The 51,921-nt window shown below is 53.0% G+C and carries 71 protein-coding genes and 1 tRNA gene (2 of these 72 only partly in view); 19 read left to right on the forward strand and 53 right to left on the reverse strand.

Going from position 1 to position 51,921, the window contains the following annotated elements:
• Together yeaG and ACSPHG_RS13780 are read left to right on the forward strand one after the other, a co-directional pair.
• Nucleotides 1–766: the 3' end of a protein kinase YeaG gene (yeaG, locus tag ACSPHG_RS13775; protein WP_435954091.1), read on the forward strand. Its footprint begins 1,169 nt before the window's first position; 766 of the gene's 1,935 nt are visible here — the last part of the coding sequence; the start codon falls outside the window, past its left edge; the stop codon is at nucleotides 764–766.
• 70 nt (nucleotides 767–836) lie between these two features.
• On the forward strand, nucleotides 837–2,120 hold the full coding sequence (locus tag ACSPHG_RS13780) for a YeaH/YhbH family protein (RefSeq protein ID WP_435954092.1): 1,284 nt from the start codon (nucleotides 837–839) through the stop codon (nucleotides 2,118–2,120).
• Nucleotides 2,121–2,446: 326 nt separating this feature from the next.
• On the opposite strand, the gene ACSPHG_RS13785 is transcribed toward ACSPHG_RS13780, so the two are convergent.
• The 26 genes from ACSPHG_RS13785 to ACSPHG_RS13910 all read right to left on the reverse strand — a co-directional run bounded on the left by ACSPHG_RS13785 (nucleotide 2,447) and on the right by ACSPHG_RS13910 (nucleotide 24,004).
• Entirely contained in the window at nucleotides 2,447–2,824 is a 378-nt protein-coding gene (locus tag ACSPHG_RS13785) for a S24/S26 family peptidase (RefSeq protein WP_435954093.1), read from the reverse strand.
• A gap of 1 nt (nucleotide 2,825) precedes the next feature.
• Nucleotides 2,826–3,065: a DNA polymerase V gene (locus tag ACSPHG_RS13790; RefSeq protein WP_435954094.1), complete on the reverse strand. Its 240-nt coding sequence runs from the start codon at nucleotides 3,063–3,065 to the stop codon at nucleotides 2,826–2,828.
• 80 nt (nucleotides 3,066–3,145) lie between these two features.
• The gene (locus tag ACSPHG_RS13795) at nucleotides 3,146–4,462 is read right to left on the reverse strand and encodes a phage tail fiber protein (protein ID WP_435954095.1); all 1,317 of its coding nucleotides are present in this window, start codon (nucleotides 4,460–4,462) and stop codon (nucleotides 3,146–3,148) included.
• Nucleotides 4,463–4,517: 55 nt separating this feature from the next.
• Nucleotides 4,518–4,751, reverse strand: coding sequence for a phage exclusion lipoprotein Cor (gene cor, locus ACSPHG_RS13800; protein ID WP_435956018.1), 234 nt, complete (start codon nucleotides 4,749–4,751; stop codon nucleotides 4,518–4,520).
• Between the two features lie 115 nt (nucleotides 4,752–4,866).
• Nucleotides 4,867–5,538, reverse strand: coding sequence for a hypothetical protein (locus tag ACSPHG_RS13805; RefSeq protein WP_435954096.1), 672 nt, complete (start codon nucleotides 5,536–5,538; stop codon nucleotides 4,867–4,869).
• On the reverse strand, nucleotides 5,538–5,849 hold the full coding sequence (locus ACSPHG_RS13810; protein ID WP_435954097.1) for a hypothetical protein: 312 nt from the start codon (nucleotides 5,847–5,849) through the stop codon (nucleotides 5,538–5,540). The genes ACSPHG_RS13805 and ACSPHG_RS13810 overlap by 1 nt, the downstream gene beginning before the upstream one ends.
• Complete coding sequence (locus tag ACSPHG_RS13815; protein ID WP_435954098.1) at nucleotides 5,849–9,295, reverse strand: TipJ family phage tail tip protein; 3,447 nt, start codon at nucleotides 9,293–9,295, stop codon at nucleotides 5,849–5,851. The genes ACSPHG_RS13810 and ACSPHG_RS13815 overlap by 1 nt, the downstream gene beginning before the upstream one ends.
• 51 nt (nucleotides 9,296–9,346) lie before the next feature.
• Nucleotides 9,347–9,934: a tail assembly protein gene (locus ACSPHG_RS13820; RefSeq protein ID WP_435954099.1), complete on the reverse strand. Its 588-nt coding sequence runs from the start codon at nucleotides 9,932–9,934 to the stop codon at nucleotides 9,347–9,349.
• A gap of 58 nt (nucleotides 9,935–9,992) precedes the next feature.
• Nucleotides 9,993–10,418: a hypothetical protein gene (locus ACSPHG_RS13825; protein ID WP_435954100.1), complete on the reverse strand. Its 426-nt coding sequence runs from the start codon at nucleotides 10,416–10,418 to the stop codon at nucleotides 9,993–9,995.
• 32 nt (nucleotides 10,419–10,450) lie between these two features.
• Nucleotides 10,451–11,161 carry a C40 family peptidase gene (locus tag ACSPHG_RS13830; protein WP_435954101.1) on the reverse strand — a complete coding sequence of 237 codons (711 nt, stop codon included), beginning with the start codon at nucleotides 11,159–11,161 and terminating at the stop codon, nucleotides 10,451–10,453.
• A gap of 2 nt (nucleotides 11,162–11,163) precedes the next feature.
• Nucleotides 11,164–11,919 carry a phage minor tail protein L gene (locus tag ACSPHG_RS13835; protein WP_435954102.1) on the reverse strand — a complete coding sequence of 252 codons (756 nt, stop codon included), beginning with the start codon at nucleotides 11,917–11,919 and terminating at the stop codon, nucleotides 11,164–11,166.
• On the reverse strand, nucleotides 11,916–12,254 hold the full coding sequence (locus tag ACSPHG_RS13840; protein ID WP_435954103.1) for a phage tail protein: 339 nt from the start codon (nucleotides 12,252–12,254) through the stop codon (nucleotides 11,916–11,918). Before ACSPHG_RS13840 ends, ACSPHG_RS13835 begins: the two co-directional genes overlap by 4 nt.
• Entirely contained in the window at nucleotides 12,254–15,211 is a 2,958-nt protein-coding gene (locus tag ACSPHG_RS13845) for a phage tail tape measure protein (protein WP_435954104.1), read from the reverse strand. Before ACSPHG_RS13845 ends, ACSPHG_RS13840 begins: the two co-directional genes overlap by 1 nt.
• A 232-nt stretch (nucleotides 15,212–15,443) precedes the next feature.
• On the reverse strand, nucleotides 15,444–15,791 hold the full coding sequence (locus tag ACSPHG_RS13850; protein ID WP_435954105.1) for a phage tail protein: 348 nt from the start codon (nucleotides 15,789–15,791) through the stop codon (nucleotides 15,444–15,446).
• 56 nt (nucleotides 15,792–15,847) lie between these two features.
• On the reverse strand, nucleotides 15,848–16,306 hold the full coding sequence (locus tag ACSPHG_RS13855) for a phage tail protein (protein WP_435954106.1): 459 nt from the start codon (nucleotides 16,304–16,306) through the stop codon (nucleotides 15,848–15,850).
• Nucleotides 16,307–16,319: 13 nt separating this feature from the next.
• Nucleotides 16,320–16,730, reverse strand: coding sequence for an HK97-gp10 family putative phage morphogenesis protein (locus ACSPHG_RS13860; RefSeq protein WP_435954107.1), 411 nt, complete (start codon nucleotides 16,728–16,730; stop codon nucleotides 16,320–16,322).
• Nucleotides 16,727–17,104, reverse strand: coding sequence for a hypothetical protein (locus ACSPHG_RS13865; protein ID WP_435954108.1), 378 nt, complete (start codon nucleotides 17,102–17,104; stop codon nucleotides 16,727–16,729). Before ACSPHG_RS13865 ends, ACSPHG_RS13860 begins: the two co-directional genes overlap by 4 nt.
• The gene (locus ACSPHG_RS13870; RefSeq protein WP_435954109.1) at nucleotides 17,094–17,435 is read right to left on the reverse strand and encodes a phage head closure protein; all 342 of its coding nucleotides are present in this window, start codon (nucleotides 17,433–17,435) and stop codon (nucleotides 17,094–17,096) included. The genes ACSPHG_RS13865 and ACSPHG_RS13870 overlap by 11 nt, the downstream gene beginning before the upstream one ends.
• Nucleotides 17,435–17,758: a head-tail connector protein gene (locus ACSPHG_RS13875; RefSeq protein ID WP_435954110.1), complete on the reverse strand. Its 324-nt coding sequence runs from the start codon at nucleotides 17,756–17,758 to the stop codon at nucleotides 17,435–17,437. The genes ACSPHG_RS13870 and ACSPHG_RS13875 overlap by 1 nt, the downstream gene beginning before the upstream one ends.
• Nucleotides 17,759–17,790: 32 nt before the next feature.
• Nucleotides 17,791–18,951, reverse strand: a complete 1,161-nt coding sequence (locus tag ACSPHG_RS13880; protein ID WP_435954111.1) for a phage major capsid protein — start codon at nucleotides 18,949–18,951, stop codon at nucleotides 17,791–17,793.
• Between the two features lies 1 nt (nucleotide 18,952).
• Nucleotides 18,953–19,633 carry an HK97 family phage prohead protease gene (locus ACSPHG_RS13885; protein ID WP_435954112.1) on the reverse strand — a complete coding sequence of 227 codons (681 nt, stop codon included), beginning with the start codon at nucleotides 19,631–19,633 and terminating at the stop codon, nucleotides 18,953–18,955.
• A gap of 16 nt (nucleotides 19,634–19,649) precedes the next feature.
• Complete coding sequence (locus tag ACSPHG_RS13890) at nucleotides 19,650–20,924, reverse strand: phage portal protein (protein WP_435954113.1); 1,275 nt, start codon at nucleotides 20,922–20,924, stop codon at nucleotides 19,650–19,652.
• Nucleotides 20,924–22,441, reverse strand: a complete 1,518-nt coding sequence (locus tag ACSPHG_RS13895; protein WP_435954114.1) for a terminase large subunit — start codon at nucleotides 22,439–22,441, stop codon at nucleotides 20,924–20,926. The genes ACSPHG_RS13890 and ACSPHG_RS13895 overlap by 1 nt, the downstream gene beginning before the upstream one ends.
• A gap of 7 nt (nucleotides 22,442–22,448) precedes the next feature.
• Nucleotides 22,449–22,934 (reverse strand): terminase, encoded by a 486-nt coding sequence (locus tag ACSPHG_RS13900; protein ID WP_435954115.1) that lies wholly within the window; start codon nucleotides 22,932–22,934, stop codon nucleotides 22,449–22,451.
• Between the two features lie 141 nt (nucleotides 22,935–23,075).
• Nucleotides 23,076–23,414 carry an HNH endonuclease signature motif containing protein gene (locus tag ACSPHG_RS13905; protein WP_435956019.1) on the reverse strand — a complete coding sequence of 113 codons (339 nt, stop codon included), beginning with the start codon at nucleotides 23,412–23,414 and terminating at the stop codon, nucleotides 23,076–23,078.
• Nucleotides 23,414–24,004 (reverse strand): hypothetical protein, encoded by a 591-nt coding sequence (locus tag ACSPHG_RS13910; RefSeq protein WP_435956020.1) that lies wholly within the window; start codon nucleotides 24,002–24,004, stop codon nucleotides 23,414–23,416. The genes ACSPHG_RS13905 and ACSPHG_RS13910 overlap by 1 nt, the downstream gene beginning before the upstream one ends.
• Nucleotides 24,005–24,168: 164 nt before the next feature.
• Here ACSPHG_RS13910 and ACSPHG_RS13915 point away from each other — a divergent pair, with 164 nt between their 5' ends.
• Entirely contained in the window at nucleotides 24,169–24,369 is a 201-nt protein-coding gene (locus ACSPHG_RS13915; protein WP_280047386.1) for a hypothetical protein, read from the forward strand.
• Between the two features lie 109 nt (nucleotides 24,370–24,478).
• On the opposite strand, the gene ACSPHG_RS13920 is transcribed toward ACSPHG_RS13915, so the two are convergent.
• A complete protein-coding gene (locus ACSPHG_RS13920; RefSeq protein WP_435954116.1) occupies nucleotides 24,479–25,936 on the reverse strand; it encodes a glycosyltransferase family 2 protein in 1,458 nt (485 codons plus the stop codon).
• A 237-nt stretch (nucleotides 25,937–26,173) separates the two neighbouring features.
• Between ACSPHG_RS13920 and ACSPHG_RS13925 the strand changes: the two genes are divergently transcribed.
• Nucleotides 26,174–26,659, forward strand: coding sequence for a GNAT family N-acetyltransferase (locus ACSPHG_RS13925; RefSeq protein ID WP_435954117.1), 486 nt, complete (start codon nucleotides 26,174–26,176; stop codon nucleotides 26,657–26,659).
• Nucleotides 26,660–26,662: 3 nt separating this feature from the next.
• Here the strand turns inward: ACSPHG_RS13925 and ACSPHG_RS13930 are convergent, their stop codons facing one another.
• From ACSPHG_RS13930 to ACSPHG_RS14010, 17 genes are all read right to left on the reverse strand, one after another.
• A complete protein-coding gene (locus ACSPHG_RS13930) occupies nucleotides 26,663–26,863 on the reverse strand; it encodes a hypothetical protein (protein ID WP_435954118.1) in 201 nt (66 codons plus the stop codon).
• On the reverse strand, nucleotides 26,814–27,089 hold the full coding sequence (locus ACSPHG_RS13935; RefSeq protein ID WP_435954119.1) for a hypothetical protein: 276 nt from the start codon (nucleotides 27,087–27,089) through the stop codon (nucleotides 26,814–26,816). The genes ACSPHG_RS13930 and ACSPHG_RS13935 overlap by 50 nt, the downstream gene beginning before the upstream one ends.
• The gene (locus tag ACSPHG_RS13940) at nucleotides 27,086–27,628 is read right to left on the reverse strand and encodes a glycoside hydrolase family 108 protein (protein ID WP_435954120.1); all 543 of its coding nucleotides are present in this window, start codon (nucleotides 27,626–27,628) and stop codon (nucleotides 27,086–27,088) included. Before ACSPHG_RS13940 ends, ACSPHG_RS13935 begins: the two co-directional genes overlap by 4 nt.
• Complete coding sequence (locus ACSPHG_RS13945; protein ID WP_435954121.1) at nucleotides 27,625–27,906, reverse strand: phage holin family protein; 282 nt, start codon at nucleotides 27,904–27,906, stop codon at nucleotides 27,625–27,627. The genes ACSPHG_RS13940 and ACSPHG_RS13945 overlap by 4 nt, the downstream gene beginning before the upstream one ends.
• Nucleotides 27,903–28,304: a putative holin gene (locus ACSPHG_RS13950; protein WP_435954122.1), complete on the reverse strand. Its 402-nt coding sequence runs from the start codon at nucleotides 28,302–28,304 to the stop codon at nucleotides 27,903–27,905. The genes ACSPHG_RS13945 and ACSPHG_RS13950 overlap by 4 nt, the downstream gene beginning before the upstream one ends.
• An 82-nt stretch (nucleotides 28,305–28,386) precedes the next feature.
• Nucleotides 28,387–28,463: transfer RNA gene (locus ACSPHG_RS13955), tRNA-Arg, on the reverse strand.
• Nucleotides 28,464–28,825: 362 nt separating this feature from the next.
• Nucleotides 28,826–29,227: an antiterminator Q family protein gene (locus ACSPHG_RS13960; RefSeq protein ID WP_435954123.1), complete on the reverse strand. Its 402-nt coding sequence runs from the start codon at nucleotides 29,225–29,227 to the stop codon at nucleotides 28,826–28,828.
• 13 nt (nucleotides 29,228–29,240) lie between these two features.
• On the reverse strand, nucleotides 29,241–30,242 hold the full coding sequence (locus ACSPHG_RS13965; RefSeq protein WP_435954124.1) for a DUF968 domain-containing protein: 1,002 nt from the start codon (nucleotides 30,240–30,242) through the stop codon (nucleotides 29,241–29,243).
• The gene (locus ACSPHG_RS13970) at nucleotides 30,239–30,913 is read right to left on the reverse strand and encodes a phage antirepressor KilAC domain-containing protein (protein WP_435956021.1); all 675 of its coding nucleotides are present in this window, start codon (nucleotides 30,911–30,913) and stop codon (nucleotides 30,239–30,241) included. Before ACSPHG_RS13970 ends, ACSPHG_RS13965 begins: the two co-directional genes overlap by 4 nt.
• Before the next feature lie 59 nt (nucleotides 30,914–30,972).
• Nucleotides 30,973–31,374 (reverse strand): RusA family crossover junction endodeoxyribonuclease, encoded by a 402-nt coding sequence (locus ACSPHG_RS13975; RefSeq protein ID WP_435954125.1) that lies wholly within the window; start codon nucleotides 31,372–31,374, stop codon nucleotides 30,973–30,975.
• A complete protein-coding gene (locus ACSPHG_RS13980) occupies nucleotides 31,371–31,712 on the reverse strand; it encodes a LexA family protein (RefSeq protein ID WP_435954126.1) in 342 nt (113 codons plus the stop codon). The genes ACSPHG_RS13975 and ACSPHG_RS13980 overlap by 4 nt, the downstream gene beginning before the upstream one ends.
• A complete protein-coding gene (locus ACSPHG_RS13985) occupies nucleotides 31,709–32,278 on the reverse strand; it encodes an MT-A70 family methyltransferase (RefSeq protein WP_435954127.1) in 570 nt (189 codons plus the stop codon). The genes ACSPHG_RS13980 and ACSPHG_RS13985 overlap by 4 nt, the downstream gene beginning before the upstream one ends.
• On the reverse strand, nucleotides 32,269–32,712 hold the full coding sequence (locus tag ACSPHG_RS13990; protein ID WP_435954128.1) for a hypothetical protein: 444 nt from the start codon (nucleotides 32,710–32,712) through the stop codon (nucleotides 32,269–32,271). The genes ACSPHG_RS13985 and ACSPHG_RS13990 overlap by 10 nt, the downstream gene beginning before the upstream one ends.
• The gene (locus ACSPHG_RS13995; protein WP_435954129.1) at nucleotides 32,709–33,728 is read right to left on the reverse strand and encodes a conserved phage C-terminal domain-containing protein; all 1,020 of its coding nucleotides are present in this window, start codon (nucleotides 33,726–33,728) and stop codon (nucleotides 32,709–32,711) included. The genes ACSPHG_RS13990 and ACSPHG_RS13995 overlap by 4 nt, the downstream gene beginning before the upstream one ends.
• Entirely contained in the window at nucleotides 33,725–33,892 is a 168-nt protein-coding gene (locus ACSPHG_RS14000; protein WP_435954130.1) for a DUF4222 domain-containing protein, read from the reverse strand. The genes ACSPHG_RS13995 and ACSPHG_RS14000 overlap by 4 nt, the downstream gene beginning before the upstream one ends.
• Before the next feature lie 239 nt (nucleotides 33,893–34,131).
• Nucleotides 34,132–34,593: a YmfL family putative regulatory protein gene (locus ACSPHG_RS14005; RefSeq protein WP_435954131.1), complete on the reverse strand. Its 462-nt coding sequence runs from the start codon at nucleotides 34,591–34,593 to the stop codon at nucleotides 34,132–34,134.
• A 19-nt stretch (nucleotides 34,594–34,612) separates the two neighbouring features.
• A complete protein-coding gene (locus ACSPHG_RS14010; RefSeq protein WP_435954132.1) occupies nucleotides 34,613–34,843 on the reverse strand; it encodes a Cro/CI family transcriptional regulator in 231 nt (76 codons plus the stop codon).
• A gap of 97 nt (nucleotides 34,844–34,940) precedes the next feature.
• On the opposite strand from ACSPHG_RS14010, the gene ACSPHG_RS14015 reads away from it, so the two are divergent.
• The 12 genes from ACSPHG_RS14015 (at nucleotide 34,941) to ACSPHG_RS14070 (ending at nucleotide 42,620) form a co-directional block, all read left to right on the forward strand.
• Nucleotides 34,941–35,660, forward strand: coding sequence for a LexA family protein (locus ACSPHG_RS14015; protein ID WP_435956022.1), 720 nt, complete (start codon nucleotides 34,941–34,943; stop codon nucleotides 35,658–35,660).
• A gap of 559 nt (nucleotides 35,661–36,219) precedes the next feature.
• On the forward strand, nucleotides 36,220–37,143 hold the full coding sequence (rdgC, locus tag ACSPHG_RS14020) for a recombination-associated protein RdgC (RefSeq protein WP_435954133.1): 924 nt from the start codon (nucleotides 36,220–36,222) through the stop codon (nucleotides 37,141–37,143).
• A gap of 96 nt (nucleotides 37,144–37,239) precedes the next feature.
• A complete protein-coding gene (locus ACSPHG_RS14025; protein ID WP_435954134.1) occupies nucleotides 37,240–37,743 on the forward strand; it encodes a hypothetical protein in 504 nt (167 codons plus the stop codon).
• Complete coding sequence (locus ACSPHG_RS14030; RefSeq protein ID WP_435954135.1) at nucleotides 37,736–38,758, forward strand: ParB/RepB/Spo0J family partition protein; 1,023 nt, start codon at nucleotides 37,736–37,738, stop codon at nucleotides 38,756–38,758. The genes ACSPHG_RS14025 and ACSPHG_RS14030 overlap by 8 nt, the downstream gene beginning before the upstream one ends.
• Nucleotides 38,745–38,942, forward strand: a complete 198-nt coding sequence (locus tag ACSPHG_RS14035) for a hypothetical protein (protein ID WP_435954136.1) — start codon at nucleotides 38,745–38,747, stop codon at nucleotides 38,940–38,942. The genes ACSPHG_RS14030 and ACSPHG_RS14035 overlap by 14 nt, the downstream gene beginning before the upstream one ends.
• Nucleotides 38,939–39,163, forward strand: a complete 225-nt coding sequence (locus ACSPHG_RS14040) for a hypothetical protein (protein WP_435954137.1) — start codon at nucleotides 38,939–38,941, stop codon at nucleotides 39,161–39,163. The genes ACSPHG_RS14035 and ACSPHG_RS14040 overlap by 4 nt, the downstream gene beginning before the upstream one ends.
• On the forward strand, nucleotides 39,153–39,614 hold the full coding sequence (locus ACSPHG_RS14045) for a hypothetical protein (protein ID WP_435954138.1): 462 nt from the start codon (nucleotides 39,153–39,155) through the stop codon (nucleotides 39,612–39,614). The genes ACSPHG_RS14040 and ACSPHG_RS14045 overlap by 11 nt, the downstream gene beginning before the upstream one ends.
• Nucleotides 39,607–40,140: a hypothetical protein gene (locus ACSPHG_RS14050; RefSeq protein ID WP_435954139.1), complete on the forward strand. Its 534-nt coding sequence runs from the start codon at nucleotides 39,607–39,609 to the stop codon at nucleotides 40,138–40,140. Before ACSPHG_RS14045 ends, ACSPHG_RS14050 begins: the two co-directional genes overlap by 8 nt.
• Complete coding sequence (locus ACSPHG_RS14055; protein WP_435954140.1) at nucleotides 40,128–40,466, forward strand: DUF551 domain-containing protein; 339 nt, start codon at nucleotides 40,128–40,130, stop codon at nucleotides 40,464–40,466. The genes ACSPHG_RS14050 and ACSPHG_RS14055 overlap by 13 nt, the downstream gene beginning before the upstream one ends.
• A complete protein-coding gene (locus ACSPHG_RS14060; RefSeq protein ID WP_435954141.1) occupies nucleotides 40,463–41,149 on the forward strand; it encodes a hypothetical protein in 687 nt (228 codons plus the stop codon). Before ACSPHG_RS14055 ends, ACSPHG_RS14060 begins: the two co-directional genes overlap by 4 nt.
• A gap of 93 nt (nucleotides 41,150–41,242) precedes the next feature.
• Nucleotides 41,243–41,500 carry an excisionase gene (locus ACSPHG_RS14065; RefSeq protein WP_435954142.1) on the forward strand — a complete coding sequence of 86 codons (258 nt, stop codon included), beginning with the start codon at nucleotides 41,243–41,245 and terminating at the stop codon, nucleotides 41,498–41,500.
• Nucleotides 41,481–42,620: a phage integrase Arm DNA-binding domain-containing protein gene (locus tag ACSPHG_RS14070; RefSeq protein ID WP_435954143.1), complete on the forward strand. Its 1,140-nt coding sequence runs from the start codon at nucleotides 41,481–41,483 to the stop codon at nucleotides 42,618–42,620. Before ACSPHG_RS14065 ends, ACSPHG_RS14070 begins: the two co-directional genes overlap by 20 nt.
• Nucleotides 42,621–42,851: 231 nt before the next feature.
• On the opposite strand, the gene ACSPHG_RS14075 is transcribed toward ACSPHG_RS14070, so the two are convergent.
• From ACSPHG_RS14075 to yoaI, 4 genes are all read right to left on the reverse strand, one after another.
• Nucleotides 42,852–43,067 (reverse strand): hypothetical protein, encoded by a 216-nt coding sequence (locus ACSPHG_RS14075; protein WP_435954144.1) that lies wholly within the window; start codon nucleotides 43,065–43,067, stop codon nucleotides 42,852–42,854.
• Nucleotides 43,068–43,331: 264 nt separating this feature from the next.
• A complete protein-coding gene (gene uraH, locus ACSPHG_RS14080; RefSeq protein ID WP_435954145.1) occupies nucleotides 43,332–43,733 on the reverse strand; it encodes a hydroxyisourate hydrolase in 402 nt (133 codons plus the stop codon).
• A 249-nt stretch (nucleotides 43,734–43,982) separates the two neighbouring features.
• The gene (gene lysM, locus ACSPHG_RS14085) at nucleotides 43,983–44,429 is read right to left on the reverse strand and encodes a peptidoglycan-binding protein LysM (protein WP_435954146.1); all 447 of its coding nucleotides are present in this window, start codon (nucleotides 44,427–44,429) and stop codon (nucleotides 43,983–43,985) included.
• Nucleotides 44,430–44,535: 106 nt separating this feature from the next.
• Nucleotides 44,536–44,643, reverse strand: coding sequence for a small membrane protein YoaI (gene yoaI, locus ACSPHG_RS14090; RefSeq protein WP_435954147.1), 108 nt, complete (start codon nucleotides 44,641–44,643; stop codon nucleotides 44,536–44,538).
• A 239-nt stretch (nucleotides 44,644–44,882) separates the two neighbouring features.
• Here yoaI and ACSPHG_RS14095 point away from each other — a divergent pair, with 239 nt between their 5' ends.
• Complete coding sequence (locus ACSPHG_RS14095; RefSeq protein ID WP_435956023.1) at nucleotides 44,883–45,329, forward strand: DUF441 domain-containing protein; 447 nt, start codon at nucleotides 44,883–44,885, stop codon at nucleotides 45,327–45,329.
• Here ACSPHG_RS14095 and ACSPHG_RS14100 read toward each other — a convergent pair.
• Genes ACSPHG_RS14100 through ACSPHG_RS14115 form a run of 4 tightly spaced genes read right to left on the reverse strand, consistent with a single transcriptional unit; the run spans nucleotide 45,313 to nucleotide 48,409 of the window.
• Nucleotides 45,313–45,999 carry an amino acid ABC transporter permease gene (locus ACSPHG_RS14100; RefSeq protein WP_435954148.1) on the reverse strand — a complete coding sequence of 229 codons (687 nt, stop codon included), beginning with the start codon at nucleotides 45,997–45,999 and terminating at the stop codon, nucleotides 45,313–45,315. The two genes, ACSPHG_RS14095 and ACSPHG_RS14100, sit on opposite strands and share 17 nt — an antisense overlap.
• Nucleotides 45,989–46,768 carry an amino acid ABC transporter permease gene (locus ACSPHG_RS14105; RefSeq protein ID WP_435954149.1) on the reverse strand — a complete coding sequence of 260 codons (780 nt, stop codon included), beginning with the start codon at nucleotides 46,766–46,768 and terminating at the stop codon, nucleotides 45,989–45,991. Before ACSPHG_RS14105 ends, ACSPHG_RS14100 begins: the two co-directional genes overlap by 11 nt.
• Nucleotides 46,765–47,589 carry an amino acid ABC transporter ATP-binding protein gene (locus tag ACSPHG_RS14110; RefSeq protein ID WP_435954150.1) on the reverse strand — a complete coding sequence of 275 codons (825 nt, stop codon included), beginning with the start codon at nucleotides 47,587–47,589 and terminating at the stop codon, nucleotides 46,765–46,767. The genes ACSPHG_RS14105 and ACSPHG_RS14110 overlap by 4 nt, the downstream gene beginning before the upstream one ends.
• A 1-nt stretch (nucleotide 47,590) precedes the next feature.
• On the reverse strand, nucleotides 47,591–48,409 hold the full coding sequence (locus ACSPHG_RS14115; protein ID WP_435956024.1) for an ABC transporter substrate-binding protein: 819 nt from the start codon (nucleotides 48,407–48,409) through the stop codon (nucleotides 47,591–47,593).
• Between the two features lie 306 nt (nucleotides 48,410–48,715).
• Between ACSPHG_RS14115 and ACSPHG_RS14120 the strand changes: the two genes are divergently transcribed.
• The gene (locus tag ACSPHG_RS14120; RefSeq protein ID WP_435954151.1) at nucleotides 48,716–50,254 is read left to right on the forward strand and encodes a methyl-accepting chemotaxis protein; all 1,539 of its coding nucleotides are present in this window, start codon (nucleotides 48,716–48,718) and stop codon (nucleotides 50,252–50,254) included.
• Here ACSPHG_RS14120 and ACSPHG_RS14125 read toward each other — a convergent pair.
• Nucleotides 50,251–51,036: an AraC family transcriptional regulator gene (locus ACSPHG_RS14125; protein WP_435954152.1), complete on the reverse strand. Its 786-nt coding sequence runs from the start codon at nucleotides 51,034–51,036 to the stop codon at nucleotides 50,251–50,253. The genes ACSPHG_RS14120 and ACSPHG_RS14125 overlap by 4 nt on opposite strands.
• 98 nt (nucleotides 51,037–51,134) lie before the next feature.
• On the opposite strand from ACSPHG_RS14125, the gene ACSPHG_RS14130 reads away from it, so the two are divergent.
• Nucleotides 51,135–51,921, forward strand: the 5' portion of a protein-coding gene (locus tag ACSPHG_RS14130) for a CynX/NimT family MFS transporter (protein WP_435954153.1). The gene runs 416 nt beyond the window's last position; only the first 787 of its 1,203 coding nucleotides appear in the window; the start codon lies at nucleotides 51,135–51,137; its stop codon lies off the right edge, out of view.

Below are 51,921 nucleotides of genomic sequence, written 5' to 3' on the forward strand. Positions count from 1 at the left end.
CGAAAGCCTGAAGGATACCGATCCGAAAGCGAAGTCCTATCAGGAATATCGCGACTACGCCGGTGTCGATGAAGGCATGAACGGGCTGTCCACGCGCTTCGCGTTCAAAATCCTCTCCCGCGTGTTCAACTTTGATCACGTAGAAGTGGCGGCGAACCCGGTACACCTGTTCTACGTTCTGGAACAGCAAATCGAGCGCGAGCAGTTCCCGCAGGATCTGGCGGAAAAATACCTCGAGCACCTGAAAGGCTACCTGATCCCGAAATACGCCGAATTTATCGGCAAAGAGATCCAGACGGCCTATCTTGAGTCCTACTCAGAGTACGGGCAGAACATCTTCGACCGTTATGTCACCTACGCTGACTTCTGGATTCAGGACCAGGAATACCGCGACCCGGATACCGGCCAGCTCTTCGACCGTGAATCCCTGAACGCGGAACTGGAAAAAATTGAAAAACCAGCCGGCATCAGCAACCCGAAAGATTTCCGAAATGAAATCGTCAACTTCGTGCTGCGTGCTCGCGCCCACAATAATGGTCGTAACCCTAACTGGACCAGCTACGAGAAGCTGCGCACGGTTATAGAGAAGAAAATGTTCTCCAATACCGAAGAGCTGCTGCCCGTTATCTCGTTCAACGCCAAAACCTCGACGGACGAGCAGAAGAAACACGATGACTTTGTCGATCGCATGATGGAGAAAGGCTATACCCGCAAACAGGTGCGTTTGCTGTGCGAATGGTATCTGCGGGTGCGCAAATCTTCATAACGGCTAAGTTAAAGATGGGGCCACGCCACGTGGCCCCCCTGCGCAGTTGGCAAAGAAGTTTGGGGGAACTATGGCCTATTTTATTGACAGGCGGCTGAACGGCAAAAACAAGAGCGCGGTCAACCGTCAGCGCTTCCTGCGCCGTTACAAGGCGCAGATCAAACAGTCGATTTCCGAGGCCATCAACAAGCGTTCGGTTACCGACGTCGACAGCGGCGAGTCCGTCTCCATCCCAAATGAAGACATCAGCGAACCGATGTTTCACCAGGGGCGCGGCGGCCTGCGCCATCGCGTGCATCCCGGCAACGACCACTTCGTACAGAACGATCGCATCGAGCGTCCGCAGGGTGGCGGCGGTGGTTCAGGCGGCGGCCAGGGCCAGGCAAGCCAGGACGGTGAAGGCCAGGATGAATTCGTCTTCCAGATTTCGAAAGATGAATATCTCGACCTGCTGTTTGAAGACCTTGCCCTGCCCAACCTGAAGAAAAATCAGCAGCGGCAGCTCAACGAGTTCAAAACGCACCGCGCGGGCTACACCTCTAACGGCGTGCCTGCGAATATCGCGGTGGTTCGTTCACTGCAAAACTCGCTGGCAAGACGCACGGCGATGACGGCAGGTAAACGCCGCCAGCTGCACGAACTGGAAGACAGCCTGGATACGGTCAGCAAAAGCGAACCCGCCCAGCTTTTGGAAGAGGAGCGTCTGCGCAAAGAGATCGCTGAACTGCGCGAAAAAATCGCCCGCGTACCCTTTATCGACACCTTCGACCTACGCTACAAAAACTACGAAAAACGCGCCGAGCCTTCCAGCCAGGCCGTGATGTTCTGCCTGATGGACGTCTCCGGGTCTATGGACCAGGCCACGAAAGACATGGCGAAACGCTTTTACATCCTGCTTTATCTGTTCCTGAGCCGGACCTATAAAAACGTTGAGGTGGTTTACATCCGTCACCACACGCAGGCGAAAGAAGTGGACGAACACGAGTTCTTCTACTCTCAGGAAACCGGCGGCACGATCGTGTCCAGCGCGCTGAAGCTGATGGATGAAGTGGTGAAAGAGCGCTACGACCCAACGCAGTGGAATATCTACGCGGCGCAGGCGTCGGACGGCGATAACTGGGCAGACGACTCGCCCCTGTGCCACGAGCTGCTGGCAAAGAAACTGCTGCCGGTGGTGCGTTATTACAGCTATATCGAGATCACCCGCCGCGCCCACCAGACGCTGTGGCGTGAATACGAAAACCTGCAGGCAACCTTCGATAACTTCGCCATGCAGCACATCCGCGATCAGGATGATATTTATCCCGTCTTCCGCGAGCTATTTCACAAGCAGACGAGTGATTCTTATAATTAACCATTATAAATCAGCCAGTTAACTAATATTTTCTGGCTGATTTTCTTTAATCTTAATATCTTTTTCTTCCCTTTATTTACAATAGGTTAGCTTTGGTTTTGGGGAAGAATATAAGAGTTATTTCGCAAACTATCCAAGGGCCCAACTCCCGCAAACCCCACCACTTTTGTCAGGACAAGATCCTGATAATCGATGCCAAAACAGCAACTTACCCAATATAATCAGACAAAACTTAGACCTAGAAAAGACAAAAATATACTCGTGAAATGCACGTGCACCTTTAAACGTCAGACTCCGGTCCAGGCTTTTTATTTTGTGCCCATTCCTCAAATAAACGGATTACCATCGTCATGCTGAAACCGGCGCAGCCGGTGGATCACCGTTTTAACCAGGCCCAACACAACGATCTCGTTATCATCATCGAAGGGAACAAAGCCCGAACCGTTGAAATGTGTCAGCCCCGGCCGCCGACCTAATACCACTTTTCGGATGAACTTCTCTCCCCCGATTTCGATCAGGACTGTATCCCCGTGCATGGCATGACAATCACGTTCGCATACAAGCAGCGCCCCGGCTTGCATTTCGCACCCTTCTGTTTCATCCACCTCATAGACAAAGCAGCTCGGCCCGGTGAACTGAAAAACCTCAGTGCGATAGTTAATTCCGCAGTCCAGGTAATCTGCGGCGGGCGATGGAAATCCCATGTCAGCGCCCTCCGTTCGGGTTGTAGACCATAAACGTCCGTGATTCGCCCTCTTGCGTGCTGATGTCTTTGAACGTTGTAACGCTCATCTCGATCCAGTCATTTGCCCTTTTTAAATCCCAAAACCAGTTCACTTTTTCGAGTTCTGCGACAAAATCGGCAGTCGTTATTGTTCGCCTGCCGTTGGGCTCGAGCTTCACAGCTCGGTCAAAAGCTGTTTCAATTTCATAGTAGCGCGGCATAATCAGCCCTCTAAATATCACTGTATGTATACACAGTAATTTACTGAGAGTGACAGATCAAGACAGGTAAAGGCTATCAATTATGACGACTGCACATCCTGATGATTTTCAAACTCCGCCGCCTTCGCTGCCTCTGCGATTTTTTTATTCCAGATACTGTCGATGGGCATATCCAAGCGTATATCGATCCAGCTGTTGGCTGGTACGTCTATTGGCGCGCCCTTCGTTTTTACGATATCGCCGTCTGCATCCATTGCATATTTTCGTTTATAAAGCCGAATAGTTATCCCTCCGTTTTCTGTTTCTTCCGCCTCTACGACACCAAGCTCCCCCATACCTCCAGGGTCCATCGGGGATAAAATTTGCCAGCCTTCAGAGGCAAGTCCAGCAGCCCCTTTAAGAATGTACACACCGACATCGAGGCGAGAAATATTGATGCCTTCAGCTTCATCGTTCGCCGTTCCGCAGCCACACCATTTAAAACCGCTCTCATCAATATCGATACGTTGACAATCTTCCAGGCTACTGACAATTCGCGCCACGGGTGATGCAGCTTTCAATGTGCCATCACTTGATTTTGTGGTGTTCGCTTCGCCGTACAACTTTTTCCAAGGGGTAAAAGAAGTTGATTGGCCATACCGGATGTAAACGATACCCAGGCCATTTTCACCGATCGCCATTTGCCCGCGCCAACCAGGAAGCGCTCCAGGCAACTGAATGATGGCCAATGACTCATTAGCATTGCCGCTGGGATTTCCCCAATATTGCCCGGTTCCATTGTAAAACCCTACCGGTATTCCTGGCGTACTCCCTTCTGTGGTGCTGTTAGATTGCTGGGTTAAGCCGAGCCCAAAAGCCCCCACCTGCATGACGTTCCCAGCTGCGGTTCCGGCATCCTTCGTGGCACTACTTCCTAAACCGAGGTTTGAGCGAGCGTCCTGCGCGTTCGTCGCACCGGTACCGCCCTGGGCTACTGGCACCGTTCCATTAGTCCCTTTTTGAACCAACTTACCCAGCGCAGGGATGGAAATACTCTGCCCGTTGATGGTTACCGTGACGTTCTGGTTAGCTGTCGTTGAGGCGAAGCTTTCCCATGCACCAATGTTCTCGTCGTACTCATTGATGAGCTGTGAAATACTTTGCGCTAGGCCATCAACAGACAGGCTGTCCGTGACAAGAATGCCGTACCTTTGACCGGTCAGTGATGGCGAAGCAGCAGGCGTAACGGTGAGAGAGGTTGCACTGTTAATCGCGGTAATCTGGAAAAGCTGTACGGGATTAGATAAGACGATAATCGTCTGGCCGGTTCGTATTTGACTGGCTGGCGCGGTCCAGCTGGTACCTGCGCCTGTGGCCGTATTGCCGCTTAATGAAATTGTGCCTGCGTTATAAATCATATTTTCTCCGGGCATAAAAAAACCCGCTCTCGGCGGGTTCAGATAACAGGTTAATTTATTCGCATGTTGTATGCGTGAAATTATTCTTGCTGACGTACTGCCAGTTAAACGGATAACCGGCCTGATATTTTGTCTGTCCGTTTATTTTCTTTACGTCATAAATTTGAACCGTTGCGCTCTGGCCACCAACCATTGCCGATGCTGTGCATACTGGCTGCTGGCGCTCCATCAAGCCTGAACAGCCAGATAACACAAAAGCGGCAAAAGTAATTGCAATATATTTCTTCATCATTCATCCACATTGAATATCTAATTAAACTGGAACATATCAGCAACGGGCAGATAATGATAATTGGTTACATAGATCAATTACATGTAATTGATCGTTTTCACCGATCGATTAATTAATCATAATTATCCAGATTGAGAGCATATACGCGATTTCTCATATTGTGGTACGCAATATTGATGGTGCCTGAAGGAGGCTGGCCATTCGACGTTGCAACATGAATCGTCGTGTTGCCTCCACTGTAAACCGCTGAGAAAAAGTACTGTGACATATACGGCCGGGTGCCTCCCGAGGTGATTACGCCGGTTACCAGCCCACACATTGATGGCACGATGCCCATTTTCCCGGCTCGGGAAACGTTAATATTAAATCCGCCGCCAGCTGCACTTCCGTTAGTTCCGATGGCCTCAATGTCCGTCAGCACGCGCGTCTCATTCGTCAGAACGCAGGTGCCCTGCTCGTCCCAGATGGCAATTCCCCACGCGGGCAGTGACTGCGGGAATATCGTGAAGAAATAAACATGCACCGTTCCGGCTGCGTCCGGCTTGCTGGCGGACACCGTGCAGTTATTGCCGCTCACCGTATAACTCAGCACGCAATTCACGGTAGAGCAGACAAAAGGAATGACCGGCCGTCCCGCGGGTATTGCCTGAGATACGTTTGTTATCTCACCCGCGCCCATTTTAAGAGCTACAGACTGTTTGCCGATCAGCGCCAGCGGAATGGACTGCGGCGTAATAAACGGCGCGCCATTATCCGTGGTAAGAAGTGCTCCCCAGTCTGCCATTACGCCGCCCTCAGAAACGCAATAATAAAACCGGCAATGGCCGGGTAGGTATTCGCGCCGAAATCAGTATCCGCCGCTGCCCCTATGGTAATACTCCCGCCAGAAACGGTGACCGTCCGGCGGGTCTGGGTGTAAGTTTCACCCGAGCAAACTTGCAATATGTCCATGACGAATCCGGCCGGTACCGTAAATGATGCCGATCCTGATTGTTGATTCTGACCCACTGCAAAGAAGCCCAGCACGCTCACCGGCACAAGGCCATAGTTATTAGGCTTTCCGGCGGCATCCCAGGTTTGTATGCCGTATGCCATCAGAACACCCCCGTAATTTTACCAATCTGCACACGCAGCCTGTTGGCATCCCGGATACTCAGCGTAACGTTTGTTTGTTTCATGCCGCCCTGACTGTCGCTGCCATAGTTTTGCATGGTGCCATCCTTACCCCAGCGCCAGCCTGCGCTACCCGCAACGTAGTTGGAAGACTGGAGGGAATCCGTGATTTTACCGAACTGAATACTGGCATCCCTGAAGAACGCATCGTTGATAAACGTCTGTCCCTTCTGGATTACAAACGGCAGTGAGACGGTGCTGCCAGCCTGCGAAGTCACTGCGAAGCGGTCTGCCAGGAAGATAACCTGCGACTGCATGCCGCCGGGCGTGTTCTCAACGCCAATTCCCATGCCCGCAGCGTAATACTGCCCGTTAGCGGCTACGCCAACCTTGATGTTATACATCGCGTTGATGTTGCCGTTGATGTCAGCAATAGCAGTGGCGGTCTGAGTGATAGCCGCAGTCTGGCCGTTAACGGTCACCGTCAGGGAGTTGATTTTCGTGGCGGATGCCTGGGTAAAGTCAGCCAGTGTTTCAGTCAGATCCGTGGCATTCGAAACGTTACCGCCCGCTGAGGCATCGAGGGTAACCAGCGCCCTGGCGACCGCCTGGCTGGTATCCGCGATGGTGGTATCAATGCGGTCAATGCTGGCGCTGTTCCCCGAGTTTGTCGCCGTTTGTGAGCGTCGGCTGGTCACCTGGGCCAGGCTGTTCTGAATGACGGCAATGGAGGAGTTTTTAACGCCGCTGGACATGCCGTCCATCGATACGCTAATTTCATCGATTTTTACGGCCGCCTGCGCCAGCCCGTCAGCGTTCTGCTGAATTTCCAGCGCCTGCTTCTCAAGGTCATCGGCGTTCTGTTTGATATCGTTCGCCATATCAGCAATTTTTTCATTGCTGTCCACGGCATTCTCGATCAGCTCCTGAAATACCTCCGAGCCCTTCATGTCCTCAAGAATGGCGTCAGTGATATCAGACACGTCGGTGCTTGCCTGCCCGCGCACCCAGTCGGTATAACCGGATTCGTTGCCGGTTTTGTCCACCAGCTGTGCGCGGTACGAGAATATCTGCCCAGCCTTGAGGCCCATCTGCTGATATTTGCGCTGCGGGTATGGCACATCGGCCAGCAGCATCGCATCGTCTTCGCTACCGGTGAGGCTGTACTGAATTTCCGTCTTCAGCGTGTCGTCGGTGTTCGCCGGGAATCCCCAGTTGAGCTCGATGCCAAACACCACGTTATCTGAGGCGGTGAAGCCTACCGGCTTCGGCGGGTTACCCACCTTTCCCGTCAGCGTTTTTTCTTCCGAGTAACCCCAGCCGCTGGAAATCTCTGCGGCATTGATGGCACGCACGCGGACCAGATAGCGGCCAGCATAAACGCCCGGCACGTCAAACGACGTCGTGGAGCTGCGCGGCACGTTCACCCAGTTGCCCTCGTTCCTGCGCCACTGCGCCTCATAAGAAATAGCGTTCGCCGCCTGATCCCAGCTGACGCGCATGGTTTCCATGCTGATGTTCTGCTGTACGACAGAGAACGAGCTGATAACGATGTTGTCCGGCGGGAACTGATTTCCCGGCGGGATGACGCTCACCGGACGCTCATCAATCAGCGCGCCGGTATCGATGCGGGTATACTTGTCCGGATCGTAATACGCGCCGGAAATGGTGAACGTGCCGTCGTTATTATCGGCCACGCTCACCACGCGGTATTGCTGCGCGTAGAGCTCATCGGATTCAACAACCCAGACGCTTTCCGCCTGCGGCGTTTCACCATAGGCCACCGTCACCGTCACGACCTTATCATTTACGGCCTGAATGGTTCTGCTCTGTGCTGCACCGGATGGCAGGTTAAGAATAAGGCGATCGCCGGCAACCGCGTCGGGCTTGCGGTCGAGGGTGATAACGCGGCCATTAACGCTGCTGATTCGCCCGCCAGTCACTTTCCCGGACAGCATTTCATCCGCCACGGCGATAACATAGCCAGGCTGAGGGATCATGCCGTCCAGACCCACGGAGAACGTGATCACGCGGTCTTTATTATTGGTCAGAATACCCCAGCGGCCCTTGCGGTTCGCCTCGCTCTGCCGTGTGCAGCCGATGGCAGTCAGCTCAAGCTGGTTGAATCCGTAGCGGGCAACCAGATCCTGTTCAAATACCGCCTCCATTGCATCCGCATAGGCATTATCCGGATCGGACCACGACACGAGCGCGGTTGTGTAACGCGTTTTTGTTGTGCTGCTGGAATAGTTAAACATCCCGTCGATAACGTTCGCCCGGGTGTAGCTGTAATCAATATCGCGGGGCATATCAGCCAGGGTGACAATCTGGTTGCTGCCCCATGTCGTCATGCCCCTGAAGATGGCAACAAAATCCCGTAGCACCGTATAAGCATCGTTGCGGTTCTGCACATAGACGTTGCAGGTATAGCGCGGCTCGGTTCCGCTGCCGCCTTTGCCATCCGGGACTGGCTGGTCGCAATACTGAGCAATCTGGTAAAGCGTCCATTTGTCGATGTTCGCGGCCGTCAGCCTGTTACCCAGGCCAAAGCGGTCGGTGATAACCAGATCGTAAAATATCCACGCTGGGTTATCTGTCCACGCCCACTTAAACGAGCCGGTCCAGGTTCCGCTATAGCTTCGGGTGACGGGGTCATAGTTATCCGGCACGCGGATTACGCGCCCGCGCGGTTTGCAGGAAATTGGCGGTATGCTGCCGTTAAACTGTCTCGAGTCGAACTCTATGTAAAGCAGCGCCGTGTTGGGGTAGCGCAATTTTGCGTCGATTACTTCCGTATAGCTCTGCAGCGTCATCATATCGCCAATTTTTGCGCTGTTTGCATCGGCGGTGATCTTCCTGAGTCTGACGGTCCACGTACTGCCCGCAGGCGGTAAATCAATACGGTGGCTTCGCTCATAGCCCGATGTCGTTTTTCCCGTCACCGCTGTATCAATGACGGTTTTCCATGTGCCGCCGTCGGTTTGCAGATCGACCGCGTATTTAATCGAATATCCCACCAGGTCGCCGTTATCCTTCTGATTAAATAGCGACGGCCATTTCAGTCGCAGGCGAACTGCAGACAGCTGAGTATTGGTAAACGTGTGGGTCCATGCCGTGGCGCTTGATACCTCGGTACCTACGTTTATTTCGTTTTCGGTACCGGGCATGCCCTGAATATACTGCTGTGCCTGCGTGCCGGATCTGAACTCCCACGCCACGCCGCTAAAGTTAGCTGAGCCGTCGGCATTCTCCAGCGGTGTTCCGTCCAGGAAGATACTCTTGCCGTCTAGCCCACCAGCAAACTCGCCTTCCCCCAGCGCAATGAGCAGTTTGGCTTTAGCGACGGATTGTAAATCGTCCGGCTGTTCGGTAGGCGTACGGGAGGATGATCCACCGCCTTTACGGCCTTTGATAATGTTCTTTGCCATATCGCGCCCATAAAAAAACCGCCAAGCGGCGGTTGATTGAAATCGTGATTTTTACTGCTGATCTTCGACGTAGATCCCCGCCGAAATAATGGCGCCGCCGATTGTGCGCTGCCCGTACAGAAGCGGGACCGGATATCCCTGAGCGGCGGTATTCGTCACGCCGCCGAAGGCATAAGATGCCTGGTTGTCTGCGCTCTGTTTGCTGGCAAGTCCACCGGGCTGGGGGGATAACATTTGGATCACACCACCAGCCATTAACGCAACACCAGGAGCCACCAACGCCATACTCGCACCACCTGTAAATCCCGATAATGCATAACCAGCTACAACTAAGACTGCGCCCAGTATGGTTTGTAATAAACCCGCTTTTTTACTACCGATGATGACTGGAACAATACGGATGACATCTTCAGTTATTGGATAACCTAAATCATCTTCGCCGATATTTTTCTTTCCCTTAAATATAGCGAATGTTAACCCTCTTTTTTTACTGGTATTAAGATATTGTTCAAAACCTGAAATAGTACAACAGAGAGCTCGAAAAACTTCTGCGGTGGTTGAAACTAAGCGTTCATGAGATTTACCGAATGTCTTTCCTAATACACCACCCATTTCAATGTTTACCATTACTTCTTTCATGTTTTACGTTTCCATAAAAAAACCACCCGAAGGTGGTTAATTGTCAGATTAAATATAATCAAAATGATGAAGGCCTTATGTCAAGACCAGAGTTTGTGTCACCAGTTATTCTAAATTTCTGTATTTCATTAGAATTGATTTGCGTTGAGGTCTCTTTTATTGGCTGACCAACCTTGAACCCACACAACCCCTTACCCTGAGAATCGCCTGATATTCCAAGGATATGTCTGCCGGGTTCTGTCTTGATACTTATCGATTCACCAGTATCAATTCTCGCATAGGATTTACCATCTACGGTTATTTCAACGAAACAACCGCCACCGGCAAACCAACCGTTATCCCTGGTAACAACAATAGTTGACTCACCAGCCCCTTGCTTAAGGATTCTCTCTGAAGGTACTGGCTTAGCTTGTTGTGAATTCACTGCGGAGGTTGTACATCCAGCTAAGCCAATTAGAGCCGCTACAAATATTAACTTTTTCATGTCCTTATCCCCTTTGAAAAATTACCAGAAGATTAGCACAGGGATTTATATCGAAGCACCTTCATTGTCCGGTCCTGCCAGTAGCCGCCGTACGGAACGCGCTGGCTGAGGTGTCCGTATAGATGATGTAACAGCATGTTGCCCTCCAGCAGGATCCCTGCATGGTTCCACTTATTGGCCTGGACCTGCATTATCACCATATCGCCCGGCTGCGGCGCGCCTTCGAACTCCCGGAATCCACACTCGTACCAGCATTCCTGGTAGAAGTTTTCCGGGTAACTGTCCTCCCACCAGGGGTAATCGACGCGATAATCTTGCAGCTCGATACTGTGTTCCTGCCGAAAGTAGCTCATCACCAGCCCCCAGCAGTCGAAGTGCCCGAGCACAAACGGGCGTTCCAGCAATGGTAGTTCGCCGCGGGGCTGGATGGTGCGCAAATCCCCCTCAGGCCAGCTGACGATATGCCAGGGCAGCAACGTTGCATCACACTGCGCTTTGTCCAGCTCGCTCGGCTGAGTCGTCGCATCGGGATGACTGTGCACGATGGCAGTTACCGTTCCCCAGTCCTCCGCCACTGCGTAATCCTCTGGGCTCAGGTGAAAATGCTCCGTCGGTTCGGTCGCCAGGTTACGGCACGGGTAATAGCGTTCCACGCGGCTTTTCTGTGCGACGACCCCGCAGCACTCGCGCGGATACTCGGCGGCCGCATGCCCCATTATGGCCTCAAGGGTTTTTTGCCGCATGCTTAGCTCCTGATAAGTGACGTGCCAGGGAACCCGCCGAACGGGAGCTCTTCGTTTTCGCCAAAGCGGAGCTTACAGCCCCGCAGCGTGCCGCTGCATTTATCCAGAGACGGATCGTCAACGGGATTGTTTTTATCATCAAAGTATCGTGTCCCGGCATAATCGCAACCATCGCCGGTCCGGTACTTACCCCTGATGCACCACGTGCACATAGCATGAAGCTGGCGCGTCGGTAGCATTAACCCCTGCAGGTCCATCGGGCTGCTCAGCGTAAATTCCACCACTTGGTTTGTTTCCGAGCTTTTGCTGTCGATGTAGAACACCTGCAGCTTTTCCTGCGTCGGATCGGCGGACGGGTTTCCGCCGGTAAAGTTGCGGGCATCAAGATACTGCGCCAGCGTATCGTGGATGGTCACCTTCGCCTGCAGGAGATCGTCATAATGCAGACAAAGCGCGGTGATCGAGCTGTCGAGGTTAGCGACCGACAGCTTAGGCTGAGCACCGCTGCCGCTGGTCGATGCTTCAACACCCTCTACCTGACAGGGCCAGGCTTTATATTCTTCGCCTTGCCACCAGATGGATTTGGCGGGTAGCTTTGACTCATCGCCACCAGCGGCAATAATCTCCGCTTCGGTATGGGGGATGTTATGAGAATGGAACCGCAGGATGTCACCAACGCCAAAGGCGCTGCCGTCCATTTCTAACAGCCGAATGGCATTGCCTGGCTCAAGTTTCTGATAGTCGCTGTTAATGCTCATGGTTTGTATGCCTGCTCAAACGTTGCGGTCAGGGAATAATTTTCCCCGCCCATTGGGGTTGGTTTATACTCCTCACAGCGGTAAAGCCCCAGCGGCTCCAGCGGCGGCTTCCACTGAAACGATCTTGTGCCGCCCTGCCTGTCCAGAAAGCTCTTTATCGCTGCGATGTAGTTCTCCGTTCCGACAAAACTCAAATCCCATTGCTGACCCCGCGGGTTAAGACCGTCGCCTGAAACCTGCTGATATCCGTCTCCAAACCGTGCTTTACGGGTCCGAAAACTAACGCTCTGCGTCGGGTTAACCCTGGGGCTCCAGGTAAAGGTTTCAATCGCCATTAGCGTCCGCCTTTTGTTGCGTTCCAGATTGCGCCGCCAGGGCGAATATCCGACTGAATAAGCTGTCGGTAACGCTGGTCGACGAAGTTACCAATCTCCTTCCCAAACTGCTCCCAGCCGCCGGTTGCCTGGGTTGTAGTATTACCCTCGCTGTTGATGTTAATGAAAACCTGCGGTGCAGCGCCGGAAGAAGCCCCGCCGCCAACAGCACGAACGCCCAATGAACCATCAGAGGCTCTCGTCAACGGCATAATTGCTTCCGGGCCTGCTTCGGCAAAGACACCCGCGCCTTTCGCAAAGGCAAAGGTCTGCGGAGAATCGTAAACCGCGTTGCTGTACGAACTCAGTGAGGGAGAGTTATAGACATCGCCTTTGGCATTAAACTTTAAGCCAGCCGCCGCGCTGTCATAGGCACCCGATGGTGTGGAACCTCCACCGCCGGAAAAGGAGGAACTTACCGCACCAAATATTCCCTGCAGGGCGCCTGAAAGCGCTATGCGGGTCGCAATTTTGGCCAGGTCGGAAAGAATAGATACGGTGAAGCTTTTAAAGCTAAGCTTGCCGGAAATTGCAAACGTGGCGAGGGATTCCGTCATGCTGTCAAACAGACCCGTTGAAAAGCTTTCCATCTGGCTGTTCGCGTCCCGTGCAGCATCCACCCAGTTGAGCGTTCCACGGCGAAAGCCCGCAGTGTAATCCTGCTCAGCTGTCAGCTTGTCCTGGCTGGCTTGCTCGGTAATCTGCAACTCTCTTTGCTTAGCGCTTTCAAGGTCGGCAAGGCGTGTCTGGTACTCGGCCGAGGTGTGATCGGTGAAATCTTTCTCAAGCGCGATGCGGCGGTGGTTAAATCGGTTAATGATGGCGGTACGCGCATCGGCATCGGCCGATTCACGATCGGAAAGGCTGTATTTCCCCAGACTCAATGCAGATTCACGCTGCATAGCCTCCGCTTCTTCTGCCCACTTCCGGCTCTCCTGCTGATACTTCTGAACTGTGGCCCTAAGCTGCGCTTCTTTCTCAAGGGCAGCGTTCGCCTGAAGCTGCGCTCGGATCTGGTCCTGCATACTGACCAGGCTTTTCTGATCGGCGGTCAGGTTCTGACCTTTAAGTCCAGAAATTTGCTCGTTGAATGCTACCAGCTGCCGCGCTGAACCTGTCATTTTATCCGCTGTCTGCGCCTGTTCGCGCAGTACGGCATTTTGCTGCTGGGCCTGCATCAGCGCGCGCTGCCCTTCACTCTGACCAGATGACTTTTGCTTTTTAGGCTTGTTTTTCTTAACAGCCTTCTCGTATTCCTCATTAACACCTTTCAGGATGCGCTTATAGTCCTGAGAATCAGACGAGTAGATGCTGCTATTGAGCTTTTTAATTGCCTCGGCGCGCTTCTCGGCGGCGCTGGTCCCGGCATCCATATAGCTTTTCAGGCCAACAGAATTTTTAATACGCTCGCTCTGGGCTTCCGCGTAGCCCGCTTTACTGGCGGCGAGGAACTGGCGTGTTTTATCTTCATAATCTTTCTGGTCTTTGCCGAGCTTATCGCTCCATGCCGTGGCCTCCCCCAGCCCACCGAGCACTCCCCATTCCCGGCCAAGATTTTTTAACTTATCAAGATATGTATCCGCCTGAGCCGCCAGCTCTTTCAGCCGCTCACTTTCCGCATTCAGCGCCTGTTCCATGATGATTTGCGTGGCCTGAGCGGTCTGGCCTTTATTGTTAAGGCTGATCACCTGCTGGATGATGGACTCATTGAGCGATACGCCCTGCGCCGTGAGTTGCTGCATGGCGTTAATGGGATCGCCTTTCAACGCTGAAATCTTACTGACCAGCTCTTCTGCATTACCTCCAGCTTCTGCGTATGCATTGGCAACAGATGCGACTTCATTAAGCAGTGACCCGCTGAAGCCTCCCTTTGCAGCGGCCGTTACCGCAGTCAGAGAGTTTTCAGTACCACCGAGCTCAGCATTCAGGGATTTCAAATCCGAGACGGAAATGCGCGCGGATGTGCGTAAGCTCAAAACCGCATCATTAAGTTTTTTTGTCTGCTCTTCAGACTTTTTAAATTCGCTGTAGAGATATGCTCCGCCTGCCGCCAGGGCAGTAAGGCCTATCCCGACAGGTCCGCCGAGCAAACTCATCGCGGTACCCAGCGCGCGGCTGCTGGTCGCGGCCAGGCGCTGTGAGAAGGTAAGCTGGGTATTCGCCGCCGTAGCGGCTTCGGTAGCGACGACGAGCGCGGCCTTGCCTTCCGTTTCCACCAGCTCAGCTGCAATAACACCTGCTTTTGCGGCTTTGAGTTTTTCCAGCGCCCCGGCCTCGAGCCTGTTTGCCTCGATGATGGCGCGCTCATTTTTCAGGTGCTCGTCCTGATAGCTGACGTTCAGGCCAAACTGCTGATTTACCGCAGTCTGCTTCGCGTAATACTCATCAAGCGCGATAGCCTGGTCCCGCTGGGCTTTTGCAGCCACTATCGTTTTTTCGGCAATGGTGGCTTTGTTGATAGCGGCTTGTTTTTCAGCCTGAGCTACGGCTATCTGATTTTCAGCAGCCTTAGCCAGTTCAGCGGCGGCGTTTTTGGCGGCTTCCTGCTGAGTTTTCCAGCCACCGGCGCTACCATCCAACTGAGATTTCAGCGAGTGGACGGCGGGGATCAGCGCATTGATAATGCTGCTGCTGGCAACGTTACTCCCGGCGGCTACTTCATGAAGCACAAAATTCAGCTGCCCGGCGCCACGGGTGGCCCCGGAGAACTGATCGGCATTTGCTGCGGGAAAGCCAATGCCTTTGGCCGCATCGACCGTTTTGGCAATGGCCTCCGCCAGTTCATTTGCCTGTGATTTCGCCTGGTCGTTGAATTTCTTGCTGGACTGCCCTGCTTTTTGATATGCGTCGGTGATCTGCGACTTAAAAGCAGCAGAATTCAGGTGCAGGGCAACCGACAGGCTTGCAACATCACTCATTGTCCGAGGATCCTCATCACGTCGGCACATTGCCTTGACGATTGGTCAATACCAGTCTGCTGAGCAGTCACTGGCATCGACGGTGCCGTCCCTTCAACGGTGTTTCCCGTAAGGGAAAGCCAGGCCTTCCAGTGCAGGAGAATGTCAGCAGGCAGGCTGGCTATTTTTCGCGGGTCCGACTCCCCGAGGCGATCGGACAGGGTAAAAATGTCCATTAGCCAGGGGGAGTTCATCAGTTTTTTTTCGCTTCCTCCAGCGTGCCCCAGCTGTGGCGCTGAACGGTTTGAAGGGCTTCAATGAGTGATGCATTCGAACGAGCCTTCAGCAGTTCATCCGGTGCCGGCAGATCCGTTGCCGGGATGGGCAGACCGCTTTCATCAACCATCGCACTCAGAATAAATGCGGCGGTCGACAGTCCCATTCCGCTCAGGTTTGTATCCTCACGGAGCTGCTGCTGTTTCTCGTCGTATTCTTCCAGCTCAAAGGATGTCAGGCGGCGGATAAAGACCTGCGCGCCCAGAATGGTAACGGGAAAGGCCGTGCGTTCCGGGGCAAGCAGTTGAGATTTCAGGTCGGTCATTAAATTTCTCCATTAAAAAAGCCGCCACGCGGCGGCCTGTAGATAGCTCAGTGAGATCAGCTTGTCGCCGCCGTTCCCCAGTTGATGTTGTTCTGCTTACCCTGCACCGTGATCTGGATAACTTCGCTGGCCGGGGCCGTGATTTCGTTCATCTGCCAGCCGGACAGAGCCAGGACCATGTTTGCCGTACGTCCATTGGGCAGCTCAACATAGAACTGCACGGTCTGACGATTCTCGGCGGCGTTCAGGAAGTCTGCAAAATCCTTATTGGCAGGATCGTCGATAAAGCCCAGTGATTTTTCCGGGCCTTCTGGCAGATCGGAAATAAACTGCTTATTACGGTCAATCAGCGTGGTGCAGTCCACAAAGCCGCCGGTCTGGCCCGTTGCCCCCAGCGCCTTACAGTTAATAAGCGGCTTCATTGTTGCTACGTCGCTGCCTGCTGCCCCCCACATAACGACGGTTCCAGCAGGTAGCATGGCGTATTCCGGGGAACTTTTATTTGGATCTGGCATTTCATTACCTCACTTAACGATTATTTTCGATACCGTCACGGATGCGAACCGCAAGAACGCGCAGTATTTTTGCCCTGTTAAAATCCAGCGCAGGACGCATAAAGGGGCTTGGGACCTGTTTAACGGTGCCGAACTCTTGCGCCAGGGCTTTCATGGTGTGCTCTCTGGAAAGACCGACACGAATGGTCACCACTGTGTTCCAGCGGCTGTCCTTCATTCGATTACGGGATGTTGTTTTGATGTTGTCGCGCATATGCACGCCCTTGCTGGATTCGTCATACCCGGCATGCTGCTGCATGTCCTCGCTAACAATTTCCATAGCCTCTTTTCCAGCTGAGGCCAGAACCTTGTCGGCAACCTTTTCGCCCAGCGCCAACAGCTGCCGCTCAAGATCCTGCAGACCTTTTACCTCCATGCGGATCATGACGCCCCCTCCGGATAGTAAAAAACGTAGTCACGTGCGCGCCGGTATTTCCCTCCATCGTCGGAATCAAAACTCTCAGAAATGCCGCCGCGCTGGACGTACTGCACCGGGTAACTGCCGATGTGTCCATGTACCAGGCTTTCCCACGCCAGCCATAGCAACTTGTCCATCTCTTCGGCGCGGCTGTAGAAAGAAGAAATGAAGCTAATCTGCCAGCGCCCTGCCACCAGCTGCGTACGAATGGTTCCTGACTCAAGAGGGGTATCGCTGATCAACTGAAGTGTGACGAACTCGCTTTCAGTTTGTGGGCCAATGAGCGGATACACCTTCACGTTCAGTAGCGATTCGATTTCAGTTTTAAGATCAAGGAACACGGCTGAAGTCCTCCGTACATAGCACTTCCATATTCCGCAGGTCACGCGTGGGTAAAGGAGCCGTTACGCTATAAACACGACCGTTCCCTTTTGACGTAACTTCAATAAGCCTCGTTGTCGTCGCCCGGACGTCGCTCCGATAGCGCATAAAGATTTTGCTGGTTACGGATGAGCGCTCCGCGTTTCCGCTGATAAATTCCTTGCCAGTTACCGACCGGATATCAGCGGCGACAGTACCCACATCCAACCATCCAATCGGCTGCCCGTGGCTGTCTCGCTCGTCAGTTTTAACTTCTATCCGCACACGATGCCGAAGGCGTCCTGGCTCCATCAGGAAGTCTCCTCTTCAGCACTGCCCCGCCAGTTACGGGAGGAGAACATCAGATTCTCTGCTGCAGCGTTGCTATACAGCTGCACTTCCGTCTGGCTGGTACGGTGCTCAAACAAATCGCCAAACACCAGCAGCATCGCGGATACCACGGGTGAAGGGATATCTCCGGCTGCCTTCCAGCGCGGTTCATCGCACCAGCGCAAACAGTAATCCAGCGCCGCCTGTGCGTAACGTTTGATAACCGCGTCACGGTCGTCACTGTCAAACTCAATATGCTGACGTAGCTCCTCGATAGGTACCACGTCGAGAACGTTAATTGCCATAGGCCTAAGGGCGGGCTTCCCCGCCCCCCTCATCAGCTGGTTTGGTCTGCGAAGGTGCCTTTGATCAGCGCTTTCGGGCGATAGTGCGCCAGCGCCAGGCGTTCTTCGCACAGGATGGTGAGCATGTTCTTCACGAAGTTATCGCGGTCTTCGCGGCTGACCTCAATGGTTGCATCCATACGATCCCAGACCTGCGAGGCCATATCAAAACCGCCAACGGTAAAGGTGCCCTGGGTCTGGGCGCGCGTGGGTACCACCGGCAGCCCCCACATGATGTTCTGGGTGAAAGCTTGCGGACCACCGAAGATATAGCGCCCTTCGTTATCCTTCAGCAGCGCAATGGAGTGCCAGTCACGCGGGTTAAGCACGATACCCGAAGCGCTGAATTCGGATTCGGTCACCTGGAAAATCGCGTGGGCGATGATATCGGCGCGGGTATCTCCGGCAGCGTTCAGTCCAGTATCGTAGGCCGTGGCCACATGGTTAATACCTTCCAGATCGTCGCCGCTGCCGTCGCCATTAAGCAGCTGGCGCTCTTCTTCTAGCGCCAGGCCGTACATCAGACGGTTATTAACGTAGGACTGAAGCATAGGGGCATCGTCCATGACCTGGCGCGATGCCTGGATCCAGTGGGCTACGGTTTTCACGTTTGCCGTTTGCTTGCTGAAGGTGATTTCGGATTCAGGCTTAAGCGCCTTTTCCGCTACGCTTGCTGCGCTATTGGTGAACAGTTCTTCACGAACATATTCCAGCGAGTTACTGGAGATGCGCCCCTGAGCCAGCAGATCACGAATGGTGAGGCGGCGCAGGCCTGGCATAATAATGCCCGGCACCTGCATCGGCTGGATCAGACTTCCGGCTGATGCCGTATCGCTGCCCAGCGACTTATTGAAAGTCTGCGCTTCGTAGTGGCCTTTGCTGCCGTTCCAGGATTTCGTTAGCCCTTCTGCGGCACGCTCGGAGAACGATTTCTTTTCGCCGGGGTTTTCTGCACCGGAGGCAAACTTCTGCTCAATGTCGAACAGGCGGGAACCGGAGGCTTTCAGCTCTTCCTGGACTTTCGCCAGATCGTCCTGTACCTGTTTTGAGACACGTCCGGTGGTTTCAATTTCCGTTTTCTGAGCATCAAAAAGCTCCTGCATGTTTTTCTGAGACTCTTCGATGGCTTTCTGAATCTGTGCTAATTCGGACATATTATTTTCCTAATGATTGAGGGAATGAACTGATACGCGCAATAAGCGCAGAGATGTCTGATTTGGTTTCATCAGGTTCGGACTCGCTCCGGACGGCTGACTTAAACCGGGCAATAAGCCCCACTGCCTGTGATTTGCTTAAACCCACTGAATCCCTCAGCCAGTTCTCAACATCACGAATGGTTTCTATGCCGTCGATACTCTTCATCGCGGATACACCGGCCAGCTCGTTCGCAGGGAAGGTGCAGACGCTGATTTCTCGCAGCGTGGTAATATTTTTGAAGATCCGCCCGCCACCTGTAGCCAGCGAGTAATCATCTTTAGTAACGGAAAACCCAACCGACATACCTTCTACGGTGCCGTGTTGCATGGCCGCTTTAAGGTCGCTGGCACCGCTGTGACCTGGCGTAAGCTGACCGCGGACAAAAAGCCCCTTGCTGTCTTCTGCAAGCGCATCCCACTTGCCCACCGGCAGCTCCCAGGCGCGGTGATTGAAGAACATAGCCACCTTGCGGCTCGGCTGCTGGATAGCACTTTTGAAGGCGCCGGGAAGGATAATGTCGCCATCAGAATCGACGTTCCCGAATACGGAGGCGTAACCTTCAAAAATCCCCTGGGTACCGTCGCCGGTGAATTTGATTTCTGTCTCTTCAAAAGAGAGTGTTTTCTTAACTTCTGGCATGCTGCCCCCAAAAAAACTAAACCCCGCCGGAGCGAGGTTTGTTATCAGTTCCCAGAGAGGTAATGGGTACATACTGTTTCTGTCGCATAGCGACATTTCCCCCGTCGATTGGGGGCATGTTGTCGAGTCTGCGCATCTCGTTAATCGTTCGAAGGCCTGCATCACCCATGGCTTTCATGAAGGCCGCACGGGAAGTCGAATCTCCACGAAGCAACCCGTCAAGGTTATGCTCAGCGTGATATCTTCCTACATCGCCGGGTTTCAGCAGCCATCGCTGGATGCAGTTTTCCCAGCGCGAGATATAAGGTTGCAGGGTGTACTGGAGGAAACCGAGATTCTGCTGCTCAATGCCGGTTCCCCAGCTCGTCGATTTTTCTACGTCGCCCACCAGGTGGGGCGGCACACCGAAGAAGCGCGCCAGCTCGCTGACCTGAAATTTACGTGAAGCCATTGTTTCGGCGTCCTGCGGACTTACCCCGATATCGTGGGCGGCAAAGTTCGCTTCAAGGATCCACAGCCGTTTCTTCACCGGGCCACCCGCGATTTCCTTAAAGTTCTCTTCCACCTGATCGCGCTGCTCCTTCGTCATTACACGGTCGCCAACGGACAAAATTTTTGGAGATTTCGCGCCATTCGCGTAAAAGTCGCGCTGCTGATCTTCCATCGCCACGGCCACGCCAGCAGATTTACATGCGTGAGCAATAGGCGACAGCCCGACAAGGCCATTAAAACCGAAGCCCTTGAGATGGAAAATTTCTTTCTGGGTGAAGTTGGCGTACTCGCTGTCGCGCTTGTAACGGTAAACGATTCTCTTACCTTCCAGCCGGACGTCCATATTCGCGGACATCAGCGGCAAAAGGTTAATAACATCCCCCACTGAGTTCCGTTCAATAAGCGCATAGGCATTGCCGTAAAAGCAAAGCTGCATCGTCATCGATTCACGAAATTCCTGAGCGGTCATGTACTGATTCGGTGAATAGCGAAGCAGGCGCGCCAGCGGGTTATCCATACCGACCTTCAGCCTGTTGTCACGGCTGTCCGTCTCAAACACATCCATCGGCAGCGTGGCGGTCAATGTGGAGATCAAAGACACGCAGCGCCACACGGTCGAAATCTGCAGAATGCGTTCATCGGTAACCAGAGAATCACCCAGTGCGCCGTGGGCCGAAACCGGCCCCGTCTGTGAGCCCTGATCCGGCGTTACCAGCCGACCGCCAACAAACCATGACTGCAGGCGCGCCCACATGCCGTTATTTGTACGTAAATCTATGCTGTATTTAGGTTCATCCATCACATGCTCAGCGGTTTAAATAAGAAGTCTTCGAAGTCGCCACCTGCGATAACGACCTCCCCATTTGCAGCTCCGGCCGCCATTGTCATGGCAACCATTCCGTCAATACGTCCGGTGGCTTTGGATTTATCCAGCTTGCGGTTGCCAGCCGCATCTTTCACCACAACGGCGTTCTGCGCGCACATCGTCAGTACGGGATGCATACCGTGCCGGATCCTGCCGTTGAGCAGCAGGGATTCAATCGTGTCAACCGCTGGCCCCATGTCTTTAAAGCCCTGCCCAAACTCCACCAGCGGGAGGGTTAGCCCAATGTTTTCCAGCTCCTTGCGAAAAAGTTCTATGCGCCAGCGGTCAAACGCCATAGATGCCAGCAGGTCAAAGTCGCTAAGGATTTCAGCAATGTCTTTAACCACAAACTCGTAATCTACGGACGATCCCGGCGTCGTTCGCAGAAATCCCTGCCTGACCCAGACGTCATACGGTACCCGGTCAGTTTTGGCGCGGTCCGCCAACGTTTTTTCTGGCGTCCAGAAGTACGGGAAAATATCCCATACTCCCCCGTTATCCTCACCGGCGACAACCAGCGCGGTAAGGTCATTGCGGGCGGAAAGATCAAGGCCTGCAAACCATTTACGCGGTGTGTTGATCGCCGGTGCCTTTCCGCTCTCCCAAACGTTTTTCGAGATAAACGGCGAGACTGTAGAAACACGCTGGTTCAGGCAAAGATTGCGGAAGGTATTCTCAAAGCTCGGCATTCGCCCGGCCATTTCCGCCTGGCGCTCTAAATCTTTCAGCGAACGGAAGCTGCCCAGCGCAGGGTTGGCGGCAGCCCAGCCATCGCGGTCGCTCACGTCGGCCTCTTTCGGTGCCTGATACACGTGGGAAACAATATGTGCATCTCCCGATCGCTCGGCATCATCAAGCCAGATACTGAGCAAATCATTGTCGTTGGCAGCCTGGGTGCTGATAGCTATGAGTAGCGGCGCTTCATGCGCACCCTGCGCCGTGATAATGGCGTCGATAAAGTCACTCTGCGGCCCGACGACCTGACCTACTTCATCGAGGATAGCCAGCACCGGCGAAAGGCCATGCGTCGTTTTACCCTCGGCGGCCAGCGCGCGAAATTCCACGTTCATTGGCAAACCAATGAGCTTTTTACCACTCGGGATAATGTGCACGATGCCCTGCAGGTCAGGGTTCAGGTTAATCATCTTAACCGCCAGACTGAACACGATCCCTGCCTGCTCGCGACTCATCGCGCCGCTCACTATCTGGGTGTTCTGCTTCGCCTCCGGCCCGACCAGGTGCGCCAGCAGTATTCCGGCTATGAGGCCCGTTTTCCCGTTCTTACGGGCAATGCTCAAATAGGCTTTATCCGTGCCAACCGGATTGTCATACATCGCCAGGAGAAATACTTTCTGGAACTCATCCAGCCGCATGGGCTGCCCGATAAGCTTGCCTTCCGGCACGATGCAATAGCGCTCAATGAACGCGATAACTTTTTCACCACGCGTCATTGGCTACCTATCCGTGTTTAGGGAAGGCGATCAGATTGTCATCCTCTCCCGAATTCTTATTAACCGTCCCGCGAGCGTTCCGATCGTTTTCGTTGCGCTTTTTCTGGTCGCGGCTTTCGCCGTTAGTGGCGTGCGAGTGGATCTGCAGATCGCGGCGCTGGGCCAGGATGGTTCGCTGCAATTCAACAATCTGCTTACGCAAATCTTTAATAAGTTGTTCGTTGCGCTCTTCACCGCGCACGCGCTCTTCTTTGCGCAAATCCTTGCGTAAAACGGTGATATAGAGCTGATTATTTGCCAGTTCAGCGGCGGCGAGCAGGTCGGCTGGCGTCCAGCTGTCCAGCGCTTTCGATCTGATATTGTCATGCCAGAAAGGTTCGGCTTTTTTCTCCAGACCCGCATGCGCCGGAGGTTTAATAGTGTCCTCTGTAGCATTTTTCATGGCCTGAAGCGCCGCCGCTGAACTGTCGGAGCGGGTTCTTTTGTCTGCCATTTTTAGCACCTGATAAAACTGAAAAAATCGGGTTAGCGTTTAATTAGAGGTACAGCGGCGGTCATTTAACGCGAGAGGGGTAGTGTTTTCCCCTCCCCCCCCACACCTGAACAATGACCCGCAAACGAGAATATTTCTCGTTTACTTCCAGTGCGAGTTCGGGTCGAGGGGGTATCCGTTGACGTCACATCCGATGACCGCGCCGCGCTTCTCCATCCTCTGCTTCGTTGAGTCGTGATGCTGCTTGCACAGTGGCTGCCAGTTCTGTTTGTCCCAGAACAACACCTGTGCTTTAGCTATCGCCGCCTGGTTGCCAGACCTGATAGCGTCCTTCAACTTGTGCGGCTCGATGTGGTCAACGACCGTTGCGGCTATCGTTCTACCCTGCTCTTCACACATCCGGCACAGTGGATGGCTGCGCAGGAATGACAGCCTGGCCTTATCCCATCGGCTGCTATAGATACGCGGTTCTTTACTCATCATGCCAGCCTCCAGGCCTTACGGCGTTCCGTACGCGGCATGCCATCCAGCGGTGTCTCTACTGGTTCAACATCTGCGTGATCAACCAGCGAGTAACATGGATAGACCACGGAACCGCCAAAGGCATCACCAACTGCATAATCAGCTGCCTTGCTGCTGTCCCATAGCTCAAGCACGCGGGATAGATGCTGCGGCGGTACGCTGTAGCTGACGCCGTGAATCAAGCGGGGCAATGTGATGTAGTCGGCTCGTTTCTTGTCGGCCAGTATCAGCCGTTCGGCTATCTGCATCTGATATTGAGGCGGGCGGCCGGTACCGAGATAAAAGCTCAACATGTCGTCAGGGAAACGGTCCAGCCACTCAGTAACCTTATCGGTGAACTCATGCACCAGTAGGGCGTCGTCTTCCAGTACCACTACGCGGCAAGGTTGCTCAGCAGCCCATTCGATAGCGCGACGATGATTCCAGTTCGCGCCGCGGTTACCGTCATCAATAAGCAGATGAGCATCCAGCAGTGCAGCAAGACGTTGTGCATGTTCAAAGCGAGAGTGATGGCCGACCACCACAAACTTTATGTCTTCAGCCACCAGCGAATCTCCAATAAAAAAGCCGCACGATGGCGGGTACTGTCTGAATATCAGGGTGTTGCTTTGCTTTAACCCTGGTTAAGGTAAGCATTCAGCCCGTCAGTGGTGGGACACTGGTGCAATCAAGCGCGGAGTGATGGCTGATTAGCTCCAGATAAGGACTGAATATGACTAAGAAGAATTTCAGACTACAGATGGAATGTAATGCGAAAACAATTGATGACCTCAATAGAGAGGTAGGACAGCTTAAATGTGTTGTAGGTTTCCTCATGGCTCAATTGCCGCCAGAACGAAGAGAAGCGGTTATCAATAACCTAAAAGAATATGAATTGAATGATTCAGCTAAGGAATTCAATCAGTTCCTTTAAACAGAGCCTGACCTACTAAATTTATATGCCAGCCCACTGGTCTACGGGGCTGGCGCTTTGGGCTATACATGCTCTTATTAGATTTCTGTTTTTTCATATCGACTTCCCCTTATTTATGTTTCCACCAAGCGCATTCTCTACCAATGCCATCAGTTTTGAATACGGTATGTACCAGAGGGCCGATGACCAGGCGGTCAGCAAATGACTGCGCGACAATGCCGAACGCCAGCATGTCACCCACCGCAGCGCCAGCCTGTTCTTTCTTCCAGAAACGATGACTCTCGATCCGGTAATAAAGACGGATGATGCCGTGAGCAAACGCCATCACATCAGCGCGGGTCCCACCCAGCAGACCAGCGTTAATCATCACATCGTTGCGGTGCGCTTCGATAAACTCCTGATAGATTCGCTCCGGATGATTCTGCTTTGCCCAGGTGTCGGCGTAGGTCTTTGGTTCTGAACCGACATACACCTTCCCGGGCTCCATTTCTTCCCACGGCGCGCGAAGCATTTCGACATCGGTACCATCGGTACACCAGACGAACCGGTATTCAGGGTGATCGCGCAGGTGCTGCCAGATGTGCAGCCAGCGCCGGAAATAGACATTCATCTTTACGTCAGGTACGAGATACAGCTCAACATCTGCCGGGGCCGTCAGTAATTCATCCACCAGCGCAATACGCCCACAATTCCGAAGCGAGGCCGCCCACTTGGTCAGCATGTCAGGCGAGGCCGTCATTTTCGTACCGCGCTGAGGGTCAGGCTGGCTGCTCAGTAGCGTAGTGATAACCACGTCGCGCTGACGCCGATATTCAACGTAACCGGTAAAGCCGGTATCACGTCGTTCGTTGTGGATCTTCACATTACGTTCCACCAGCGCCTGGCGGTCGGGCCTCGGCACCGAACGCTCCACCGCTTCATGCTCATCGAGGGAATGAATCAGCTTGTCTGAACCGAGGACATCAGCGTAAGCCCACGTAGTCAGTCCAGCGTTATGGATGCGCAAGGCGAGGTCGCTGTGTTCGTACATGCCGCGACCATAAACCGGATCGAATCCGCCCACCCTCTCGATGGCGCTACGGTGGTAATACAGCATCACGCCGCGCTGTCCGGTGTACGCCACATGCTGATCGTCACGGTAAAGCACCGAAAGGTCATTCAGCTTATTGCGACCAGCCAAATCGAGAAACTGGTAAGCCAGGTGTGGCTCGGGTGATTCGATGTAGGGAAGATGCCAGTTATCGGCGATGGGCCAGGCATCATCATCCCACAGGAATATATGCTCGCACCCGGCATCCATCAGAGCTGACAGGCTGGCGTTCTTCGAAGCAACAATGCCGAGTGATGTTTCATGGCGAAGCAGCTTCACGCCGTCAGGCACTACCGCTGCAGGTTTTGAGCCATCATTGATCACAACCATCAGCGCACCAGATGGAAGATGCTTCATGTGCTGCTCAAGGGCGCGCTTTAAAACTTCAGGTCTGTTATGGGTTGTTATAGCGATACCAATTGCAGAGCGTGAATTATTAACAGGTGCATACGGGACACCGTCTATTGTGACATGCATGTGCGCTTCCTTTAAGACGTGAGTCTGGTGCACGGCAATGCCGGCGAAAGTTAACGGTTTGCCGAAACTTACAACTGAAAGACTTTCTTAAATGTGCGCGCGTGATGCGCTTTGAGTGAATTATTTAATAAATTTAACCTACTTCAAAATTTCGAATAATGGCTCATTAATATCAAAGAATTAAACCTAATAAAGACGTATTCTGAATCGCCCATATCAAAATCCATAGGAATCAAAATGCCAGAACTCGTTGATCCAACAGACTCATTAATTAGTTTTCAGTACGCTTTTTCTAATGGCTTGATTAAACCTTCACCATGCGTAGTTCACCCAAGTATGAAGGTGCTTTTGGATGACGCGGAGGGTACCCCAAGGTTTACTTATGCATTCTTTCAAGGAGAAACTGTTAAAGGTGTTGCTGTTTATGTCCCTGCAGAACTTGTAGAAGGTAAGCCATGTTTTGGCGTTGGCTATGCGGTAGCTGATGAATATAAAATGCAAGGCGTCGGTACTAAACTTCTTATCGCCAGCATCGAAGAATTGCAGCACGGATTTAGGAATTCCTTCAATGAATTCTATGTAGAGGCTATTGTCGGGGTTGACAATCAGGCTTCTAATAAATTAGCTGCAAAAGTTTTATCTGATACACCTGAGTCAGGGCAGGATTCTTACTCTGGCAAACCTATCAATCAGTACATCAAGCTTTTCAAAACCACAAAGTAATTGCTATTTGGGCGCGTATTTTTGCGCCTTTTCAGGTTTGCAGTTCGCCTGCCACGCTTTGTTATGCGCCAAGATGTCTTTCTTCGTCTGGCGGTCCATAACGTCAATGTCGTTATCAGTCAGGTAGATTGGCTTTACCCAGTCACAGGCCGTATCAGTTACCACCGGGGCGACGGAAGTTTTCGCGCAGCTCGCGATCAACATCGTCGATAGGCATATGGTTAACAGTCTGCTGAACATCTGCTGCTCCTTTCGTTGCCTCTACACGGCGTTCTGCAACTACCGACACCGCTGCGGCTTTATCTTCGACGCGCTGTTTTTCAGCCGCGGCCTCTGCCGTGCTGATGCCGCGTGAATGACCAATGCCGAACGCGCCAGCAATCGCTGCCAAAGCCAGTCCAATAGCACCGAGAATAATTTCCAGTGTCATAAGCTCACCCGCTCCTTCATCCAGCCATAAACAAACGACTCGTTCGCCGGGCGCTGCTCCGCCAGCTCAAGGTAACGCTGGCCCTGGCTGCAATTTAAAGCTTTCAACATGACCAGCTCACCCTCTTTACCGCGCGCCGCAAGAAATGCTTTCAACGCGCTGGTGGTGCGCGGGCCTATCTGGCCATCGGCAATCAGGTCCGGATATAGTGTGCCCTGCATGTTGAACACGTTGAGCCAGCGCTGAAACCATTTGGTCTGGACCGTTGGCCCCATGTTTACGCCGGTATCGCACAGCTCTGCGGCGATGGCTGCCGACAGCTCAGCAACCTGGTCAAAGCGCGGACCACTCCAATAATCGGCTGTCAGGATTTCCAGGGCCGTTTCTCGAGGCAGCTCTTTCATGCTGCCTGAGTACCCATGCGCGCGGGCGACAGCCTGAGTTATTCCCCAGCGTGTCGGGCCACCCTTATCGTCAGGGTGATCGACATAACCGCCCTCTTTACCAAGGATGGATTCAAATATCAGGTCTTTAGTCATTGGGGTGTACTCACTGCGATTTTTGCCACGTTCCCGCGTGCCCGCCAGACGATAACGCAGAAGAACACATTCATTATCAACTCACCGTAATCAACCTGGACGTAATTGCCGTTCCATATGCGGAAAGCAACCCAGGCCGAACCGAGGATTAAACCGTACGCCAACCAGGCCATGCCGGGGCGATGACGGCCGCCGCCCTTGCGGAAGAACAGCAGGCGCATGCTAATCATGATGCAGGCAATGGCGTTAACGTTAACGAGGAGTGTTTGCCATGTCATTTTTCCTCCTTCAGTCCCGGTAGACTGCCGCTGCGCGAGCGAGAGAGAACGCGTAACAGGATAGTGACGGAGATGGTGGATGCTGCCAGCGCGCCAATGGCAGGAGTGACTTTGATTTGCACGGGCGGGCTTAAGTGACTCAGGCCCGCATTAATGATTGCTGCGATAATCTCTGAAGCCATCCCTGAGCAGTACACGCCACCGACAAACGAAATCAGGGCGAAAATGACCTGCTTCCATAATTTGTGGTCCTCAGCGTTAAGTACATAAAGCGCAGCGCCGGCCAGCGCGCAAATCATCACCGCCGGTGTCGCCTCTGGAAATAGCGAAGCGAATGTTACGCCTGCTGAACCTGCGGCGACCCCTCCAGCGATGGCTGTGGTTAACGGTTCGGACATTTAGTCCCCCTCTTTGCTATGCATCCTCTCAACATGAGGGGAATAAAAAAGCCCCGGCGAATGCCGAGGCTTAAGATTTGATTGGTCCGCCATCGAGGAATCGAACCCCGAACCGCAGAGGTAGAAGCTCTATGCTCTATCCAGTTGAGCTAATGGCGGCTAAAAAAAGACCAGTCTGGAGGACTGGTCTGTAAGCTGGTAGTCATGCAAAGGGTTGTATACCCGTTAATTATTATGTCGAGCTTGCATTATCAGATGCGATTTAAGCATAGAAGAGATAATCCATTGCGCAAGACTCTCTGAAATAGAATGAGTATTATTATTAATAAGCATTCATGACGTTACACAGTTGGCGGCATAAGCCAAGCGCATAATATAACCTCTAAATTTCCCATGTCATGGCGATTACGCCGCCCCGAAACGGCAAAACCCCGCCGGAGCGAGGTTTTTATTTGATAAGCGTTGTGTCTTTGTGACGAGCCTTATCACAATAGCCATTAAAATTCGTAACGAATAGACCTTTAAGCAACTTTTTTTATTTTGCTTTTATGCGCCCATTCATCCATTTCCAGTTTTGCGCCAGTCATGATGATGCAGGCATCTATGAAGGTCTCTGCAATCATCATGCGGTTTCGTATTTTCCCTTCTGAACATTTATTCCAGCGCGCCAGGGTAGATTTGGATACGTCGTGCTTGTAGTGCAGCATTATCATGTTGAGTTCATCAGCGCGGCCTGCTTTCTTCAGCATACCTACGGCAGTGTCGATAATCATGCCGTCGTTGTCACAGCACGAAGGCCGGGATTTGTTCTCGCTCGGTAATAGCCCTTTAAATCCGCCGGCAATCGGGGACCAGTCGACCTGACTACCTTCCTGCGCTGCCCAGCCGCCCCAGCGCTCTAATACCAGTTGAATGTCACGCATCGTATTCTCCACTTTATTTTTTGACTGTTCCGATCACGCCAATCGAAAAGACGCGGTCCAGAAATCTGATAAGCAGCTCAATCTGGCTGCCGTACTTTTCTTCAAACGCTGCCTGGTCGGCGTGTAACTCGTCGTGATGCACTCTGCACAGCGGTATCACGAAGATGTCATGCGCCTTTGTTCCCATACCACCCATGCCATAGCCGATCAGGTGATGCGGATCGTCTGCCTGCTTGTTACAACACATGCAGGGCTGCTGTTTTACCCAGCCAGTATACTTCTCGTTCTCCCAGCGCCGACGCTTTGGACGCAGCATGAACGATTCTGGTGTTTCGGGATCGACCTTTAAGGCCAGTACCTTTTTCGCTTTCTCCTGCACGATGCTGGTGGCCGGTACTGAAGGAGTAATATCACATTCCCTCGATACAGATGGCACCACCACCTGCGGCATCCGAAGCGCGCGGCGGGCCATTCCTTCAGGAAGTGCGTCGACCACTTCCATCTTCGTCGCCCACCAGCAGAGTTCCGGGAGTGACAGCACATGGCTTTCATCAAAACCAAACGAGGTGCGCGCCATGTCTATTACCCATTCGGCAACGTTCGCCTTAGCCATTTCCACCAGCTGTTCGGTGTAATGCGTTTCCAGCCGGTTATCGCAGTGCCAGCACAACTTCAGCGCGCCGGTATGGAATCGTGCCGTTTTTAACTCATGGTGATGGAAGTTCGAATGCGGCCATTGGCAGCCATGCGGCTGACGCATCAACCATGATTCCAGGGTGTTAATACCTCCCGCTGCGCCCATTACCTTCGGGTTATCGAAAAATCCAGCCAGAACACCATCGTCTGTTAGAGTCTGCCGCGCCGGGGGCAACTCACCAGAAGGCAGTTCCGTCATGTACTCAGGCGCGCGATCGATAAGCACGCGGTCATAGAACAGTGGAATCAACTCAGGACCAGGACGAAGCATCACCACGCCGAGCTCGCGTACAACGACTGGCTTAAGGAGTGCTCTCATGCTTCCTCGCCTTTTTGCAAATGCTCAGCCCATAACCCTGCAACCCACTTGACCCCTTTCGGAGTGAAGCGAGCCTGGGTGAACGCATGATTGTTTACTTCACTGGTGCCCGTCTTGACTGTAAAGCGTCCCGCTTCAATATGCTGGCTGTAGGGCATCATGCCTCCGGACAAGCGGTACATTATTTTACTCTTTTCAAGAAAGGCACGGAGTTCGTACTCCTTCGCATGTAGCAGCTTTGCAAGTTGGCGGAATCCAAGCGCGCCGCTGGCTTCTACGTACTGATCGACAAATTCAACTTTCGGAGCAGCAATGAGAAGCTGATTCTCAAGCTGAAGCTTTTGTTCGGCTAGATCCGCTGCCAGGCGAAGTGCTTCTGGTAATGACCGTGGTAACGGGCCGCCCTGCTCAAGTTCCTGCCAGCGATCAACCACAGCGGCAGTGAACTCAGGAGAAAGGCGGGCAACCAGCACCAGAGAATCTCGTTTATTGAACCGGTACTCTTCATACCATTGCCCGTTTTGCTCATGTTGATAGGGGGTGTGCGCCAATGGCGCGCTTAAAACTCCACCAGCGGCCAGGCGTTCGGCCGAGCGTTTTACATCACCGTGTTTACTCTTCACCAGCACGGCGATCTCCCTGCTGGACATAGTCGGCCCGGCTGCCATCATGTGATGTCCGGCACATACGCGGGTACTGTTAAAACTCTGCTGCATACGCTCTCCACTTTTCACTGACCGACGGCTGCACCCGTGGCGGTCTCGTTGATAAATTCGTGAATCGTTATCTCTGCGCTTCCTTTCGGCACCACCGGTCCCCAGCTGACTTCCATGTGCTTAATCTGGCAATCGTCCTCCCATACGTTGGCGTTGGTCAGGGAATCAAACAGCGCCTTGAGGTAATTATCCAGATCACGACGTTGCTTCGTGGGCGGGAACAGCACGACGTTAACTGAAAGCTCGACCGCCATCGGTCTGGGGATCCTATTCAGTTGCGTCACTACAGAAGCAAAAGCAGCCTTACGAAACTTCCGGCCTGCCTCGCTAACCAGGTGACGACCTTTCAGTGGCCCCTTGTTCGGCGCGCGCCAGTAGCCGTTTACGCTCGGTGGGAATGGCAGTGTCAACTTCATGCCCGTTCTCCTTTTTGGTCATAGCGATTAAGCAACTCTGCAGCGCGTTCTGCTGAACCAACCGAGCAGGCAAGTAATTCACGCAGTGCCACCAGCGCTTCATCACGTTGTGCGGATAGGCTTTGCATGCCCATTATCTGAATACCCCGAGCTATGCCCGGGATAATGGTGATGTAGCCTTTTCGCTGCAGCACTTTCAGGTGGAATGTTGACGCATTTGGAGAATGAAAATTCATCGCTTTGGCAATCTCACCATTTGTCGGAGGAAAGCCATGGCTGTTTTGATGTTCGGTAATAAAAGCCAGCACTTCCTGCTGGCGTGGGCTTAATGCAATCACAAGACACCTCCCGGGGTTAAATCAAACGAGCTATCACACTGGTTGCCCCAGGCATGCCAGCCTTCGCTTTGTTGGCGGGCGAAAAGCTCACAGCGAGGCACATCCCCAACCAGCCGAACAAGCAGCTCGCGAATTTCCGGCGGTTTCGCACTATGCTCCATGCGAGGTGCCGTGATGTGCTGACAGATTGAAGCATCAAAGCGTTCCGGCAGTCGGCCACGATAAGCAAACAGACAATCTTCGCTATTAGCTCTGGTCATATGCCCCATACCGATCGCGCTATTACCCTTCTTCCGGTTTGTCTTGTGCCAGGTGAAGCCCTTCATCGTCATGAACTTAAATCCCCACGCTCTGACCACTTCCAGCGCTTCCGCTGGCTGGGTTGGCACCCACCACATAGCCAGAAGACAGGATTCCGGATCGGCAAGCTCCCAGACTGGTAAGCGGCAAATATCAAGCTGGGTCATGGTGTCGTATTTGAACCCAGCCCCACGGTTACCATCTGCGGCTTTGTCTCGGTAGGTCCATGGCGGATCCGCGTATATCAATTTGTATTTCATAGCCATTTCTCCAGGCGGGAATACCCGGCACGTTTATGAATAATTTTTTCACGCGCTTTGGAGGCTGGTGTCACGTCTAAAAGCTCCAGCAATACGCGATCGGCGCGCCGGTAAAATCCTTTTTCCTTCAGCTCGCATGCCATTTCATAACGCTTTTCCCACTCTGCTGGACTCACCATTTTTAAGTTATGCAATGGTTGAGGTTCTGATGAGTCTTCATCATGCTCAGCCATAACTGGCAAGCCGTCCTCGATCCAGTACTGGAAGTGACCCTGTTGATTTTTGTCTCGCTTCACCATTCTCAGGAAATACAAGCGGGACAAGGTCGAACAGAGCGTTCCCTTCTGAATTCCGCTCATAAGTTCGCGAACAAGAGAAACCGTAGCGCCTGGGTTTTGTTCAATGATTTCTAGTACCCGAGCCTGAACTTTCTGTTTCATGCCGCTGCCCCTTGGTTACCGCGCTGCGATTGCTCTTTCCAGATAGCGTTCCAGCGGCTGATAGCAAACTCAGGACGCTGCTTACGAAGATTTGCCTGGCTGGCGGCTTTGCATACCCGCTCTTCCAGATCGCTCGGCTTGGTCCGGGACATGGTGCCGCTCATGTAACGGCGGTAGGCCGCGTCGCGCTCTGTAGTGTCTCCAACAGGAGTTTCTCCAGGTTTGACCCACTGACCGTTGACGTTTTCCGGACGACCAGCAGCATGCCACTTCGTTGCAGCTTGCAGATAACCCGGGAATTTGCTGGTCTGGAATAGCGTTGCTGGACGGAGATACTCGGCCATCTTGATATCGTTGCCCCACTTCGCCTGACTGTAATCAACCACCAGACGCAGGTCGGGCAGCGAAAACCCTTCGCCAAGTCGAGCGCGGATGTTTTCCAGTGAGGATTTACTTACCTGGTACCGCGAACCGGTCACCGTGTTTAGGTGGGTTAAGACCTGTTTAGCCAGATCTGTGATTTCAACTTCACGGTCGGTCTGCGCAGCAGGCTGACAAAGGTCTTTATCTTCTGATGGATCTTGTTTTGAATTTACTGACGGATCCCCGCCAGAATCTGACGGGTGAAAACTATGTTTCTTGCTGGATTTTGACCCGTCAAATTTTGATGCGTCAGATTTTGAACCATCAGATTCTGATGTGTCAGAAACTGGCAGGTGAGAAAATGCCGCGGCCTGTAATTTCGCTACGTTGAGGCGATAAACGTTTGATGCGTTACGGTTACCTTTACGGCGCGCGGTTCTTGTCAGCCAACCTTCATTTTCAAGCTTTGCAATTGCCGTTCTGACTGTGCTTGCACCCGCACCAAGCTGGCGAGCAATGGTTTCGATGGAAGGCCAGCACACCCCCTCATCACTGCTGAAATCTGCCAGACGCGCCATTATCGCCACGCTGGACAACTTCATTCCCGATGCCGCGCAGCCGTCCCACACATAGCTGCTTAACTTAGTGCTCATTCTTCAACCCTTTTAAACTTGTCGCGGAACCGCTCAACAGGCTGCATGCACTCATGCTCATAGCCTTCACGCATGAAGATGACTTGCTGCTTCTCGCGGTCGTATCCAATGACGTGGACAATGAAGCCGCGCCAGTCTGTATATTTCCGGTCAAGTTCCTGCATTGCTCAGCCTCATGACGGATTTTGCAGTCCTCTACCAACCACTCAGCAAACTGGTAGTTGATGGCTACCCACTCGCCCTGTAAATTCGCTTCATACAGAAACGGTGAAACATCACGACCGCCGGTCAATGAGCGGCAACGGATTTGCGGTGTTGAGCTGTTTCTGGTTAAACTGTTCATGCGTTAATGTTCTCCACGAATTGACACGCCACGACGCCCGGAGCTGCACACTCGCGGGCGTCACTTCTTTTTTCGTCCAAACAAAGCGCAGATAGCGCGAATCTCTTCTTCACGTGCTGCCAGATGGCGGCGGTGATGCTCGTTAATTTCATCTGCTTCATGTTTTTCAATAACTCCATCTTCCAGCGCTTTCTCGATAATCTGGTCAACCTGCCCACGGGCGGCGGCGGTGCGCATCGCTTTGGTGAAGAGGTCAACACGATCCAAATCATCCAGGTTCGGTACTTCCACCAGCAGCGCGCCACGGCGTTTAGCAAAGTAGTCAGCCAGGGATGATGTACCTGAGATGTCTTCCATCGCTTCCAGCTCGACCACCTCGAAGAAACGGCAGCCATTCTTTTCGTACAGATTGTTGTTGAACTGGGTAACGGTCATGCCCACCGCGCCCGCCATTGCCTCACGCCCACCTGGATATGCTTTGCACATCGCTTTCACTACTTCTTTAAGGCTTTGCTCTACCATCTTGTTTTCCCTTTGGTAGTTAAGAATTTACTGAGAGATAGTTATCTTTAACGTCTTCAGCACGCTTGTTGTTGCTTGGGAAGGGCCGGATTTCTTCAGCCTCTATTGACCCATCTTCATGAATAATTACGTTCACTTTCCTGCTGTGCTTGATTGCCTTACTTATTGCACTTTGATAAACGCCGAGAGCTGCAGCGGTTTTCGATTGCCCATTGACTAGGACATACTCTGATAAAGGAATTCGCTTCATACTTTTCCCCTCAATTAAGGTGATGAAAGTATCACCTCTAGTGATAAATAAGTCAACACTAGCGGTGATTGGAGGTTATTCCTTGCGGTGATAAATTATCAGTATGAAAAAGAAGCCACTTACAGCAGAACAAATCGCTGATGCCACAAGGCTGAAAGCCATATTTGAAGCCAAAAAGAAAACGTTGGGTTTGTCCCAAGAATTACTCGCAGAACAAATGGGGATGGGCCAAAGCGGGGTCGCTCAACTCTTAAATGGCACAAATGCCATAAATGCTACTCATGCCGCGCAGTTCGCGAAAATCCTTGGTGTAAAGGTTGACGAATTCAGCCCTTCTTTGGCTGCCGAAATAGCAGCTATGTATGACGCTGTTTCTATGAGTAGCAACCTTGTTAAACGATTTGAATATCCTCTACTTTCTGAGGTTCAGGCTGGTGCTTTTTCTTCTGTCAGCACCTATACAGAACGTGATGCAAAGGCTTGGGTTGCAACTACTGTAAAAGCTAGCCCTAACGCATTTTGGCTTGAGGTAGCTGGGCATTCCATGACAGCTCCCCCAGGCAGTAAGCCTAGCTTTCCTGAAGGCATGTTGATTCTTATTGATCCAGAGGAAGATGTGGAACCAGGCGATTTTTGTGTCGCTGGGGTATTCAACGATTCCGAGGTAACTTTTAAGCGCTTTGTGCGCGAAGATGGAAAACCTTGGCTTGAACCCTTGAACCCTAATCCGCGATATCAAAGTATCGAATGTAATGAAAATTGTAGAATCATTGGGAAGGTCGTAAAAGCTCAATGGCCAGAAGAAATATTCCATTAAATAAGGGCCCGTATGGGCCTTTTTATCTTTAAATCCCTCAAAACTAATTCCTTCATAAAGTCAGCGACTTATCACTCTCAGTCATATTTTTATCACCACAGGTGTTGACTCATTAATCACTATTGGTGATACTCATTTCATCGAAAGCGACCCTCATCGCATCCGATAACAAAATGCCTTACATCCCTGTTCTGGCGGCCCGTGTTTTTCCCGTTATGTCCGCGGTAACCGCCAGCTTTTTTACAGGGTACATCGGTGAACCCGCCGCCAGTGTTTGAGCTGCTTACTCTCTGGATGGCGCTGGTTGTGGGTTCACCGATGTAATCGTGGTGCTTTGTGTAGTCTTGGCGGTACTCGGGTCTTCTACCTAATCAAGGGGGACGAAGATAATGTTCTCCCGCGGTACCGCCCTTTTTCACACTAAAGGAGAGCGCACTTGCGCATGACGGGCCCATAACCCAATCCATGCGTATGAGTTTGGCGACTCATTCAGTGCCCTCCCCTGTGATGTGGAGAACTTACCCTTAGTCTGTGCAGAGGCTTAACCAGGAGAATTAACGTGAAAATAACCAAATTGAAAAATGCAATTGTTTACCGCGCTACGTTGCCTAACGCTGAAGTAATCGAAGGCCATTTGGCAGAACTCCCATTCGCCGATATTGGCGACACTGAGTTTGTACGCTACAGCTTCGTTGCTAACCCTGTTACCGGGGAACTTGTTACCCCCATTGCTAGCGGTTACGCAATCTGTCTGCGCATTGACGAGAAAATTATTCCAAAGCACGTTATTAAAGCTGAGGCATTGACACGAATCGCCTCGATTGAAGGGCGTTCTGCTGGCCGCATCAGTAAGGTTGAGAAGCAGCAGATCTTAGACACTGTGAAAATTGATCTTTGCAAGCAAGCTTTCGTTAAGACATCGCTAATTTATGCGCTCTATCAGGCGGAAGAAAATCTGCTAATGGTTAATACAACGAATAAGAATTATGCAGCCGTGCTTGGGGCCATGTTGGTTAAAGTCGTAGGATCTGTCGAAACTAAGACGATCAATATTAGCAATGTAAAAAACGGTCTGACTACTCGACTAAAAAACTATATTCGCGGTGATAGCGCAGCATTTGATGGTTTTGAGGTGGGTGACGTGATGCAGCTTTCCCGACACTCAGAAACCAAAGAGACTATTCGTTATTCTGCTGAGCACCTTTCTGTAGTTTCTGAAATTGAAGAGAGCCTGAGCAGTGGTTTCAGCGTTGACAGTATCCAGCTTGTCAGTGACGGTACCAGCTTTGTTCTGACTGAAAAATTTCATTTTAGACGAATCGATACCCAAAGCGCTGAGCATGAGGGTGATGAAGATAAAGCCTTTATCTGGCGCCAGGCCGCTGGTACTGACCTTTTCCTGATGACTGGCGTGGTAAATAAACTTTGCCAACTTCTTTCCTATAAAGAACCAGAGATAGAAGAACAAGCAACAGAAGCTTAATTAAGCACAAGAGTAATTATTGCCCTCTGGGCAAGGGATTTGTGCAACCAAAATTCAGCGCCGGTGCAGTGGCGCTCTTATTTAGTGGAGAACTTGATGCAACGCCTAAACGATATGTCTACAAGCGAGCTCGTTACGACGGCCCGAAATTATTCTGCCAGCATCACCGAGATCGGGATCTATTCCGAACTGGTAAAAGAAATAACTGACCGTCTGGCAGCCAACACAGCTGCTGTTAAACAGGCACTGAAAGAGCGTGACGCGCTGGCTGCTGATAATTCCAAGATGCTGCAGCTGCTTACAGATATCAGTGATAACCATGGGGAGTTTGTTAACGACGCTGACGATTACTTGTATGCGTCAGTCCAGATGGATTACGTATCTGAAATTAACATGTACGTGTCTCGTGATGTGAACGCAGAGAATCCTTTCGCGGCCACCGACACAGCGCTGGCTGATATCGAAGCGCGTGGTGTTGAAAAAGGTATTGCTCACCTTCTGAAAAAATTCGAGGGCACCGGGCAGATTGGAGTGCCAATTATGGCACTGGAATGGTTCGCTGCCGAGCTGCGCAAAGGAGCCGAACTGAATCATGGCTAACTCATTCAAACAGATGATTAAAGCTGGCGTCATTAAGCGCACTGATACCGGCATGTTTATCAACCTGAACGATATCCACGTTCGTGAAGGATTCAATAAACGCGGAGACGACGAGCGCACCCAGCGGGCTGATGACGATCTGTTTAATTTCCTGATGACAGGTGGAACGGTACCGCCGCTGGAAGTGATAGCGCGCGAAGAAGGCGGCGTATGGGTCGTTGAAGGGCACCGCCGCCGCAGATGTTATGACCGCTGTGGAGCAGAAGGCAAGCCGGTTGACCGCATTCATATCATGCCATTTGTCGGTAGTGATATTCAGCGCCTCGCTCGCATCATGACAAGCAACAACCAGTTGCCGTTATCAGATGTTGAGCAAGCAGCAGTAATTCAGGAACTGCACAACGCGTTTAATCAGACCACCAGCGAGATCGCTAAGTTGGTTAATAAGTCCCCGGCAACGGTTGAAAAGTTACTGACGCTCAGCACCGCCAACCATGACGTTCAGCAAGAAGTTAACTCTGGTGCCGTTTCCGTCGACGTTGCTGTCGACCGGGTAAAAAACTACGGGGAAAACGCCGGGAAGGTACTTCAGCATGACAAGGCTGTCGCCAAGGCCCAGGGTAAAACGAAAGTCACCCGCAGTGCCATAGCGCCAGAACTTAACGTGAAAAGTGCCCGCAGGTTTGTTGAGCTGATGGCGCAGGCAACGATCAGTGAAGATGGTGTATTCACTCTTGAAGGTCTCGCACTGGCCGAAGCGCTGGGAATTATCGAAGAGCACAACGCCATCGCAGAATCACGCGAGACATACCGTCTCTCCCAGCCGGTACCGACCACAGAAATACGCGGAAAAACGCTGCACGTAATGCTTAAAGGCAAAGAAATCGGTACGGCAACTATCTATCGCGGCAAAAGTGTTCTGCTTGATGGCGTAGTAACCAGCCAGTCTAAAGCGGTCGCCCACTTCGTTAAGCATTACAAGCTGCAGCAGGAGAGCCAACATGAAAATATCTAGCGCACCAATGACCGACGAGCAGCTGGATGAGCTCATGTCCACTGCCGTTCAAATGCAGCAGGAAGGTGAAAAGCTTAATGATCGCTCTGTTGCTGCTTTCGCTTATGGCGTGCAGATGGCTGTTTTAGAACTTCGCTCTGTTCGTTCTGCTGTTGAAGCGCTGCGCAAAGGAGCTGGCGTATGAGCAATAAACAAAAAATAACGGTGAAAATTGACTGGCTCGATAATTGCCCTAAATGCGGGCACGGAGAAGCAGCGGTAACAACTCAGGGATATGGCTCTGGGACGCTGTGGAGTGGTGACCAGGTTATGTGCATGAAGTGTGGTCATTGCGGTGAGATTGATGCTGATGGTGAGAATGCGTGGGTTGAATGGAATGAGCTGGAGGATACAAATGAGCAATAATACCGAAACGTTAAGAGCCGAAGATGAAGCTCTTAAAGCGGAAAATGGCACTTTAGAGGTGCGGATGAAGCCCTTAAGTGAGCGAGATTATTTTGTGCTTAGCGTCGGACACACACAGCGAAGTAACCCGTACATCATGCTGTGGGCGGAAAATAACTCTGGTTACCGTGGGCGCATTGAAACGGCTGGCCGCTATCCGGAAAGCCTCATCAAATCGAAACTTGCTTACTACAACTGCGGCTGTGACACCGTAGCGGTACCGTGTGATGTGCTGGAGCCGCTGGCATTCCCCGTTAAGCCTGGCTTCTTTGATGATGATAACGGGCGCTGGCTTCGTAATAACGCCGAAACATGGAAAGTTGCACTGGCTAATGTCATTGCTGAACCGAAGTATAAACCGGAGCCGGAATACCGCGGCGCTCCACGCAAAAAGGAGGCAAGCCATGGATAAGGGAATCGAAGAGCTGCTTGAGAATGCGAAACAATCGGCAGCAATCATGCAGTGTATCGCATCATTTGAGCCTCAAGACATTGACGGTGATGATGTCGAGCTGAGGTTTGAAATTGATGACGTTGAAACAGGGGCGGACATTAGCGTTGTGGAGCAGTGCGGTAAAGCTTCTGCATTTCTGACGGCACTGATAGCGGCGCTGGAGCAGGCGCAGCAAAAAAATTCAATACCGGATGGCTGGGTGCTGGTGCCAAAGGAACCAACGGAAGAAATGATAACGGCGGCCTATAAGCATGAAGTTGCACTGTTCGGAGTTGGACATGCTGACCTTGGTATCTATGCAGCGATGCTTTCTGCGGCACCAAAATCAGAGCTTGAGGCTCGCCCGCTATGCGTGAAGCTGCCGGGGCTGGCAAGCATTCATTGCAATTGGTCGGCGGATTACATGCTTAAGTCCGATGTAATCGATGCTATCCGTGCAGCTGGCGGCACCGTGGAAGGGAGTGAGTGGCAATGGGAAAAGTAACTTTTGTTGTTGAGTTTGAGGACGGTAAAGAGCCGGCAGTGAATGCCGGTACTGAAATTCTCGGCGGTAAGATTGTTTCGATGGCATGGAAGGATGCAATTAACGAAGCGTGGTTCAGTGTTCACGATTGCCTGCCGCCTGGTAACGAGAGCGTTCTGCTTTTTGACGCAAATGGCGAAGGCCTGCTTATTGGCTGGCGTTCATTATGGTACGGGCCTGGACAGGTAGAAACCGGTGAGTGGGAGTGGTCATTGCAGATTGATGGCATGACAGACCTCGACATAACCCATTGGGCACCAATTCCTGACGCACCGGAGGCTTTGTGAGCGAACAGTCCAATAACAAACTAACAGACGAGCGCATCGCTGAGCTGGCAGACAAAGAGCATGGACGGGAGAGAGTAGGAAAAACGCTAGTGAGTCCGAGCGAAATTACCAGCTTGGCGATTGAGGTGCAGCAGCTACGCAAAACAGTAGAGCTACAAGAAGAGCGCTCCTGGTCGGCGGTGGAGCGAACCGTCGTTAACTATCCACGCTGTGAGGCATTAGCTGAAATACTGCGAGAATGCCGTATTGCTCGCGATGAAGCCCAGGTGCAGCTTCAGGAATACCGTAACGCCAGCAATAAGCCGGTGGCAGAAGTTGTAGCATGGAGCCATTCAGAGAAGACAGGCCGCACATGTGACGTTCGTTTACTGAGATTCGATTTAAAGCCATGTCTGCTATACGCCGCGCCGCAAATCCAACCTGTAAGCGAGCCTTACAAGTTGCCAACAGGTTGGATCGCTGTGCCTGTTGAGCCGACAGAGAACATGATCATCGAAGGCTTTGAATCTGAACCCGACGAAAGTTTTAGCACGCCGGGAGTCTGGGAAGCTCATCAAGCTATGAGTGGATGCCAACAGGCTGCATACCGCGCTAAGTTGTGCTGGTCAGCTATGCTTGCAGCCGCTCCCAAAATGGATGATGTAAACAGTTCCGTTAGGAAGTTAGCGCCAAAAAAGCAGTGAATTGCAGTATGTGTCGAGAAGGTGCCCGCGGTGGCTGTGGCACCTGCGCTTTTAAAGATTAACCGGGTGCAGCCGGGAAAGTGGAGAAATAGCATGGGCCAATTAGTTTCTTTAATGGACTGGGCAACTGGACCGAACGGTTTCAAAGACCCGCCAGGGCGTACAGCTCTTCATCGAATTGCAAAAACAAAGCAAACCTATCCACCAGCGGTGAAACAAGGCCGTCGATGGGTGGTTGATGAGGATGCTAAATTTGTCGGCATGGTAGATCAAGTTGAAATATCAAAGCATTTGCCGCCCAGCGCCCGATCGTTAGTGGAGAAAGCTCTAAATGGCTGCAAGACCCCGTAAGCATAATATTTCTACACCTAACCTTTATTGCAAACTGGATAAGCGTAACAGCAAAGTTTACTGGCAGTACCGACATCCTATTACCGGTGTATTTGTTGGCTTTGGTACGGACGAGGATGCTGCAAAGTCGGCAGCAGAAGAAATGAATCGAATTGTAGCGGAGCAGGAGAATAATCAGACGTACCTGCTTGTCGATATGGCCATAAAAGCGCAGGTCAAACGCGATGCAGGGATAAGAGTTAAGGATTGGGTTGTTCGCTACATGCTCGTACAGGACGAAAGAATGGCTGATGGGGAAATCAAAAAAACAACCCTTACAACCAGAAAGAGCTGTGCAAATACGCTTAGTAAAAGGATGCCTAATCTACGGCTTCAGGACGTCGATACGAAGATGCTGGCCACTATTATCGATGAGTACAAAGCCGCGGGAAAACCTAGGATGGCACAGCTATTACGTGGCGTATGGATCGACATTTTCAAAGAGGCTCAGCATGCCGGAGAAGTTTCTGCAGGATACAATCCTGCTCTTGCAGTACGCAATCCGAAAGCTAAAGTCACCAGGGCAAGGTTGAGCTTAGAACAATGGAGACAAATTTATGATTGCGCAGCTACATTGCCGCCCTTCGCGCAGAACTCGATGCTGTTAGCCGTGGTAACCGGCCAGAGACGTGGTGATCTGTTTAAGATGAAATTCAGTGATATTTGGGACGGGCATTTACATATCGTCCAGTCCAAAACCGGGGTACGCCTTTCACTACCTTTATCACTGCGATGTGATGCCTTAAACATGACGTTAGGAGATGTAGTTTCAAGATGCAGAGATCGTGTCGTCAGCCCGTATCTTATCCACAGTCACAGAACACATGGATCGAGCAAAGCTGGCGATGCTGTGGCTATAGCTACTATTAGCCGGGTATTCATGGAAGCTAGGGATAAAACGGGGCTAAAGTTTGCGAAGGGCTCTACCCCTCCTACTTTTCACGAACAACGTTCACTTTCCTCCCGCCTATATAGTGAACAGGGTATAGACGTTAAAACACTGCTGGGCCATAAAACTGATTCAATGAGCGAGCATTACAAAGATGATCGAGGATTAGACTGGATAACGCTGGCGATTTAGCTATGCAAAATCTGGTACGCAATGTACTGCTGGAAATGGAATTCTGCAAAATCCATTTTGGGGAGTAATTTTGGAGAAGAATTGGGGAGATTTTTTAGGCTCGTAAAATCAATAAGTTGTGATTCCGAGATGTGTTTCACAAGCAGAGTAGCGATATCTACAATTAATCTCTCAATCAGCCGGTATTTACCGGCTGATTTTTTTGCTGATTTAGCATAAATGGCGAAAAAATTATTCACACTGCTTGGCGTAAAGCTCTAAATCATGAATCAGGCTGCGGGCCTTTTCAGGCGTTAAGGCGAAGAACTGTGAATCGAAGGTTGAAGCGTTGCTGCCGTAGGGAGATGTGCTGTAGCCGAACTTGATGACAAGCGAGGACTTCTCTTCGGAAGATCCAATTTGCCAGTCGGTCACAGGGAAAGCAGGAAAGGCTAAATCACTGTTCATTTAATTTCCCTTACATTCTGAATGGATAATAAAATTCTAGCACCGGAGTCCCAATCTGGCAGTCGTCGTCGGCAAGTTTTATTAAATGTAGGCGAATTAATTTTTATTAGGAGACTATTAGTTACAAAAGGTTAGAAGTCAGACCAGTTGTTTATTAATTGGTATATTTTTCGAACAATGCAAACGCTGCAACGACAATTCCCGCGCAAATAAAGTACAAAGCCCCGCTTATTCTGGCGGCGGGACTTTGCCTGATGCTGAAACTCAGCTGCCTCTGTAGGTTGAATAACCGTACTGGCTTAACAGCAGAGGAATGTGCAGTTTCTGATTTGTCTTATCGACATTAAAAATTACCGGTACCGACGGGAAAAACGTTTGTTTGGCATCGGCTTTGAAATAGTCACCGGTCTTAAAAGTCACTTTATAAACGCCCGGCGTCATTTCTGCCTCGGCCGGGAAAAGCGATTTAATTCTGCCATCGTCGCTGGTTTTCTGCGTAGCAAGCTGCTTCCAGGAAGCGCCATCCTGCTTCGCCAGCTCAACGACCATGCCGCTGGAAGGCAGGCCGGTTTGCTGATTCAGCACGTGAACGCTAAGCGTGCCTTCAGGTGCGGCAAGGGCGCAAAAACTTAACAGGGAAAGCACGGGGGCGATTAATAATTTCATTTTGTAATCCTCACAATGAACGTTGTGGGATAACTATAGAGAGCGGGACGGGAATTAGTATTAAACTTTTCGTGATAACTTTTTATTTCGTAAGGAAACTATCTCTTGAATATATTATTTGCGTTGGGCGGATAAGCGCTGTGCCCTCCGCCGCATTGTTTAATATATTTTGGTGGATGGCACTCACGCTTATCCACCCTACGAACCCAAAGACAAAATAAAAACCCACCTTTCGGTGGGTTGTTGGCATTATTTAGGGACGCGCAAAACCTGTCCAGGATATATTTTATCCGGGCTTTTGAGCATCGGCTTGTTGGCTTCGAAGATCTTATTGTACTGGTTCGCATCGCCATAAACCTGCTTAGAAATCGCGCTCAGGGTATCGCCCGACTTGACGGTGTAATATTCGCTTTCCGTCGCCGCGTCGGTGACCTTAACGTTATCTTCGACGTTCGCGATGCCTTCAACGTTACCTACCGCAATCAGGATTTTTTCCTTCGCTTCCTGGCTTAGCCCGTCGCCGGTGACAACCGCCTTACCGTCTTCCACTTTTACATCGACCTTTTCGGCGTCCGGAATGCCGGTTTTCTTCAGGTGTTCTTTTAAAAGCTCACTTTGGTCGGCCGCGTGCGCCGTACCGGTAACCGCATGAAGTATCTTTTCACCGGCTTCCTTCACGAAACTGATTAAACCCATATGTCCTCCTGATAGTGAAGATTCACGAAGCTGCTCGTACTGCCAGAACTAAAGTCTAGCAGAAGATTCTCCTGGAGGACGGCGCACGCGGGGCGGGCTAACCCCGCTACCAGCGAAAACGGTCAAGTAAAAGCACCGAGGAGACCAGCGCCGTGGCTATGCCGATAAACACGCCGGTGATGCACAGCACTTCATAAAACAGCGGATCGTTCATGTTGCCGCTCTCCGTTACGTATTACGTAAGGTATCGGGCTTTTTGGCCCACTTGCGTACAGTGTTACCTGCCGCAGGTTGCAGAAATATGATGCTGGCCGTTTTTATTCAGGATCGGACATTCGCACAAAAGTTAATCCCGCAGGTTAAAAACCCAGGCAGATCGCGACCGCGGAGGTTAAAGTGTAGGCCGATAATAAAAACACCGTTTTCGCTTTGTTTTTGCAAGGAAATGCCATGATCTTTGATTCAACGCTTCTCATACTGCTGGCGCTCGCTGGCCTGGGTTTTGTCAGCCATAACACCACCGTCGCGGTATCCATCCTGGTGCTGATTATCGTGCGGGTAACGCCGCTCAGCACGTTTTTCCCGTGGATTGAAAAGCAGGGGCTGACGGTCGGCATCATCATTTTAACCATCGGCGTGATGGCCCCAATCGCCAGCGGCACCCTGCCCGCCAGCACCCTGCTGCACTCGTTTACCAACTGGAAATCGCTTGTCGCGATAGCCGTCGGCGTGGTGGTTTCCTGGCTCGGCGGGCGCGGCGTTACGCTGATGAGCAGCCAGCCAAGCCTGGTCGCGGGCCTGCTGGTCGGCACCGTGCTCGGCGTAGCCCTATTCCGCGGCGTACCCGTTGGGCCGCTGATTGCCGCCGGGCTGGTTTCGCTGATTATTGGTAAGCAGTAGCGCGCTGCCTGCGCGTGACCAGCCAGCCCAGCCCGCTGCACAGCAGGTAGTACACAAGCCCCGTAAAGATGAAGATTGCCGCCGGGTAAACCTGCACCCGGCTGTTCACCTGCCCCGCCACCGTTGTCAGCTCCGGCACGTTAACGATAAACGCCAGCGACGTATCCTTCAGCAGCGCGATAAACAGCCCCACGTAGGAGGGGAGCACGTTGCGCATCGCCTGGGGCAGCAGCACGAGGCGCAGCATCTGTCCGGCGCTAAATCCCCCCGCCAGCGCCGCTTCCCGCTGTCCGCCCGGTAGCGCCTGCAGCCCGGCAAAGGTTGTGTGCATAACCGCAGCCGACGTGAACCAGGCGAGTGCCAGCGTCACGGTGAGCGCGCCGGGCAGATCGCTGCCGGTGATAATCGGTAGCAAAAAGTAGAGCCAGAAGATGACAAAAATAAGCGGGATGCCGCGAATAAGCTCGGCCCAGATAAACAGCAGCCGCCGCACGACGCCGTCATAGCGCCAGGCCAGCCCGGCGAGCAGCACCCCGCCCACCAGCGCAAGCACGCCCGCTCCCGCCGCCATCAACACGGTAAGCAGTACGCCACCCGGCTCGCCCTGCGCCATTCTTCCCCACAGCAGATAATCCAGGTTACCGGCTATCACCGTGACGTTAGCTATCATGCTGCACCTCCTTTGCGACGGGTTTGATGATGGAACGCCTTCCGCGTGCCGGACGTGGGCCAAGCCAGCTGAAGAGCGCCCCCATCACCAGGCCAAGCGCCAGATAGAGCACCGTTCCCACGGCAAACGCCTCGAGCGCGTGGGCGTTATAGCTTTCGATCTGCCGCACCTGATAGGTCAGCTCGGCAAACCCGATCCCCGTCGCCAGCGAAGAAAGCTTCATCAGGTTGAGATACTGCCCCACTACCGGCTGCCAGGCGTTAACCAGCCCCTGCGGCAGCAGGACCCAGCGAAATATCGCCCAAGCGGAAAAGCCCTGCGCCTGCGCGGCCTCAACCTGCCCCTTCGACACCGCCTGCAAACCGCTGCGGATCTCCTCGAGCAGAAAGGCCGAGGTAAACAGCCCAAGCCCCCAGGCCGCGCACAGAAATTCTGGCGTCAGCCACCAGACGTTGCCGGGCAGAATGGACCAGCCGTGCTCGTCGTTAATAAACGCGCGTAGTCCCTGCGGGAGGAAGTTCCACGCGGCGAAGTACCAGAACAGCAGCTGCACCAGCAAAGGCGTGTTGCGAAACAGCGAAACCCAAACCGCAACGGCACCGCGCCCGATTCTCCCGCCCGCCAGGCGCAGGCCGAGCAGCAGGAGCGTGAGCGCCGTTGCCAGCAGCATCCCGGCAAGCGTCACCCAAACGGTGGTCAAAAAGCCGGAAATTATCCACTGCAACGGCTGGCCGGTCAGCACTCCGGCCCAGTCAAACTGCCAGTTCATTGCTCATCCTTCAGTTCGGCGTGCAGCGGGTCGAGCACCTTTTGCAGGAAGCGGCGCGCGCGCGGGTGCTGCGGCGAGCGGAAGAACTGCGCCGGGGCCGCCTGCTCAAGAATTTCACCGCCGTCGATAAACACCACCCGGTCGGCAATTTCGCGGGCAAACTGCATCTCATGGGTGACGACGATCATCGTGATCCCGCTGTGGGCCAGCGATTTCATTACCGCCAACACCTCGCCTATCATTTCAGGGTCCAGCGCCGACGTCGGCTCGTCGAACAAAATAATCTGCGGCGACGAGGCAAGCGCCCTGGCAATCGCCACGCGCTGCTGCTGCCCGCCGGAAAGCTGCGCCGGAAAATGATGAGCTTTCTCCGCAAGACCGACCCGCGCCAGCAGCGTTGCCGCCTGCTGCCTGGCCTCGGCGGGCTTCCAGCCGTGGACGTGGGTCAGGGAAAGCGTGATGTTTTGCTCGGCGGTAAGATGGGCGTACAGGTTGAACTGCTGAAACACGAAGCCGATGCGGCTGCGTAAAGCACGCAGCGCCTTGCCCTGCAGGCCCCGCGTGGGTTTGCCGTCGATTAGAATATCGCCCGCGCTTAAGCGTTCGAGCTGGTTGATCAACCGTATCAAGGTTGATTTCCCGGAGCCGGAAGGCCCGCAGATCGCCACGACCTCCCCTGCGCCAATCTTCAGGTCGATCGCCTTCAAAACCTGCTGGTCGCCGTAGCTTTTTCCGGCTGCGCGAAACTCAACGCTTGCGTCATCTAAATGTGAAAAATCCGCGGCCTTCGCCACGGATTGTTTTGTTAAGCCACTCGCCATGTTACTTCGCTTCTATTTTAAAGCCGCGCGGCTGCGGGGTTTTGCTGCTCGGGCCGAACCAGCTGTCGTAAATTTTGGCCGCCTCGCCGTTCTGCTCAAGCTTCACCAGCTCGCCGTTTACCGCGTTCAGCAGCGGGGTTTCGCCCTTTTTCACGCCCACGCCGATCTCTTCTTTGCTCAGCAGGTCCGGCAGGATTTTAAACTTCGCCTTGTCCGGCGCTTCGGCCAGCAGGCCCGCCAGAATAGTGCTGTCCTGGGTGATGGCCTGCACGTTGCCGTTGCGCAGCGCGGTCAGCGCCAGCGGAATATCGTCATAAGAGAGCACGCGCGCCGACGGGAACCGCTGGTGCAGCGCCTGTTCGCCGGTGGTGCCTTTCACCGCGCCGATACGCGCACGGCCGTAATCATCGAGCTTGTCCGGCGAGCTGGCGGGTACAAGGAACTGCTGTCCGGTGACGAAATACGGCGTCGAGAAATCCACCACCAGCGCGCGTTCCGGCGTGATGGTGATGTCGGCAACGATCAGGTCAACCTTGCCCGACTGCAGCAGCGGAATACGGTTGGCAGGGTTGGTGGCGACCAGTTCGAGCTTAACGCCGAGCGACTTCGCCAGCGCCTTAGCAAAATCAACGTCATAGCCGACGATATCGTGAGTTTTAGCGTCTATGGAGCCAAACGGAGGGTTAGCGTCGAAAGTCGCCACTCGCACCACGCCCGCTTTCTGAATATCCGCCAGCTGGTCGGCGTGCGCCGCGCTAACGCCAAAGCCTGAAAGCGCCAGAAGAAGTAAAGAAGCGATCTTGTTTTTATGGGATGTCATTGCCTGTGCCATAGATTTTCCTTTTTATCCCCGCCTGTTAGCGGGCTATGGCCCTACGCTCCCACAAGCGCGATGAAGCCGCCAATGCTTAAAAATCCTTAGCATATGCAGAAATCATCTTAGTTATCGCGCTGTTAAAAGTTTTACTTATGGATTTTGAAATAGTTTCGCTAACAAACTGTTTTTAAAAACAAAAACTGACTATTTTTGGCGATTAATTGTGATGAAGGCATTGTTTTTAACATCGGCCCGAAAAGTTTCTTTTCCCCCACGCCGATAACTTTGCCAGCTAACAGGAGAGGCAAAATGAAATCACTGACCCACAATTTATTGTTACTGATCTGCTGTTCCGTCCTGATGTCCGCGCTGGTGACCGCTATTTCACTTTACGGCAGCCACCAGAGCGCGCAAAAAACGGCAAACGGCATGCTGGCCAAGGATTTAGTGTCGGATATTCACCCCGCGCCGGTTTACCTCATCGAAATGCGGCTGGTGCTTTCGCGCGTGGTGGAAGGCACCCTGACGGTCGATCAGGCAGACCGGGAGATCAAGCGCCTGAGCAACGTCTGGCACCAGAGAATCGACTACTGGAAAAGCGTTCTGCCGCCTGAACTTCAGGAAAAGCTGCTGGGCGCGCAGTACAGCGCGGGCGTGGCGATGATCGCAGACGCTCACGATCTGATAGAGCTTATCCGCAGCGGCGCGCCGACGCCGCTCTTCGAGCGCCTGAAGGCCGCCGACAAGAACTTCTTCGCCCATGAAAAGGGCATCAACGCGTTCGTAAAAGATTCATCAGACTACGCTAACGGCGCCGTTGAAGACGCGAGAAACAGCACCAGCAGCTCGGTGAAATGGCAGCTTATCGGCTCAGGGCTTGCGGTGTTGCTGCTTCTGCTGATCGGCTACTGGGTTCATCGCAGCATCTTCCGCTCGCTGGGCGCGGAGCCTGCGCAGGTGGCTGAAATCGCTAACGCCGTGGCGAGCGGCGACCTGACCCGCCCCGTTCCGGTACGCGACGGCGATACGCACAGCGTGATGGCCGCCATGCGAACCATGTGTCAAGAGCTGACGACGATCATTAATATCGTCCGGGAAACCAGCAACAGCATTACCACCAGCTCGGGCGAAATCGCCAGCGGCAACGTGGATCTGGCGTCGCGCACCGAGGAGCAGGCCAGCGCGCTTGAGCAAACGGCGTCATCAATGGAGCAAATGACCGCAACGGTGAAACAGAACGCCGAGAACGCGCAGTCCGCGAGCCTGCTTGCGGCAACCGCCTCGCGCAGCGCAGAACAGGGCGGAACCGTGGTGGCCCGCGTGGTGCAGACGATGGACGATATCTCCGCCTCGGCAAGCAAAATCACCGACATCATCAGCGTTATCGACGGCATCGCTTTCCAGACCAATATCCTCGCGCTCAACGCGGCGGTTGAAGCGGCACGGGCGGGCGACCAGGGACGAGGATTTGCGGTGGTCGCAGGCGAAGTTCGCAGCCTGGCGCAGCGCAGCGCGGGAGCAGCGAAAGAGATTAAGGTGCTGATCGAAAACTCCGTTTCGCAGGTCACCCAAGGCAGCGCGCTGGTGAACGAGGCGGGGAAAACCATCAACACCGCGGTTATGGACGTGAAGCGCGTGGCGACGCTGATGTCAGAGATAACCCACGCAAGCGAAGAGCAAAGCAGCGGGATTTCGCAGGTCAGCATTGCGATTAGCCAAATGGACGTCACCACGCAGCAGAACGCCGCGATGGTTAACCAGGCGGCGGCAGCGGCGGAATCCCTGCTCGACCAAACGCGCGGGCTGCGCGAAGTCGTTTCGCAATTCCGGCTGAACAACGCTTACTAAGGCGTTAGCGACGTCAGGTATCGCCCCGGCGTGGTGCCCAGCGCCTTTTTGAACATGGTAATAAACGCGTTGGTGGATTCGTACCCCAGCGCGTCCGCTACCTGCTGCACCGTTGCCCCGCCAATCAACAGCCGAAGCGCAATGATGAGCTGGAGCTGCTGCCGCCAGCGGCGAAAGTTAAGCCCCGTCTCTTTCACCACCAGCCGGGCCAGGTTCCGCTCGCTCATCGCAAGCTGCGACGCCCACTGTGCCAGCGTCCTTTTTTCCTGCGGATCCTTCGCCAGCCGTTCGGCAATCAGGCGAATTTTTGGATGGCGGGACATCGGCAGGCGCAGCTGTTCCACGGGCTGATGCGGCAATTCGTCAAACAGCACCTGAACCAGCCGCCGCCGTGCGGGCGTATGGTCCTCATCGTGCGGGTTTTGCGCCAGGTGCAGTATCAGCTCGCGCACCAGCGGGGAAATTTTAAGCGTGCAGCACTGGTCCGGCATGGTCACCGCGCCGGGTTCGATAAACAAAAAGCAGATACGCGCGTTGGTGGTCGCGCGGTTGCTGTGGGGCATCGAGCCCGGGATCCACACCGCGTACTGCGTCGGCACCATCCACATCGCCTGCTCTACCTCGCAGGTGATGCCGCCGTGCAGGGCAACGATCAGCTGCCCCTTGCGGTGCTGGTGAAAGGGGATCTCTTTGACGCTTTCCGCCACGCGAATGCGAAAGGCCTGCGCGGGCTGCGGGCTGCTGTCCGGGTCGAACCCTTCGAGGGCGAGTCCTCGCTCCATCATTCTGTCCGAATTTAGGGATAAACTGGCATTTTACGTTGATTTCAACGCTTACAGAAGCGTGTATCTTTAGGCCTCGATTTTAATGGATACGAAATATGACGACTTCTCCTTCAGCGAGCACAAAAAAGCACGGCCTGCTGCTGCTCGGTATTCTGATGATTGCCACCACCCTGCGCGTAACCTTTACCGGTGCCGCGCCTTTGCTGGACATGGTGCGCGATACCTTTGGCTTAACCACCGCGCAAACCGGCGTGCTGACCACGCTGCCCCTGCTTGCCTTTGCCGTTGTCTCACCGATGGCGGCGGGGATCGCCCGGCGCTTCGGCACGGAGCGCAGTCTGTTTGGCGCGATGCTGATTATCTGCGCCGGTATCGCCCTGCGTTCGGCCGGCAGCACGGCGCTGCTGTACGTCGGCACCGCGATTATCGGCTGCGGGATTGCCATGGGTAACGTGCTGCTGCCGAGCCTAATCAAACGGGATTTCCCAGGCCAGGTGGCGCGCCTGACGGGCGCGTACTCCCTGACCATGGGCGTTGCCGCCGCTATCGGTTCGGTGATGGTGGTGCCCATCGCGCTGCACGGCTACGGCTGGCAGGGCGCGATGCTGGCGCTGATGATTTTCCCGCTCATCGCGCTCGTGCTGTGGCTGCCCCAGTTGGCAAACCATACTCCCGCGAACCTGAGCGCCAGCGGCGCTTTGCACAACCGCGGCATCTGGTCTTCGCCGCTCGCCTGGCAGGTCACGATGTATCTCGGGATTAACTCGCTTATCTACTACGTGATTATCGGCTGGCTGCCGTCGATACTGATAAGCCACGGCTACAGCGAGGCGCAGGCGGGCTCCCTGCACGGCCTGCTTCAGCTGGCGACGGCGATTCCGG

The sequence above is a fragment of the Dryocola baronae genome (assembly GCF_051297175.1).
Classification (GTDB): Bacteria; Pseudomonadota; Gammaproteobacteria; order Enterobacterales; family Enterobacteriaceae; genus Dryocola.

Excerpts from the sequence above, each read along its gene's own strand:
- ACSPHG_RS14005 (WP_435954131.1), bottom strand. The coding sequence starts at position 34,593 with ATGGTAGAGCAAAGCCTTAAAGAAGTAGTGAAAGCGATGTGCAAAGCA.
- ACSPHG_RS13995 (WP_435954129.1), bottom strand. The coding sequence starts at position 33,728 with ATGAGCACTAAGTTAAGCAGCTATGTGTGGGACGGCTGCGCGGCATCG.
- ACSPHG_RS13795 (WP_435954095.1), bottom strand. The coding sequence starts at position 4,462 with ATGATTTATAACGCAGGCACAATTTCATTAAGCGGCAATACGGCCACA.
- ACSPHG_RS13810 (WP_435954097.1), bottom strand. The coding sequence starts at position 5,849 with ATGGCATACGGCATACAAACCTGGGATGCCGCCGGAAAGCCTAATAAC.
- ACSPHG_RS14000 (WP_435954130.1), bottom strand. The coding sequence starts at position 33,892 with ATGCAGGAACTTGACCGGAAATATACAGACTGGCGCGGCTTCATTGTC.
- ACSPHG_RS14070 (WP_435954143.1), top strand. The coding sequence starts at position 41,481 with ATGGCTGCAAGACCCCGTAAGCATAATATTTCTACACCTAACCTTTAT.
- ACSPHG_RS14105 (WP_435954149.1), bottom strand. The coding sequence starts at position 46,768 with ATGAACTGGCAGTTTGACTGGGCCGGAGTGCTGACCGGCCAGCCGTTG.
- ACSPHG_RS14065 (WP_435954142.1), top strand. The coding sequence starts at position 41,243 with ATGGGCCAATTAGTTTCTTTAATGGACTGGGCAACTGGACCGAACGGT.
- lysM (WP_435954146.1), bottom strand. The coding sequence starts at position 44,429 with ATGGGTTTAATCAGTTTCGTGAAGGAAGCCGGTGAAAAGATACTTCAT.
- ACSPHG_RS14120 (WP_435954151.1), top strand. The coding sequence starts at position 48,716 with ATGAAATCACTGACCCACAATTTATTGTTACTGATCTGCTGTTCCGTC.
- ACSPHG_RS13820 (WP_435954099.1), bottom strand. The coding sequence starts at position 9,934 with ATGAAAGAAGTAATGGTAAACATTGAAATGGGTGGTGTATTAGGAAAG.
- ACSPHG_RS13900 (WP_435954115.1), bottom strand. The coding sequence starts at position 22,934 with ATGGCAGACAAAAGAACCCGCTCCGACAGTTCAGCGGCGGCGCTTCAG.
- ACSPHG_RS14050 (WP_435954139.1), top strand. The coding sequence starts at position 39,607 with ATGGATAAGGGAATCGAAGAGCTGCTTGAGAATGCGAAACAATCGGCA.
- ACSPHG_RS13785 (WP_435954093.1), bottom strand. The coding sequence starts at position 2,824 with ATGGGATTTCCATCGCCCGCCGCAGATTACCTGGACTGCGGAATTAAC.
- ACSPHG_RS13825 (WP_435954100.1), bottom strand. The coding sequence starts at position 10,418 with ATGAAAAAGTTAATATTTGTAGCGGCTCTAATTGGCTTAGCTGGATGT.
- ACSPHG_RS13780 (WP_435954092.1), top strand. The coding sequence starts at position 837 with ATGGCCTATTTTATTGACAGGCGGCTGAACGGCAAAAACAAGAGCGCG.
- ACSPHG_RS14055 (WP_435954140.1), top strand. The coding sequence starts at position 40,128 with ATGGGAAAAGTAACTTTTGTTGTTGAGTTTGAGGACGGTAAAGAGCCG.
- ACSPHG_RS13815 (WP_435954098.1), bottom strand. The coding sequence starts at position 9,295 with ATGGCAAAGAACATTATCAAAGGCCGTAAAGGCGGTGGATCATCCTCC.
- ACSPHG_RS14125 (WP_435954152.1), bottom strand. The coding sequence starts at position 51,036 with ATGGAGCGAGGACTCGCCCTCGAAGGGTTCGACCCGGACAGCAGCCCG.
- ACSPHG_RS13880 (WP_435954111.1), bottom strand. The coding sequence starts at position 18,951 with ATGTCCGAATTAGCACAGATTCAGAAAGCCATCGAAGAGTCTCAGAAA.
- ACSPHG_RS14100 (WP_435954148.1), bottom strand. The coding sequence starts at position 45,999 with ATGATAGCTAACGTCACGGTGATAGCCGGTAACCTGGATTATCTGCTG.
- ACSPHG_RS13950 (WP_435954122.1), bottom strand. The coding sequence starts at position 28,304 with ATGTCCGAACCGTTAACCACAGCCATCGCTGGAGGGGTCGCCGCAGGT.
- ACSPHG_RS13940 (WP_435954120.1), bottom strand. The coding sequence starts at position 27,628 with ATGACTAAAGACCTGATATTTGAATCCATCCTTGGTAAAGAGGGCGGT.
- ACSPHG_RS13905 (WP_435956019.1), bottom strand. The coding sequence starts at position 23,414 with ATGAGTAAAGAACCGCGTATCTATAGCAGCCGATGGGATAAGGCCAGG.
- ACSPHG_RS14025 (WP_435954134.1), top strand. The coding sequence starts at position 37,240 with ATGCAACGCCTAAACGATATGTCTACAAGCGAGCTCGTTACGACGGCC.
- ACSPHG_RS13915 (WP_280047386.1), top strand. The coding sequence starts at position 24,169 with ATGACTAAGAAGAATTTCAGACTACAGATGGAATGTAATGCGAAAACA.
- cor (WP_435956018.1), bottom strand. The coding sequence starts at position 4,751 with ATGAAGAAATATATTGCAATTACTTTTGCCGCTTTTGTGTTATCTGGC.
- ACSPHG_RS13845 (WP_435954104.1), bottom strand. The coding sequence starts at position 15,211 with ATGAGTGATGTTGCAAGCCTGTCGGTTGCCCTGCACCTGAATTCTGCT.
- ACSPHG_RS13975 (WP_435954125.1), bottom strand. The coding sequence starts at position 31,374 with ATGAAGTTGACACTGCCATTCCCACCGAGCGTAAACGGCTACTGGCGC.
- ACSPHG_RS14030 (WP_435954135.1), top strand. The coding sequence starts at position 37,736 with ATGGCTAACTCATTCAAACAGATGATTAAAGCTGGCGTCATTAAGCGC.
- ACSPHG_RS14045 (WP_435954138.1), top strand. The coding sequence starts at position 39,153 with ATGAGCAATAATACCGAAACGTTAAGAGCCGAAGATGAAGCTCTTAAA.
- ACSPHG_RS13850 (WP_435954105.1), bottom strand. The coding sequence starts at position 15,791 with ATGACCGACCTGAAATCTCAACTGCTTGCCCCGGAACGCACGGCCTTT.
- ACSPHG_RS13860 (WP_435954107.1), bottom strand. The coding sequence starts at position 16,730 with ATGATCCGCATGGAGGTAAAAGGTCTGCAGGATCTTGAGCGGCAGCTG.
- ACSPHG_RS13930 (WP_435954118.1), bottom strand. The coding sequence starts at position 26,863 with ATGTTGATCGCGAGCTGCGCGAAAACTTCCGTCGCCCCGGTGGTAACT.
- ACSPHG_RS13790 (WP_435954094.1), bottom strand. The coding sequence starts at position 3,065 with ATGCCGCGCTACTATGAAATTGAAACAGCTTTTGACCGAGCTGTGAAG.
- ACSPHG_RS13920 (WP_435954116.1), bottom strand. The coding sequence starts at position 25,936 with ATGCATGTCACAATAGACGGTGTCCCGTATGCACCTGTTAATAATTCA.
- ACSPHG_RS13925 (WP_435954117.1), top strand. The coding sequence starts at position 26,174 with ATGCCAGAACTCGTTGATCCAACAGACTCATTAATTAGTTTTCAGTAC.
- uraH (WP_435954145.1), bottom strand. The coding sequence starts at position 43,733 with ATGAAATTATTAATCGCCCCCGTGCTTTCCCTGTTAAGTTTTTGCGCC.
- ACSPHG_RS13875 (WP_435954110.1), bottom strand. The coding sequence starts at position 17,758 with ATGGCAATTAACGTTCTCGACGTGGTACCTATCGAGGAGCTACGTCAG.
- ACSPHG_RS13830 (WP_435954101.1), bottom strand. The coding sequence starts at position 11,161 with ATGCGGCAAAAAACCCTTGAGGCCATAATGGGGCATGCGGCCGCCGAG.
- ACSPHG_RS13885 (WP_435954112.1), bottom strand. The coding sequence starts at position 19,633 with ATGCCAGAAGTTAAGAAAACACTCTCTTTTGAAGAGACAGAAATCAAA.
- ACSPHG_RS13945 (WP_435954121.1), bottom strand. The coding sequence starts at position 27,906 with ATGACATGGCAAACACTCCTCGTTAACGTTAACGCCATTGCCTGCATC.
- ACSPHG_RS13895 (WP_435954114.1), bottom strand. The coding sequence starts at position 22,441 with ATGACGCGTGGTGAAAAAGTTATCGCGTTCATTGAGCGCTATTGCATC.
- ACSPHG_RS13965 (WP_435954124.1), bottom strand. The coding sequence starts at position 30,242 with ATGAGAGCACTCCTTAAGCCAGTCGTTGTACGCGAGCTCGGCGTGGTG.
- ACSPHG_RS14040 (WP_435954137.1), top strand. The coding sequence starts at position 38,939 with ATGAGCAATAAACAAAAAATAACGGTGAAAATTGACTGGCTCGATAAT.
- ACSPHG_RS14110 (WP_435954150.1), bottom strand. The coding sequence starts at position 47,589 with ATGGCGAGTGGCTTAACAAAACAATCCGTGGCGAAGGCCGCGGATTTT.
- ACSPHG_RS13870 (WP_435954109.1), bottom strand. The coding sequence starts at position 17,435 with ATGGAGCCAGGACGCCTTCGGCATCGTGTGCGGATAGAAGTTAAAACT.
- ACSPHG_RS13855 (WP_435954106.1), bottom strand. The coding sequence starts at position 16,306 with ATGCCAGATCCAAATAAAAGTTCCCCGGAATACGCCATGCTACCTGCT.
- ACSPHG_RS14075 (WP_435954144.1), bottom strand. The coding sequence starts at position 43,067 with ATGAACAGTGATTTAGCCTTTCCTGCTTTCCCTGTGACCGACTGGCAA.
- ACSPHG_RS13835 (WP_435954102.1), bottom strand. The coding sequence starts at position 11,919 with ATGAGCATTAACAGCGACTATCAGAAACTTGAGCCAGGCAATGCCATT.
- ACSPHG_RS13890 (WP_435954113.1), bottom strand. The coding sequence starts at position 20,924 with ATGGATGAACCTAAATACAGCATAGATTTACGTACAAATAACGGCATG.
- ACSPHG_RS13970 (WP_435956021.1), bottom strand. The coding sequence starts at position 30,913 with ATGATGGCAGCCGGGCCGACTATGTCCAGCAGGGAGATCGCCGTGCTG.
- ACSPHG_RS14115 (WP_435956024.1), bottom strand. The coding sequence starts at position 48,409 with ATGACATCCCATAAAAACAAGATCGCTTCTTTACTTCTTCTGGCGCTT.
- ACSPHG_RS13840 (WP_435954103.1), bottom strand. The coding sequence starts at position 12,254 with ATGGCGATTGAAACCTTTACCTGGAGCCCCAGGGTTAACCCGACGCAG.
- ACSPHG_RS13990 (WP_435954128.1), bottom strand. The coding sequence starts at position 32,712 with ATGAAACAGAAAGTTCAGGCTCGGGTACTAGAAATCATTGAACAAAAC.
- yoaI (WP_435954147.1), bottom strand. The coding sequence starts at position 44,643 with ATGAACGATCCGCTGTTTTATGAAGTGCTGTGCATCACCGGCGTGTTT.
- ACSPHG_RS14035 (WP_435954136.1), top strand. The coding sequence starts at position 38,745 with ATGAAAATATCTAGCGCACCAATGACCGACGAGCAGCTGGATGAGCTC.
- ACSPHG_RS13985 (WP_435954127.1), bottom strand. The coding sequence starts at position 32,278 with ATGGCTATGAAATACAAATTGATATACGCGGATCCGCCATGGACCTAC.
- ACSPHG_RS14010 (WP_435954132.1), bottom strand. The coding sequence starts at position 34,843 with ATGAAGCGAATTCCTTTATCAGAGTATGTCCTAGTCAATGGGCAATCG.
- ACSPHG_RS13960 (WP_435954123.1), bottom strand. The coding sequence starts at position 29,227 with ATGCGTGACATTCAACTGGTATTAGAGCGCTGGGGCGGCTGGGCAGCG.
- ACSPHG_RS13805 (WP_435954096.1), bottom strand. The coding sequence starts at position 5,538 with ATGGCAGACTGGGGAGCACTTCTTACCACGGATAATGGCGCGCCGTTT.
- ACSPHG_RS13935 (WP_435954119.1), bottom strand. The coding sequence starts at position 27,089 with ATGACACTGGAAATTATTCTCGGTGCTATTGGACTGGCTTTGGCAGCG.